General features: G+C 72.8%; 50 protein-coding genes and 1 tRNA gene (2 of these 51 cut by a window edge). 20 read left to right on the forward strand and 31 right to left on the reverse strand.

What is annotated here, in order from left to right; genetic code table 11:
- From DFI_RS00140 to DFI_RS00155, 4 genes are all read right to left on the reverse strand, one after another.
- Positions 1-487, reverse strand: the 5' portion of a protein-coding gene (locus DFI_RS00140; protein WP_244940283.1) for an ABC transporter permease. 656 nt of this gene lie to the left of the window's left edge; the window shows 487 of its 1,143 coding nt (coding positions 1-487); its start codon is at positions 485-487; its stop codon lies beyond the left edge, outside the window.
- A 72-nt stretch (positions 488-559) separates the two neighbouring features.
- Positions 560-1,462, reverse strand: coding sequence for an ABC transporter substrate-binding protein (locus tag DFI_RS00145; RefSeq protein ID WP_027463199.1), 903 nt, complete (start codon positions 1,460-1,462; stop codon positions 560-562).
- A gap of 136 nt (positions 1,463-1,598) precedes the next feature.
- Positions 1,599-1,973: an HU family DNA-binding protein gene (locus tag DFI_RS00150; RefSeq protein WP_022800722.1), complete on the reverse strand. Its 375-nt coding sequence runs from the start codon at positions 1,971-1,973 to the stop codon at positions 1,599-1,601.
- Positions 1,974-2,264: 291 nt separating this feature from the next.
- Positions 2,265-3,038 (reverse strand): HesA/MoeB/ThiF family protein, encoded by a 774-nt coding sequence (locus DFI_RS00155; protein ID WP_027463200.1) that lies wholly within the window; start codon positions 3,036-3,038, stop codon positions 2,265-2,267.
- Between the two features lie 76 nt (positions 3,039-3,114).
- Here DFI_RS00155 and DFI_RS00160 point away from each other — a divergent pair, with 76 nt between their 5' ends.
- The 7 genes from DFI_RS00160 to DFI_RS00190 all read left to right on the forward strand — a co-directional run bounded on the left by DFI_RS00160 (position 3,115) and on the right by DFI_RS00190 (position 9,856).
- Positions 3,115-3,678 carry a glycerol-3-phosphate acyltransferase gene (locus DFI_RS00160; protein WP_027463201.1) on the forward strand — a complete coding sequence of 188 codons (564 nt, stop codon included), beginning with the start codon at positions 3,115-3,117 and terminating at the stop codon, positions 3,676-3,678.
- Complete coding sequence (locus tag DFI_RS00165) at positions 3,675-5,783, forward strand: hypothetical protein (protein WP_027463202.1); 2,109 nt, start codon at positions 3,675-3,677, stop codon at positions 5,781-5,783. Before DFI_RS00160 ends, DFI_RS00165 begins: the two co-directional genes overlap by 4 nt.
- A gap of 50 nt (positions 5,784-5,833) precedes the next feature.
- The gene (locus tag DFI_RS00170) at positions 5,834-6,376 is read left to right on the forward strand and encodes a UbiX family flavin prenyltransferase (protein ID WP_051307903.1); all 543 of its coding nucleotides are present in this window, start codon (positions 5,834-5,836) and stop codon (positions 6,374-6,376) included.
- Positions 6,373-7,068: a 2-C-methyl-D-erythritol 4-phosphate cytidylyltransferase gene (gene ispD, locus DFI_RS00175; protein ID WP_027463204.1), complete on the forward strand. Its 696-nt coding sequence runs from the start codon at positions 6,373-6,375 to the stop codon at positions 7,066-7,068. Before DFI_RS00170 ends, ispD begins: the two co-directional genes overlap by 4 nt.
- Entirely contained in the window at positions 7,065-7,922 is an 858-nt protein-coding gene (locus DFI_RS00180; RefSeq protein ID WP_027463205.1) for a 4-(cytidine 5'-diphospho)-2-C-methyl-D-erythritol kinase, read from the forward strand. Before ispD ends, DFI_RS00180 begins: the two co-directional genes overlap by 4 nt.
- 259 nt (positions 7,923-8,181) lie before the next feature.
- Complete coding sequence (locus DFI_RS00185) at positions 8,182-8,667, forward strand: fasciclin domain-containing protein (protein ID WP_022800715.1); 486 nt, start codon at positions 8,182-8,184, stop codon at positions 8,665-8,667.
- Between the two features lie 10 nt (positions 8,668-8,677).
- Complete coding sequence (locus tag DFI_RS00190) at positions 8,678-9,856, forward strand: VanW family protein (RefSeq protein WP_027463206.1); 1,179 nt, start codon at positions 8,678-8,680, stop codon at positions 9,854-9,856.
- Between the two features lie 25 nt (positions 9,857-9,881).
- On the opposite strand, the gene DFI_RS00195 is transcribed toward DFI_RS00190, so the two are convergent.
- The 3 genes from DFI_RS00195 to DFI_RS00205 are packed head-to-tail and all read right to left on the reverse strand — an operon-like array spanning position 9,882 to position 11,576.
- The gene (locus DFI_RS00195) at positions 9,882-10,811 is read right to left on the reverse strand and encodes an ROK family protein (protein WP_022800713.1); all 930 of its coding nucleotides are present in this window, start codon (positions 10,809-10,811) and stop codon (positions 9,882-9,884) included.
- A gap of 28 nt (positions 10,812-10,839) precedes the next feature.
- Positions 10,840-11,124, reverse strand: a complete 285-nt coding sequence (locus DFI_RS00200) for a hypothetical protein (protein WP_027463207.1) — start codon at positions 11,122-11,124, stop codon at positions 10,840-10,842.
- Positions 11,121-11,576 carry an acyl-CoA thioesterase gene (locus tag DFI_RS00205; protein ID WP_027463208.1) on the reverse strand — a complete coding sequence of 152 codons (456 nt, stop codon included), beginning with the start codon at positions 11,574-11,576 and terminating at the stop codon, positions 11,121-11,123. Before DFI_RS00205 ends, DFI_RS00200 begins: the two co-directional genes overlap by 4 nt.
- A 75-nt stretch (positions 11,577-11,651) precedes the next feature.
- Here DFI_RS00205 and DFI_RS00210 point away from each other — a divergent pair, with 75 nt between their 5' ends.
- Positions 11,652-12,038: a septum formation initiator family protein gene (locus DFI_RS00210; RefSeq protein ID WP_022800710.1), complete on the forward strand. Its 387-nt coding sequence runs from the start codon at positions 11,652-11,654 to the stop codon at positions 12,036-12,038.
- 8 nt (positions 12,039-12,046) lie between these two features.
- On the opposite strand, the gene DFI_RS00215 is transcribed toward DFI_RS00210, so the two are convergent.
- From DFI_RS00215 to DFI_RS20540, 7 genes are all read right to left on the reverse strand, one after another.
- A complete protein-coding gene (locus tag DFI_RS00215) occupies positions 12,047-13,363 on the reverse strand; it encodes a thymidine phosphorylase (RefSeq protein ID WP_027463209.1) in 1,317 nt (438 codons plus the stop codon).
- 45 nt (positions 13,364-13,408) lie between these two features.
- Positions 13,409-14,557 (reverse strand): calcium/proton exchanger, encoded by a 1,149-nt coding sequence (gene cax / locus DFI_RS00220; protein ID WP_027463210.1) that lies wholly within the window; start codon positions 14,555-14,557, stop codon positions 13,409-13,411.
- A gap of 71 nt (positions 14,558-14,628) precedes the next feature.
- Positions 14,629-17,751, reverse strand: coding sequence for a DNA polymerase III subunit alpha (dnaE, locus tag DFI_RS00225; protein ID WP_043778329.1), 3,123 nt, complete (start codon positions 17,749-17,751; stop codon positions 14,629-14,631).
- A 10-nt stretch (positions 17,752-17,761) separates the two neighbouring features.
- Positions 17,762-18,007 (reverse strand): DUF6504 family protein, encoded by a 246-nt coding sequence (locus tag DFI_RS00230; RefSeq protein WP_043778331.1) that lies wholly within the window; start codon positions 18,005-18,007, stop codon positions 17,762-17,764.
- Position 18,008: 1 nt separating this feature from the next.
- Entirely contained in the window at positions 18,009-19,187 is a 1,179-nt protein-coding gene (locus tag DFI_RS00235; protein WP_027463211.1) for a Y-family DNA polymerase, read from the reverse strand.
- Positions 19,184-19,852, reverse strand: coding sequence for a LexA family protein (locus DFI_RS20615; protein ID WP_027463212.1), 669 nt, complete (start codon positions 19,850-19,852; stop codon positions 19,184-19,186). Before DFI_RS20615 ends, DFI_RS00235 begins: the two co-directional genes overlap by 4 nt.
- Before the next feature lie 156 nt (positions 19,853-20,008).
- Positions 20,009-20,863: an alkaline phosphatase family protein gene (locus tag DFI_RS20540; RefSeq protein WP_027463213.1), complete on the reverse strand. Its 855-nt coding sequence runs from the start codon at positions 20,861-20,863 to the stop codon at positions 20,009-20,011.
- 93 nt (positions 20,864-20,956) lie between these two features.
- Here DFI_RS20540 and DFI_RS00250 point away from each other — a divergent pair, with 93 nt between their 5' ends.
- Together DFI_RS00250 and DFI_RS20015 are read left to right on the forward strand one after the other, a co-directional pair.
- Positions 20,957-23,026, forward strand: coding sequence for an eCIS core domain-containing protein (locus DFI_RS00250; RefSeq protein ID WP_081425863.1), 2,070 nt, complete (start codon positions 20,957-20,959; stop codon positions 23,024-23,026).
- Positions 23,027-23,029: 3 nt separating this feature from the next.
- Positions 23,030-23,482 carry a hypothetical protein gene (locus DFI_RS20015; RefSeq protein WP_155864561.1) on the forward strand — a complete coding sequence of 151 codons (453 nt, stop codon included), beginning with the start codon at positions 23,030-23,032 and terminating at the stop codon, positions 23,480-23,482.
- 15 nt (positions 23,483-23,497) lie between these two features.
- Here the strand turns inward: DFI_RS20015 and DFI_RS00255 are convergent, their stop codons facing one another.
- The gene (locus DFI_RS00255; protein WP_027463215.1) at positions 23,498-25,504 is read right to left on the reverse strand and encodes an elongation factor G; all 2,007 of its coding nucleotides are present in this window, start codon (positions 25,502-25,504) and stop codon (positions 23,498-23,500) included.
- Between the two features lie 184 nt (positions 25,505-25,688).
- Between DFI_RS00255 and DFI_RS00260 the strand changes: the two genes are divergently transcribed.
- From DFI_RS00260 to DFI_RS00270, 3 genes are all read left to right on the forward strand, one after another.
- Positions 25,689-26,960: a metallophosphoesterase gene (locus tag DFI_RS00260; protein WP_051307879.1), complete on the forward strand. Its 1,272-nt coding sequence runs from the start codon at positions 25,689-25,691 to the stop codon at positions 26,958-26,960.
- An 80-nt stretch (positions 26,961-27,040) separates the two neighbouring features.
- Positions 27,041-28,018 carry an alpha/beta hydrolase family protein gene (locus DFI_RS00265; protein ID WP_051307881.1) on the forward strand — a complete coding sequence of 326 codons (978 nt, stop codon included), beginning with the start codon at positions 27,041-27,043 and terminating at the stop codon, positions 28,016-28,018.
- Between the two features lie 10 nt (positions 28,019-28,028).
- Positions 28,029-29,129 (forward strand): alpha/beta hydrolase family protein, encoded by a 1,101-nt coding sequence (locus DFI_RS00270; protein WP_027463217.1) that lies wholly within the window; start codon positions 28,029-28,031, stop codon positions 29,127-29,129.
- 14 nt (positions 29,130-29,143) lie between these two features.
- Here the strand turns inward: DFI_RS00270 and DFI_RS00275 are convergent, their stop codons facing one another.
- Positions 29,144-29,719, reverse strand: coding sequence for a nitroreductase family protein (locus tag DFI_RS00275; protein ID WP_027463218.1), 576 nt, complete (start codon positions 29,717-29,719; stop codon positions 29,144-29,146).
- A 132-nt stretch (positions 29,720-29,851) separates the two neighbouring features.
- On the opposite strand from DFI_RS00275, the gene DFI_RS00280 reads away from it, so the two are divergent.
- From DFI_RS00280 to DFI_RS00295, 4 genes are all read left to right on the forward strand, one after another.
- A complete protein-coding gene (locus tag DFI_RS00280) occupies positions 29,852-30,919 on the forward strand; it encodes an ABC transporter permease (protein WP_027463219.1) in 1,068 nt (355 codons plus the stop codon).
- A 23-nt stretch (positions 30,920-30,942) separates the two neighbouring features.
- On the forward strand, positions 30,943-31,665 hold the full coding sequence (locus tag DFI_RS00285; protein WP_051307883.1) for an ABC transporter ATP-binding protein: 723 nt from the start codon (positions 30,943-30,945) through the stop codon (positions 31,663-31,665).
- A gap of 88 nt (positions 31,666-31,753) precedes the next feature.
- Positions 31,754-32,764, forward strand: coding sequence for a YpdA family putative bacillithiol disulfide reductase (locus tag DFI_RS00290; RefSeq protein WP_027463221.1), 1,011 nt, complete (start codon positions 31,754-31,756; stop codon positions 32,762-32,764).
- Positions 32,765-32,830: 66 nt separating this feature from the next.
- Positions 32,831-34,198: a VanW family protein gene (locus DFI_RS00295; protein ID WP_043778336.1), complete on the forward strand. Its 1,368-nt coding sequence runs from the start codon at positions 32,831-32,833 to the stop codon at positions 34,196-34,198.
- Positions 34,199-34,208: 10 nt separating this feature from the next.
- Here DFI_RS00295 and priA read toward each other — a convergent pair whose 3' ends face one another.
- On the reverse strand, positions 34,209-36,737 hold the full coding sequence (priA, locus tag DFI_RS00300) for a replication restart helicase PriA (protein ID WP_051307885.1): 2,529 nt from the start codon (positions 36,735-36,737) through the stop codon (positions 34,209-34,211).
- A 58-nt stretch (positions 36,738-36,795) separates the two neighbouring features.
- On the opposite strand from priA, the gene DFI_RS00305 reads away from it, so the two are divergent.
- Positions 36,796-37,698: a DMT family transporter gene (locus DFI_RS00305; RefSeq protein ID WP_043778338.1), complete on the forward strand. Its 903-nt coding sequence runs from the start codon at positions 36,796-36,798 to the stop codon at positions 37,696-37,698.
- 31 nt (positions 37,699-37,729) lie between these two features.
- On the opposite strand, the gene DFI_RS00310 is transcribed toward DFI_RS00305, so the two are convergent.
- The 3 genes from DFI_RS00310 to DFI_RS00320 are packed head-to-tail and all read right to left on the reverse strand — an operon-like array spanning position 37,730 to position 41,980.
- Positions 37,730-39,646 (reverse strand): hypothetical protein, encoded by a 1,917-nt coding sequence (locus DFI_RS00310; protein WP_027463225.1) that lies wholly within the window; start codon positions 39,644-39,646, stop codon positions 37,730-37,732.
- Between the two features lie 4 nt (positions 39,647-39,650).
- Positions 39,651-41,240: a hypothetical protein gene (locus DFI_RS00315; RefSeq protein ID WP_081425864.1), complete on the reverse strand. Its 1,590-nt coding sequence runs from the start codon at positions 41,238-41,240 to the stop codon at positions 39,651-39,653.
- Positions 41,237-41,980, reverse strand: a complete 744-nt coding sequence (locus DFI_RS00320) for a roadblock/LC7 domain-containing protein (RefSeq protein ID WP_022800687.1) — start codon at positions 41,978-41,980, stop codon at positions 41,237-41,239. The genes DFI_RS00315 and DFI_RS00320 overlap by 4 nt, the downstream gene beginning before the upstream one ends.
- Positions 41,981-42,121: 141 nt before the next feature.
- Between DFI_RS00320 and DFI_RS00325 the strand changes: the two genes are divergently transcribed.
- Entirely contained in the window at positions 42,122-43,105 is a 984-nt protein-coding gene (locus DFI_RS00325; protein ID WP_051307886.1) for a phytoene/squalene synthase family protein, read from the forward strand.
- A 37-nt stretch (positions 43,106-43,142) separates the two neighbouring features.
- Positions 43,143-44,816 carry a phytoene desaturase family protein gene (gene crtI / locus DFI_RS00330; RefSeq protein ID WP_027463227.1) on the forward strand — a complete coding sequence of 558 codons (1,674 nt, stop codon included), beginning with the start codon at positions 43,143-43,145 and terminating at the stop codon, positions 44,814-44,816.
- Here the strand turns inward: crtI and DFI_RS00335 are convergent.
- The 11 genes from DFI_RS00335 to tsaE form a co-directional block, all read right to left on the reverse strand.
- Positions 44,803-46,176 carry a phytoene desaturase family protein gene (locus tag DFI_RS00335; protein ID WP_043778413.1) on the reverse strand — a complete coding sequence of 458 codons (1,374 nt, stop codon included), beginning with the start codon at positions 46,174-46,176 and terminating at the stop codon, positions 44,803-44,805. The genes crtI and DFI_RS00335 overlap by 14 nt on opposite strands.
- A complete protein-coding gene (locus DFI_RS00340) occupies positions 46,173-47,249 on the reverse strand; it encodes a glycosyltransferase family 2 protein (RefSeq protein WP_027463229.1) in 1,077 nt (358 codons plus the stop codon). The genes DFI_RS00335 and DFI_RS00340 overlap by 4 nt, the downstream gene beginning before the upstream one ends.
- Positions 47,246-47,914 carry a lysophospholipid acyltransferase family protein gene (locus tag DFI_RS00345; RefSeq protein WP_244940284.1) on the reverse strand — a complete coding sequence of 223 codons (669 nt, stop codon included), beginning with the start codon at positions 47,912-47,914 and terminating at the stop codon, positions 47,246-47,248. The genes DFI_RS00340 and DFI_RS00345 overlap by 4 nt, the downstream gene beginning before the upstream one ends.
- Entirely contained in the window at positions 47,911-49,416 is a 1,506-nt protein-coding gene (locus DFI_RS00350) for a carotenoid biosynthesis protein (protein WP_027463231.1), read from the reverse strand. The genes DFI_RS00345 and DFI_RS00350 overlap by 4 nt, the downstream gene beginning before the upstream one ends.
- Positions 49,413-50,948, reverse strand: coding sequence for a phytoene desaturase family protein (locus DFI_RS00355; RefSeq protein WP_027463232.1), 1,536 nt, complete (start codon positions 50,946-50,948; stop codon positions 49,413-49,415). The genes DFI_RS00350 and DFI_RS00355 overlap by 4 nt, the downstream gene beginning before the upstream one ends.
- Before the next feature lie 140 nt (positions 50,949-51,088).
- Positions 51,089-52,081: an SDR family NAD(P)-dependent oxidoreductase gene (locus DFI_RS00360; RefSeq protein ID WP_027463233.1), complete on the reverse strand. Its 993-nt coding sequence runs from the start codon at positions 52,079-52,081 to the stop codon at positions 51,089-51,091.
- Between the two features lie 10 nt (positions 52,082-52,091).
- Positions 52,092-53,270, reverse strand: a complete 1,179-nt coding sequence (locus DFI_RS00365) for a zinc-dependent alcohol dehydrogenase (protein ID WP_022800678.1) — start codon at positions 53,268-53,270, stop codon at positions 52,092-52,094.
- A complete protein-coding gene (locus DFI_RS00370) occupies positions 53,267-54,058 on the reverse strand; it encodes an SRPBCC family protein (protein WP_244940285.1) in 792 nt (263 codons plus the stop codon). The genes DFI_RS00365 and DFI_RS00370 overlap by 4 nt, the downstream gene beginning before the upstream one ends.
- Positions 54,059-54,326: 268 nt before the next feature.
- The gene (locus DFI_RS00375) at positions 54,327-56,141 is read right to left on the reverse strand and encodes an ABC transporter ATP-binding protein (RefSeq protein ID WP_244940286.1); all 1,815 of its coding nucleotides are present in this window, start codon (positions 56,139-56,141) and stop codon (positions 54,327-54,329) included.
- A gap of 210 nt (positions 56,142-56,351) precedes the next feature.
- A tRNA-Arg gene (locus DFI_RS00380) sits at positions 56,352-56,428 on the reverse strand.
- Between the two features lie 78 nt (positions 56,429-56,506).
- A protein-coding gene (gene tsaE, locus DFI_RS00385; protein ID WP_027463234.1) for a tRNA (adenosine(37)-N6)-threonylcarbamoyltransferase complex ATPase subunit type 1 TsaE crosses the window boundary here: on the reverse strand, positions 56,507-56,616 show its end. The gene runs 337 nt beyond the window's last position; the window shows 110 of its 447 coding nt (coding positions 338-447); the start codon falls outside the window, past its right edge — the gene reads right to left on this strand; it ends in the stop codon at positions 56,507-56,509.

Below are 56,616 nucleotides of genomic sequence, written 5' to 3' on the forward strand. Positions count from 1 at the left end.
TGAGCAGTTCCTGCCCCCAGCGGGGCCCCTCGTTGCGGGCCTCGACAAGCACCGACCAGCCGCTCAGTGTTCCCCCCAGCGCCAGGGCCAGCAGGGCAGGCAGCCACAGCCACGATGTCCACCGCGTCCGGGGCGCCGCAAGGCCGGCGCCGTACGCGGCGGTCAGGGCGCCGGGCAGGAACAGCCAGAAGCCGGAGGACGCGCTGGCCCGGGCGAACTCGGCCTGCCCGGCCAGGGCCGCGTGGGTCCGTGCGCCCAGCACACCGAAGGCCGCCGTGACGGCCAGCGCCGCCAGCAGGCCCGTCCAGGCCGGCCGGCGGCGGGCCGCCAGGGCGGGCAACAGGGCCAGCATCACCAGCCCGGCCGCCATCGCCACAGGTACCCCCAGTGTTTCCCCGGGGGCCAGGCGGTTGGGGCGCAGCGTTACCCAGGGCAGCAGCGCGCCGGCCAGCATGGGTGCGGCGGCCAGCCAGAACACGGCCTGCACGTCCCCCCGCAGGGCCGGTGGGGGAGACGCGCGACGCGCCTCAGGCGCCGGGGCGACGGGGGCGGGCCGCACTCAGCGGATCAGGCCCTTGCTCTTCAGGTACTCCTGCGCGACGCTCTGCGCGGTGCGGCCCTCCAGCGCCACCTTGGCGTTCAGGCCCTGCAGCGTCGCCTGGCTCAGCGTGGCGAAGGTCTTGTTCAGCAGCGCCTCAATCTGCGGGTTGGCCTTGAGGGTCGCGGTGCGGATGATCGGGGCGGGCTGGTACACCGCCTGCGCGCCCTTGGGGTCCTTCAGGGCCACCATCTTCAGCGCCGCGAGGCTGCCGTCCGTGCCGTAGGCCATCGCGGCGTTCACGCCGTTCGTGCCGTTGGCCGCGGCCTGCTGCGTCTGCGGGGGGGTCGCACCGGCCAGCACGAGTTTCTGCGCGGCCGAGAGCTTGAAGCCGTACACCTGCTCGAAAGCGGGCATGGTGTCCGGGCGGTTGAAGAACTCCGGGCTGCCCGCGATCTTGAACTTCCCGCCGGCCTTGAGGTACCGCGCGAGGTCCGCCACGGTGCTGAGCTTCGCGCTTTGCGCGAGCTGCTGCGGCACGGCGATCACCCAGGTGTTGTTCACGTTCGCGGGCTTGAGCCAAGTGATGCCGTTCTTGGAGTCCAGCTGCCGGGCCAGGCCGTAGATGGTGCCCGGGTTGCCGGCCTGCTTCGCGCTGATCTTCGCCTGCGGGAAGAGGTACACGGCATTCCCGGTGTACTCGGGGTACACGTCGATCTCACCGGCCAGGATCGCCTTGCGGTTCACGCCGGTGTCGCCGAGGTTGGTGCGGTCGGTGACTTCCAGTCCGGCGTTTTTCAGGGTGAGGACGATCATCTGGCCCAGGATCTGCGCTTCCGGGTCGAGTTTGCTGCCCACCACGACGGGCTTGGCGGCGGCCGTCCCGGCGAGGACCAAGGCAGTGAGAATCATGACGGGTTTCATGCGGTCACCGTAGAGGCCCGCTGCGCGCCGCCGGGTACGGCGGATCACAAAAGCACGCCTGGACCCAGGAGATGAAGGAAAACTAAAACCGGGACGCGCCCGCCTGGGCCGTCCCGGTCGCGGGCACGGACGCGCCCTAGAGGGTGCCCTTGAGGGTGCTGGCCGCCTTGAAGCGGACCTTCTTCCCCGCGGGAATGGTGATGCGCTGGCTGGTGCCGGGCCGCACGCCCTGCCGGGCGGCCGTCTGCGTGACGCTCAGGGTGCCCAGGCCCGGGAGGCCCACGCTCTTGCCCTGCTGCAGGGCCGTCACGATGCCTTCCAGGACGCAGGCGACGGCGTCCCCGGCCTGCTTCTTGTTCAGGCTGGTGCGGTCGGCGACCATCTCGATCATCTGGGTCTTGGCGATCTTGTTGCTGCGGTTTCCGCCATTCCCCCCGTTCCCGCTGTTTCCGTTGGAGCTGCGATTCGTGGCGGTGGATTTCGTGGCGGCGGGCTTGCTTGCTCTGGCCATGCTGGACCTCCAGTCACTGAATTGAGCAGATCGCCAACGGACCCGGCGGCATGAAGAGGGGTGCAACACGCAGTCCAGCACGTTCTTCATGGCCTGTGACAGTCAGGTCGGCTCAAAGGCACAGTAACACAAGCGCCCCGCACGTCAACCCCGGAAAACGCCGGCTGGCAGGCGCTTCCATGGGTATCTGAGGCGCATCCGGGTCCCTGAAAACACCGTGGAATCGGGAAAGTGCTCAGCAGGACGCGGAATTTCCGTGACGCAGGCCCATGTGGTTCATGAACGAACGCTTCACGTGCCAGGCGTGGCGGCCGGCGCACGCAGCCGCAGGCGCCGCTCCCGGCCCGCCAGGGCGTCCCAGGTCCACAGCTCCCCCCAGGCAGTCCGGCCCACCCCGCCCAACACCTTCAGGACCTCCAGGGCCATCAGGTGCCCCACGACGTTCGGCACCGGCCCGAGCACCCCGGCCTCCGCGCACGACTCCGCGCCGTCCGGCGTGGGGAACACGTCCCGCAGGCCCAGCCGCCCTCCGTCCGGCCCGGGCCCGAACACGCTCAGCATGCCGGTCGTGCCGGCCGCCGCGCCCCACACCCACACCCGGTCCGCCGCCATGCACGCGTCCGCGACCGCGTACCGCGCCTCGAAGTTGTCGGTGGCGTCCACCACCACGTCCACCTGCCCCACCAGCTCCGCCAGCGCCGGGCCGTCCAGGAACCCCAGCGTCCGCACCCGCACGAACGGATTGATCGCCTGCGCGCGCGCCGCCGCCACCGCCGCCTTGCCCCGCCCCACGTCCGACGTGGCGTACAGCAGCTGACGGTGCAGGTTGCTGACGTCCACGGTATCCCCGTCGGCGATCACGAGTTCCCCCACGCCCGCCCCGGCCAGCCCCGCGATCACCGGCCCGCCCAGGCCGCCCGCGCCCACCACCAGCACCCGCGCCGCCCGCACCCGCTCCTGCGCGCCGGCGTCCAGCCACTCCGGAACCATGAGCGGCCGCGCGTACCGCCGCAGCTCCGCGCGGGACAGGGGCTCGGCGGGGCGGGCGGCGTCCGGGGGCGTCATGCGCGCAGTGTATCCAGCCCGCCCCGGCCGGGCGTCCCCGCCGCCGGCCGGGAATTCCGCCCTAGAATGCACGGCAATGCCTGTGCTGGTCGCCGCCCTCTCCTTCCTGCTCGGTTCGCTCGTGATGGGCGTGCTGTACTCCCGCCTGCGCGGCGACGACATCCGCGACCGGGACCTGCCCGGCGGAAGCGGCACCTACCGCCAGTACGGCCTGCAGGCCGCGCTGCTGGTCGCCGCCGGCGACATCCTCAAGGGCGTGCTGGCCGCCCTGCTGGCCCGCTGGCTCACCCCGGACCTCACCTGGATCGCGCCGCTGTTCGTGACGCTGGGGCACTGCTACCCAGCCTTCTTCGGCTTCCGGGGCGGCGGCGGTATCGCCCCCCTGATCGGCGCGCTGCTGATCCTGGCCCCCTGGACGCTGCTGGGCATGCTGCTGGTCGCCGCCGTGATCATCCCGCTGTACCGCGCGCTGCTGCAGCGGCACGTGAAACTGAACGCCGTGCCGTTCGCGACCGCCGTGGCCGTCCCGCTCGGCCTGTACCTCGCCGTGCGCACCGGCGGCCTCAGCGACCTGCTCGCGGGCGGCGCCGCCATGGCCGTGCGCGCCGTTCACCTGCTGCTGAGCCCCCGCCCCGCATGACCCCCCGCGCCCGGTCCTTCCTGCTGCCGCTGACCCTGGCCGCCCTGCACGCCCCCGCGCAGGCCGTGCCGGTGCTCGAAGGCCGCACCCTGCGCTACGAGAACGGCCCCCGCCTCGCGTGGCAGCGCACCTACCCGGACGCCGCCGGCACCCTCACCGGCCCGCTGGAGGTGAGCGGCACCACCTACCTGGGCGTGGGACCCGCCGTGTACGCCTACACCGCCGCGGGCGAGGTCGTGGGCCGCGCCGACCTGACCGGCACCGTCACCAGCCTGGAGGCCGTGGGCAGCGCCGTGCGCGTGGGCGTGCAGGGCAGCGGGTACGCCGAACTGTTCACCCTGGAACGCCAGGGCGACAGCCTGACCGTGCAGGAACGCGTCGTGCCGCCCCCCGACCCGGCCGTGACCGGCTGGCTGGCCCGCGTGGCCGACGCCGTGCCCGCCGCGGACCTGAACCGCGCCGCGCAGGAGGACCCCACCAACCCCTTCCTGGCCCTGCGGCAGGCCGCCCGCACCCCCGACAGCGACCCCTATGCCCGCCTGAGTGCGCTGCGCCGCGCCCTGGACACCACACTGCCCTTCCCCGCCTGGGGGCAGCTCGCCGCCCGGCTGGACGCCGCCGGGTTCCCCAGCGCCGCCGACGTCGCCCTGGACCGCGCCCGCAAGGACGCCGCCGCCCGCGGCTTCGACCCGGAACTCCCGGTGAACCGCGCCGCGCTGGGCGCCTACGGCAACCCCAGCGCCTACGCCGGCACGCTGCTCACGCAGAACAAGCTGGGCCGCGCCGAGGTGTGGATGCGCCACCTGCGCACCCTGCACCCCCGCTTCGAGGGCGCCCCCGCCCTGTACGCCCGCTACGCCGAACTGCTGGACGCCCAGGGCCGCGCCGGCGAGGCCGAGGACTGGCGGCAGTTCACCCGCGACCTGCGCCGCGGCACCCTGTACAACCTGGGCCTGGAAGGCACCCGCGACGTGCGGGACGTGGTGCGGCTGGCGGCGCTGGCCCTGGTGATCGCCCTGGCTGGCGGGCTCGTCACCCTGGCCGCCCGCGCGTGGCGGCAGCAGGGCCAGGACACCCGCCCGATGGGCGGCCGGTACCGCGCGTGGCTGACCCGGCCGCTGTCCCGCGCCCGGCGGGGCCTGCTGGGGTACGCCAGCCTGCCGCAGCGCTTCGCGCTGGCGCTGCTGGCCGCGGCGCTGTTCGTGGTCCTGATCGGCTGGCAGTGGTCGAACGACGCCGGGGCCGGCCTGCGCTCGGCGGCGCTGTCCACCGGCACGTACGGCGGCGGGTGGGTGAGCGCGCAGCTGGGCGCGCTGGACCTGCAGCCCGGCGCGGACACCTTCCTGCTCACCGGACTGGCCGCGCAGCTCGACGGGGACGACGGCGCCGCCAGAGAGCGCTACACCCGCGCCCTGCCGGACGCCTGCGCCCGCAACAACCTGGGCGTGATCGCCCAGACCCGCGGAGACGAACCGCAGGCCCGGGAGCTGTATCGCGCCGCGCTGGCCGCTCAGCCGGGCCTCGCGGCCGCGGCGTACAACCTGGGCCTGAACCCCCGCACGCCCGAAACGACCTTCCAGGCCGGGTACCGGCCCGGCGAGCCGCGGCTGTGCTACCCGGACCAGCGCAGCCTCACGCGGGCCGTGACCGGGGACCTGGGCACGCTGCTGGAGCGCTTCCTGCGCGCGCCCCTGTCGGTCCTGACCACCCCGGCCGGCGAGCCGCGCCCGCTGGGCTGGCTGATTCTGCTCACCGCTCTGCTGGGCCTGAGCCTGTTCCTGAGCCTGCTGCTGCCCCGCGCCGCCACCGACGCGGACCTGGGTCGCCCCGGGGCGTACCGGGTGCTGGGCTGGCTGATTCCGGGCAGCGCGTTCCTGGACGGCGCCTGGGGACTGGTGCTGCTGATCGCCTGGGCGACCGTGATCGCGGCCCTGCTGCCCCTGAGCAGCCTGCTGCGCTTCCCCACGCTGCCCGACCCGGCCGGGCCGGCCGTGAGTGGCGCCCTGCTGACCCTGCTGGCGGGCCTGTACCTGCTGAACGCCGCGGTGCTGGTCACGGCCGAGGTGCAGCGCCGCCGCCGCGCGCACCGGGAGGGCGGCGCGTGAGCGGCGCCAGGCCCCCGCGGCTGGTCGTGGGCGTGTCCGGCGGCAGCGGGATGCCGTACGTCCCGGACCTGCTGCGCCTGCTGCGCGAGCTGGGTGTGGAGACGCACCTGGTGGTGAGCAGCGGCGCCAAGCGCGTCATGACCGCCGAGGGGGGCGGCCCGCAGCTGGCGGACCTCACGGCCCTGGCCACGCACGTGCATGAGGACCGGGACTTGGCTGCCGGGATCGCCAGCGGGTCCTTCCGCACCGACGGCATGGTGCTCTTGCCGTGCAGCGCCGGCACGCTCGCCAAGGTCGCGCAGGGCTTCACGGACACGCTGATCACCCGCGCGGCGCACGTCACCCTGAAAGAACGCCGGCGGCTGGTGCTGGTCGTCCGGGAAGACCCGCTGCCGCGGCCCATGCTCGTGAACCTGCTCGCCGCGCACGACGCCGGCGCGACCGTGATGACCGCCAGCCCCGGCTTCTACCACGCCCCTGAGGACCTGAACGACCTGCTGCGCTTCGTGACCGCCCGGGTGCTGGACCAGTTCGGGCTGGACGTGCCCGGCTTCCGCCGCTGGCGGGACGGCGCGGCCGGGGGCCCCGTGTGAGCGCCCCCTGCCTGCTGGGCGCCGGCCGGGTGGCGGCCCTGATCCCCGCCGCGGGGTCCGGCACGCGCCTGGGCCTGGGCCCGAAGGCGTTCGTGGAGGTGGCCGGCCGGAGCCTGCTGGCCCGCAGCGTGGCCGCCCTGCGCCCCCTGGTGGACGAGGTGCTGGTCGCCCTGCCTGAGGACCTGCCCCTGCCGGCCGACCTGGCCGCGCTGGACGTGCAGGCCGTGGTGGGCGGGAGCACCCGGCAGGCGAGCGTGCGCCGGCTGCTGCACGCCACGGCCGCCGACACCGTCCTGATTCACGACGCCGCCCGGCCCTTCCTGCCGGAGAACGTGGTGCTGGACCTGCTGGAGGCCGTGGCCGAGACGGGCGCCGCCACGGTCGCGCTGCCGGTGGCCGACACCCTGGTCCGCGCGGGACTGCCGGGCCGCTGGGGCGAGCTGGTGGCCCGGGAGGGCCTGTGGGCGGTGCAGACGCCGCAGGCGTTCCGGCGCGCCGCCCTGCTGGCCGCGCACGAGCAGGCCGCGCGGGACGGCACGCAGGTGACGGACGACGCCAGCCTGATCACCCGCGGCGGTGGTCAGGTGCGGCTGGTGCCGGGCGACGCGCGGCTCTTCAAGGTCACCACGCCCGGGGACCTGCACCTCGCCGCGGCGCTGGCCGCCACCTGGGACGCCGGGGGACCGCGGTGACCCCGGCCCTGACGCGCTTCGCGCCCGCCAAGGTGAACCTGGGCCTGAGCGTCCTCGGGCGCCGCGCTGACGGGTACCACGACCTGCACAGCCTGATGGTGCCCCTGACCGTGGGGGACGCCCTGACGTTCACGCCCGCCCCGGACCTGCACCTGACCGTGCGGGGCGCAGACCTGCCCACTGACGAGCGGAACCTGGTGTACCGCGCCGCCCGCGACTACCTGCACGCCGCCGGGCAGCCGGGCGGCGTGCACATCACCCTGCACAAGACCCTGCCGCTCGCGTCCGGGCTGGGGGGCGGCAGCAGCGACGCCGCCGCCACCCTGCTGGCCCTGCATGAGCTGTACCCGGCCCCGGTGGACCTCGCGGCCGTCGCCGTGCGCCTGGGCGCGGACGTGCCCTTCTTCCTGCTGGGCGGCCCCGCGCTGGCCGAGGGCATCGGGGAGCGCCTGCGTGCCCTGGATCTGCCCGCGGCGGCGCTGGTGCTGCTGAACCCTGGCGTGGAGGTCAGCGCCCGCGACGCGTACACCTGGCTGGGCGAGCGCAGCGCGTACACGCCCCCCCTGGACCTCGCGGCGATCACGGAGGCGCTGCGGACGGGAGAGCCGGTGCCCTACCACAACGCCCTGCAGCCGGCCGTGGTGGCCCGGCATTCCCTGATCGGCGAGGCACTGGCCGCCCTGGAAGGCGCGGGCCTGCACTCCCCGCTGATGAGCGGCAGCGGCAGCACCTGCTTCGCGCTGGCGGCCACCCATGAACAGGCGGTGCAGGCGGCGCAGGCGCTTCACGTCCGGTACCCGGGCTGGTGGGTGAGCGCGGCCGAAACCGTGCCCGGCCGGTCCGCCTCCAGCTGAAACGGGAGCACCGAATCTCGGCCTGACCCGGTGCCCGGCCCCCGCCGGCCCGGGTGCTTCTCACAGTGCTGCACGGGCCTCAGATCCTTCCTGATGGAAGGAAATGACCCTCTCTTTTCATTGTGGGCGGCCGTACGTTGAAATTTTTGAAGGCCCCGCACAATGCCCTTGTTCCTCGAGAACTGTCGGGTGAATCTAGTGTTTCGTTGCCGTTCTCTGTCATCAGAGAGGGGTCTTTGATGTGTTGCGGAGGTTGACTATGAAAAAGATGCTGATGCTTGCCGCCCTGCTGCTTCCGTCTACCGTCGTTGCCGGTGGGGGCAGCGCCGTGCCGTCCGGCCGCACCATCGCGGCCATCGTCGCCAACGACCCGAACTTCAGCACCCTGCTGACCGCCGTGCAGGCCGCCGGCCTGGTGGACACCCTGAACGGCGCCGGCCCGTACACCGTGTTTGCGCCGACCAACGCCGCCTTCGCGAAGCTGCCCAAGGCGGACCTGGACGCCCTGCTGAACAACCCGGACCAGCTGCGCGCCGTGCTGCTGTACCACGTGGTGCCCGGCCGCGTGACCTCGGGGCAGGTCGTGAAGCTCAGCAGCGCCACCACCGCCAACGGCGCCGACATCGCTATCCGCACCATGAACGGCCGCGTGATGATTAACGACGCCACCGTCACCCGCGCGGATATCGCGGCCAGCAACGGCGTCATCCACGTGATCGATTCCGTGATCCTGCCCCCCCAGTGACCCCCCGGGCATGACGCGTCTCCTGCGGTCACTGGCCGGCACGCTGCTGGCCGCCGCCCTGAGCTCCGCCGGTCCCCTCAGCGGGGCCGGCGCGCTCACCCTGCGCTGGAGTGCCCCCGAACCCGTGCTGCGGGGCGGAGTGGTCACGCGGCCCGTGCTGCACCGCTCCCTGCCGCTCGGCGCTCAGGCGGCCGGCACCCGGGTGAGCGGGACAGGGGGCATTCCGGCCGCGCTGCGCCCCGTGCTGGACCGCGCCTACCGGGCCATCGAGGCGCGCCGGCCGCGGGACGTGCGGTTCCGCCGCGTGGGGAGCGGCTGGGTGGCGCAGGCCACCACCGGCTGGCAGGTGGACCGCGCCCTCACCGACGCCCGCGTCGCCCGCGCGCTGCAACGCGGGGACGCGGGCGTGCAGGTGGCGGTGCGGCTGGTCGCCCCGGCCCGCAGCGTGCGCTGGGCGGCCGCGCAGCGCCTCACGCACCTGGCGACCGGCACGTCCTCGTTTACCGGCAGTCCCGACTTCCGGGTGCACAACATCCGCGTGGGCGCCGCGCGGCTGCACGGCCAGTGGCTGGCGCGCGGCGCGGAACTGAGCTTCAACGCCCTGATCGGCCCGGTGTCCGCCGCCCGCGGGTTCCGGCGCGGGTACGTGATCACGGGCGGCACCCTGAACCTGGAGGACGGCGGCGGCCTGTGTCAGGTGAGCACCACCGCCTTCCGCGCGGCGCTGCTGGCCGGCCTGCCGATCACGGAACGCCACGCGCACTCCGTGCAGGTCGGCTACTACGGCGCGCCGGGCCTGGACGCCGCGGTGTACGCTCCCGCCAAGGACCTGCGCTGGCGCAACGACACGCCCGGCCCGCTCCTCCTCCAGACCGACTGGGACGCGGCGGCCGGGCAGCTGAACGTGCACCTGTTCGGCCGCTCCGACGGCCGGCGCGTGCAACTGCTGCCCACCCGCGTGCGGGACCGGGTGACCCCGCCGGCCCCGACCTTCCTGGCCGATCCGGCCCTGGCGCCCGGCACGGCGCGGCGCGTGGACATGCCCGCCCCGGGCGCCACGGTGGCCGTGGTCCGGGAGGTGCTGCGCCCCGGCGGGGGCGACGTGCGGCAGGACGTGTTCCGCAGCCGCTACCGGCCGTGGGGTGGGGTGTTCGCGGTGGCGCCCGGCGACGACCGCCTGACCCGCTGAGGGGCCGCCGGCCCCTCAGGGTTCCTCAGCCGTGCTGCGCCGCCAGGGCCGCGCCCACCACGCCCGCGTCCCCGCCCAGCTGGGCGCGGCGGATCGTGACGGGCGCGAAGCCCACCGCGTACTCGTTCGCGGCGGCCTGCACGCCGCTGAAGAAGTAATCCCCGACGCTGGCGACCCCGCCGCCCAGCACGAACACCTCCGGGTCCAGCACCTTCTGCAGGTCGGCCAGGGCCACGCCGATGTGCTTCATGGCCTGCTGCACCACGCGCCGCACCCCGGGGTGGCCCTGCTCGGCCAGCGCGAAGGCTTCCTTGGTGCTCACGTCGCGGTTCAGGGTGTAGCTGGCATCCCGGGCGATGGCGGTGCCGCTGGCGACCGCCTCCAGCGCGCCGTCCAGGCCGGCGCCGCTGACCGGCCCGCCGGGCTGCACGGTGATGTGCCCCAGCTCCCCGGCGATGCCGTGCCGGCCGCGCCACAGCCGGCCGTTCAGGACGATGCCGCTGCCGATCCCGGTGCTGACCGTCACGTACACGCTGCTCTCGGTGCCGCGCGCCGCGCCCAGGTGCGCCTCGGCCAGCGCGGCGGCCTTGGCGTCGTTTTCCAGGATCACGCGCTGGTGCAGGCGGTCACGCAGGCCGTCCACCAGGGGCACGTCCGTGAACCCGTAGATGTTCGGCGCGAACTTCACGCGGGTGCGCTCGGCGTTCAGCGGGCCGGGCACGCCCACGCCGATCAGCCGGGCGTCCGGGTGCTCCTGCTGCAGGGCCTGCACCTGCGCGGCCACGGCGTCCAGCACCGCTTCCCAGCCGGTGTCGGGGGTGGGATGCACGTGCCGGGACAGCAACTGGTCCCCGTGCAGCACGCCGTAGGCGATCTTGGTGCCGCCGATGTCCACGCCGATGCTCACGGGGCCGGGGAGGGGGGAGGGAAGGGCGGAGGTGGGGGTGTCGGTCATGGGAAATCCTCGCAGGGATGAAAGAACGTCAGGGGTCCGGCGTGCCGTCCGGGTCCTCGCCGAGCAGGACCAGCGCCTCGCGCAGCTGCACCTCGGGCACGTACAGGCCCACGTCGCCCATGTACCCGCCGGTCTCGATCTCGATCACGGGGCTGGCCATCACCCACTGGAAGGGCGTGCGGATCACGCTGACCACCCCGCCCTCCGCCAGGGTGCGCCGCCAGCCCTCGGCCAGCAGGCGCGGCAGGGTGTCCAGGCGCACCCAGGGGTCCCCCTGGTACAGCACCCGCTCCTCGAAGCGGCCCCCGGTCACCCGCGGACCATCAGGGGCCGCAGCGCCTCGCGCACGCCGTCCGGGATGGGTTCCGGGCGGTGTTCGGCGTTCACGCGCACGATCACGGTCCTCGCGAACGCGCACGGCATCCCGTCCGCGAGGATGCGCGCCATGACCGTCCAGCTGCTGCGCCCGATCTTCTCGATCAGGGATTCGACGACCAGCGCCTGCCCCCAGCGGATCTCCTGCACGTAATCCATCTCCATGCGGGCCAGCACGGCGCGCTCGCCCTCGCCCCACAGGCCCACGTCGTGCATCAGCTGAATGCGGGCGTTTTCCAGGTACTCGCCGTACCGGCCGTTGTTCACGTGGTGGTTGGTGTCGATGTCGCTGTAGCGCATCTGAAGCTGCGCGCGGTGCGCGTCGGACCAGTTCAGGTCCGGCATCCGCGTCCGGTCCGGGGCGGCGGGAGGGGCAGACGTCTCGCTCATCCGCCCAGTGTAGTTCCCGGGGCTGCCCCACCCCCCGCGCCCCTGTTCATGTGCGCCCGCTATCCTGGGCCGCGTATGGAAGAAGGCGCCCCTCCACCCCCTCCCGCTCCGGAACGCGGCCTGCGGCTGGTGTGGCGCCAGGCGCAGCGGCTGCCCGTCACCATGATGCTCGCCAGCCTGCTGGCCGGCCTGGGCATCGTGCAGCTCAGCTTCCAGCTGGCGCAGAGCGCCTACCGCGCCGTGACCTGGACGCAGGAGACCCGCGCCACGCAGGCCCGCGTGCAGGGCCTGGAACGCGACGTGCGCATCCTGAAAGAAGCCCAGGCGAACGCCCGCACGCCCGAGTACCTGCGCGAACAGGCCCGCTGCCTGGGCATGGTCGGCGAGAACGAGACCGTGATCGTCGCCGAGGGCGCCCCGGAAACCGTGGACGCCCTGTGTGACGTGAAACGCCTGCCCTGAGCGGCGGCTCAGTTCACGCGGTCCAGAATCAGCGGCTGCGCCTGCGGCGCCTGCGCGCCCACGCTCAGGCCGGCCTCCAGCAGGCCGCGCGCCACCTCCAGGCCGCGCCCGTCCCGGTGGTAGACGCGGATCACGGTCTCGCCCGCCTGCACGGCGTCCCCGGGTTTTTTCAGGACCTCCACGCCCACGCCGTGATCGATGGCCTCGCCCTTGCGTTCCCGGCCGCCGCCCAGCGCCAGCACTGCGCGCCCCACGCCCAGCGCGTCGATGCTCTGCACGAAGCCCGCCGCCGGCGCGGTGATCTCCGCGCGGCCCGGCGCCACATCGAACTTCGCGGGGTCGTCCACGAACGTCGGGTCGCCGCCCTGCGCGGCCACGAACGCCCGGAACTTCGCCAGGGCCGAGCCGTCCTGCAGGGTCTGCGCCGCGCGGGCGCGGGCCGCCTGCTCGTCCTCGCCGTACGCGCTGAGCGCCTCGGCGGCCAGCGACACGCACAGGTCCGTCAGGTCCTCCGGGCCCTCGCCGCGCAGGGTGTCCAGCGCCTCCAGCACCTCCAGGCTGTTGCCGGCCATGTGCCCCAGCGGGGTGTCCATGTCGGTCAGCACCGCCCGCACCTGCCGCCCCGCGCGGGTGCCGATGTCCACCATCGCCCGCGCCAGACCCCGCCCGTCGTCCAGGGTGCGCATGAACGCGCCCGCGCCCACCTTCACGTCCAGCACGACCGTGTGCGCGCCGGACGCGAGCTTCTTGCTCATGATGCTGCTGGCGATCAGCGGCAGGCAGTCCACCGTGCCAGTCACGTCGCGCAGCGCGTACAGCTTCCCGTCGGCCGGCGCGAGGTCCTTGCTCTGCCCGACCAGGCTCAGCCCGATCTCGCGCGCCTGCGCCAGGAACCGGTCCTCCTCCAGTTCCGGCGTCCAGCCCGGAATGCTCTCCAACTTGTCGATGGTGCCGCCCGTGTGCGCCAGCCCCCGACCGCTCATCTTCGCGACCGTCAGGCCCAGCGCCGAGAGCATCGGCGTGAGAATCAGGCTGGTCTTGTCCCCCACGCCGCCCGTTGAGTGCTTGTCCACCGTGCGGGGCAGGTCCCCCAGGTTCATCTCGTCGCCGCTGCCGGCCATCACCAGCGTCAGGTCCGCGGTCTCCTGCGGGGTCATGCCGCGCAGGAACACCGCCATCAGCCACGCGCTGATCTGGTAGTCCGGCACCTCGCCGCGCGTGTACCCGAGCACCAGCGTCTCCAGTTCCGCGCGGGTGTGCTCGCCCCCGTCGCGTTTCTTGCGGATCAGGTCGGGAATGTTCACGGCAGGGGAAGGGGTGGTCATTATCCCCCCAGCTTAGACCAGCGCCCCAGTGCCCGTGTCCCCCGCTCAGGCGGCCAGCGCGCGCACCAGATGCAGCGCCGCCTCGCCCGCCCCCTCCGCGCCGCGCGGCGTGACGAAGTAGAAGGCCAGCGCCAGCGCCGCGTACACCGCCAGCAGCAGCACCCCCTCGAACCACGTGGTCTCCCCGTCCTTCGTCACGGCCGTGACCGTCAGCGCCACCGCGATGATCGCGATGATCTCCAGCGGACTGCCGAACACCAGGTTCATCGGGTGCCCCAGGAAGTACCCGATCAGCACCAGCAGCGGCGCCGTGAGCAGCGCCACCTGAACCGTCGCGCCGATGGCGATGTTCACCGCCAGCCCCATCTGCCCCTGCCGCGCGAAGTACACCGCCGCGAGGTACTCCGCGAAGTTCCCCACGACCGCCAGCACGATCACCCCCAGGAAGAACTCGCTCAGGCCCAGCTGGCCCGCCGTGGCCTCCAGCGCGCCCGACAGCATCTCGGACTCCAGGGCGATCAGGGCCGTGCCGCCCAGCAGCACCCCCAGACTCAGCGGCAGCGACCAGGGCTGCGCCGGCTGCCCGTGCCCGCCCTCGTCCGAGTCCGCCAGCGCGAACACGTCCTTGTGCGTCACCAGCGTGTACACCAGGTTCAGCAGGTACACCACGATCAGGATGACCGCCACGCCCAGACTGAGCTTCTCGTCCAGGTTCCCGCGCTGCCCCGCCTCCGCCGCGAAGCCCGGCAGCTGCTCGGTGTAATCGAACACCGCCGGCAGCGTCAGGGTGATCACCGTCAGGAACAGCATGGCGCTGAGCTGCCCCGCGTTCGCCGCGTTGAACCGCTGCGGCGCCCGCGCCAGCCCGGCCGCCACGATCGCCAGCCCCAGCCCCAGCAGCGCGTTCCCGATGATCGACCCCGTGATCTGCGCCTTGACGACCTCCACATTCCCGCTCAGCAGGATGAAAATCGCGATGATCAGCTCCGCCATGTTCCCGAACGTGACGTTCAGCAGCCCGCCGATCGTCGGGCCGGCGTGTACCGCCACATGCTCCGTCGCCCGGCGCAGCCAATCGGCCAGCGGCACGATCGCCAGGACCGCCGCCGCGAACACCCACAGCGGCGGCGAATGAAACACGTACTTGAGCAGCAGGCTGATCGGAATGAAGGCCATCAGCGCATTCATGAACATGCCGGCATTCTCCCCAGCCCCGGCCCGCCTGCGGATGACCGGGGCGTTCACGGTTCCCGGGCGATCCGGCGCTACCCGTAGCTGTAGCCGCGCACCCGGTACGGCACGTCCAGCGCCGCGAGCCGCACCGCGCGCAGCGTGACCGCCTGCCCCTCCCGTTCGGCGTAGGCGTCCACGATCAGGGCGCGGGCGTCGCGCAGCAGCTGCCGGTGCGCGTCCCACAGGTCCGGGGAGATCACCATCTGCGCGCGGTGCGGGCCGTCCTCCAGCACGAAGAAGGCGTACCCGCGTGCGGTCGGGGGACGCTGCCGGGCCACGATCAGGCCCGCAGTGCGCACCTGCACCCGGTGTCCCACCCGCGAGAGCGGCACGCAGCCCAGGTCGTTCAGGGCGCCGCGCAGCAGGCCGATGGGATGCAGGCCGCCCTCCGAGAGGCGCTTGGTGCCGTGGTCCCAGGCGAGGCGTTCGGCGTCGGTCAGCGGCGGCAGGGGCGGCGGGTCAGGCACGGGGGAGAGCAGCGGCGCCTCCCCGGGCCGCAGGGCCTGTTCCAGCACGCCCGCGCGGTACAGCGCCTCCCGGCGGGCGTGCAGCGCGTCGAAGGCACCTGCGCGGGCCAGGGCGTCCAGCGTGCCGGGCTTCAGGCGCACCCGGCCGTGCAGGGCCGCGAGATCCAGGTACGGCCCGTGGGCGTGGCGGTCCAGGACGATGGCCTGCGCGTCGGCCTCGTTCACGCCCTGCACCGCGCCCAGCGGGACCCGCACGGCGTCCCTCGCCTCGGCGCGGTAGCGCACGTGCGAGCGGTTCACGTCCAGCGGCAGCATCCGCACGCCCCAGCGCGCCGCTTCCTGCACCAGCGTCCCGGCCGGCCACATGCCCGGCGCCTCCTGCAACACCCCCGCCAGGAAGGGCGCCGGCCAGTGCTCGCGCACCCAGGCGCTCGCGTACGTGTGGAACGCGAAGGCGTGCGCGTGGCTTTCCGCGAACCCGAAGCCCTGGAAGGCCGCGCACCACTCGAACACCTCCTCGGACTCGAACGGGAACGCCCCGTGCGTGCGGGCGGCGCCCAGCATGAAGCGCTGGCGCAGCGCCTCCCGTTCCGGGCCGCGCGGATGGCGGCTCAGCGCCTTGCGGAACCGTTCGGCCTCGGCCCACGGCAGCCCCGCGAAGTGGTGGATGAGCCGCAGAATCTGCTCCTGGAACAGGATCACGCCGTGCGTGGGCGCCAGGATGCCGCGCACGGGCTCCATCACGTCCGGCACCCGCTCCTGCCCCCGGGCGCGGCGCACGTACGGGTGCACGGTGTTCGACTGGATGGGCCCGGGGCGGAACAGCGCGATCTGGTGCGCCAGCTGCTCGCGGGTCCGGGCGCGCAGCTGCGTGCTCAGGCGCGTCTGTCCGGGGCTTTCCACCTGGAAGACGCCCAGCGTGTCCCCACGCGACAGCCGCGCCCACACGCGCGGGTCGTCGTGGTTCTGGATCTCGCCGAAGTCCAGGTACGGCCCGCCCAGGCGCACCACCTCCTCCCGCGCGCGTTCCAGCGCGGCGAGCATCCGCAGCCCCAGCAGGTCCAGCTTGATCAGGCCGGCGTCCTCGGCGTCGTCCTTGTTCAGCATCAGCATGCGGATCCCGCCGGAACTGGTCACCAGCGGCGAGAACTGCGTCAGCGGCTGCGCGCTGAGCACCACCCCGCCCGAGTGCGGCGCGAGGTGCCGCACGAACCCGTCCTCCATCAGCGCCAGCAATTCCAGCAGCGTGCCCTTCACCGGCGCGGACCCCAGCACCTCGTCGAAGGCCGGCGCCGCCCGGGCCGCCTGCGCCGGCGCGAGATGCCGGAAGTCGCGGCCCAGCGCCCGCGTCAGCCGGTCGCGCAGTTCCGGCGGCACGCCCAGCGCCCGGCCCAGGTCCTGCACCGCGCTCGGCAGGCGGTACGTGATGCGGTTGGCGACCATCGCCTCCCCGCTCCCGGTGCCGCGGAAGCGCTCCTCCACCCAGGCGATCACCTCCCGCCGCCGGTGCGACGCGATGTCGATGTCCACGTCCGGCATGCTGGTCAGGCCGGTGTGCAGGAAGCGTTCGAACAGCAGGTTGTGCCGCAGCGGTTCCTCGTTCGTGATGCCCAGCAGGTGACACAGCACGCTCCCCGCCGCGCTGCCCCGGCCCGCCGCGAGAATTCCCTCGCCCCGGCAGAAGTCCGTGACCTCCGCCGCCACCAGGAAAAACCCCGCCAGGTTCAGTTCGGCCGCCACCGCCAGTTCCTTTTCCAGCTGCGCCCGCGCCCGCCGCGCGCCCTCCGGGGCCGGGTAACGCTCCGGCAGGGCCGCCTCGCACCGCGCCCGCAGGAACGCCAGCGGCGACTGCCCGGCCGGGACGTGGGGCGCGGGCACGCTGAATCCTTGCCCCAGCAGCTCCACGCGGCACTCCGCGGCCAGCCGGTCGGCGTTCGCCAGCGCGTCCGGGTACGGCAGCACCCGCCCCCACGCCGCCGGGGTGCGCAGGCACGCCGCGTCGTTGCGGGGCCGCTGCGCGTGCGGCGTGTGCACGTCGATGCCCAGCCGCGCGCAGGCCAGGGCGTCCAGCAGCGGGAACTGCCGGTGGTGGGCCATGGCGATCCCCGGGGCCGCCACCGCCGGGACGCCCACCTCCCGCGCCAGCAGCCACAACTGCCGCGCGCGCCGCCCGTCCCCCGGCTGCCCCCCGTGAAACAGGCTCACGAACAGCCGGTGTGGGAACGCCGCCCTCAGCGTCTCCAGCGTGCCCAGCACCTCGCTCACCCGCTTCTGCGCCAGCAGGCCCGCCGGGAACCCGTCCCGCCCGCCGGTGAGCAGAAACACGTCCGCGGCGTGCTCCAGCAGTTCCGGCAGGGTCACGCGCCGCTCCTCCCGGGCCAGGGCGAGCGTGAGCAGTTCGTTCACGCCCCGGAAGCCCGCGCGGTTCCCGGCCAGCAGCGTCACCGGAAACACCCCTATCGGGAACACGACTGGCAGCGTCGCCCCGACCGGCGTGTGCAGCCCTGTGGCCTGCCCCGCCCGGACCAGTTCCACGCTGCCGGCCGTGCTCACCTCGTCCGTCAGGCCCAGCCCGGTAAAGCCGCGCCGCGCCGCCTCCCGCACCAGCGCCGCGGGGCTGCACACGCCCGCGCCCGGCGAGAAGAAGGACCGCGCGGTGAGCAGCGTGGTCAGGCGCGGGGCAGGCACGGCCGCCGCCTCAGTCCGCCACCCGCGCGAGCACCCACGACGGCCCGCCCGGCCCCTGCACGCGGTAGACCTCGGCGGTCAGGCCGCGGGCGTCCAGCAGCCAGTAGTCGCGCGGGCGCTCGTGCAGCCACCAGCGGCCCGCCCAGCGCCACGAATCCAGCACCGCCCGCACCGCGTACGCCCGCCCGTGCCAGCGCAGCCGCTGCGGCTGCCCCCCGCGGACCTGCACCTCGATCTGCTCCCCGACCGCGCGCATCTCAGGCCCTCACGGCCACCGGCGCGCGGCGGACGGAGGCCACAGGAGCCGGCGCAGGCGCGTCCCGCGTCAGGGCACTCACCCAGCGGTACGCCGTGCCGGCCGCCACGCTGAAGGGGTCCAGCCACTGCACCTGCCGCATCACGCCCGGGAAGCGCCGCTCGGCCAGCTCCGCCGCGTCCCGGGCAGCCGCGCGGCTCCACAGGTCGTTCTGCCCGCCCAGGCGGTCCAGGCCGCTCAGCACGACCTCCAGCGCCTCCACCCCCAGGTGCGCGGCGTTTGCATCATCCAGGGCGCGCAGCACCGCGCGGTGCAGCACTCCGGGCGCGCGCAGGTCCTCCTTCACGGTCCGGGTGGCGCTCAGCGTCAGGCCCGCCACGCCGGCCCGGACCGTCAGCCGCTGCGGCGACCGGCCCGCCAGCGCCTCCAGCAGCGCCGGGCATAGCGCCTGCGCCGCGGCACTCAGGTCCCGCGGCTCGAACAGCGGGTCGTCGAACTGCCGCGCCACCCGCACCTCGGCCGGCAGCCGCGCCCGCCCCACGCCGCCGCTGTTCGCGCCGTGCAGGTACGGTTTCAGCACCGTCCACTCGGCCCCCAGGTACGCCGCCTGCTGCGCCTTGCTCCACCTCAGCAGCTCTCCGACCGTGCCCACCCCCAGCCACGTCAGGCGCGCGTGCAGCTCGGCGCTCAGGCCCACGCCGCGCAGCGCTTCCAGCGGCAGTGCCCGGCGGAACGCGGCCGGGTCCGCCACCGCCCGCACGCCCCCGGTCCCGGCATCCAGCGCGGCCAGCAGCGCCAGCTCCCGGGTGTCCGCCAGGCCCACGCGGGCGTGCAGCGCCGAGGCGAGTTCCGCCGCCCCGGCCGGCGTGAGGGTCAGCAGCGCGCGCCCCACCCCGCCCACCTCCAGGCGCGGGCTGTACGCCGGGAGGCCCGCGCACACCTCCGCCCAGGCGGTCTCCAGCGCCGGGGCACTCAGGGGCACCGCGTGCAGTTCCGGCACGCGCGACAGCGCCCCCGACACCCGCATGCCCGGCTGCACGCCCCCCGCCAGCGCCGCCGCGCTCGCGCACCGCACCCGGCCGGCGTCCGTCACGGCCAGCGGCAGGTCCAGGCCGTGCTCATGCTCGGCGTGCCACAGCGCGAACGGCTCCAGCAGCAGCGCCGCGATCCGCGTACTCACGGCCGGCCCCGCGCGCTGCGCCGCGCGCCGCCCAGCCCGATGTGCCCCACCAGCACGCCCTGCACCTGCACGTCCGAGACCGGAAAGCGCATCGGCTCGAAGGCCGGGTTCTCGCTGTGCAACGTCACCGCCCGCCCGCGCTGCTGCCAGCGCTTGAGGGTCCCGGCGTTCTCCCCGGGAATCAGCACCAGCGCCACCTCACCGTTCTGCGCGACGTCCGCCGGGCGGATCGCCACCACGTCCCCCGGGAAGATGCCCAGGCCCAGCATGCTCTCCCCCCGCACCCGCAGCAGGAAATCCCCCTCCCGCATGGGCAGGATGTCGTCCAGGCGCGTCACGCGCTCCTGCACGCCACCGTCCGCCAGGGCGGGCGGCCCGGCCGCCACCTCCCCCAGCAGCGGAAAGCCCGCCGGGGCGCCCAGCGCCGCCCGCGCCGCCGGAGTCAGCGAGACCAGCGCCACCTGCCGCGGCCGGGCGTGGTAATTCAGGAAGCCCCGCCCGTGCAGCGTGAGCAGGTGGTCCCGCAGGTTCTGCCGCGCCAGCCCCAGGTCCTCCGCCAGCGCCGACGCGGTCAGGCAGCTGTCCCCGCCCTGTTTTTCCAGCCACAGCACGGCACGCAGCACCTCCCACTGCCGGGGCGTCAGAACCGCTGAACGGGGCGACATGTCACGTGACATGCTCCACTGTAAACACGCTCACGCTCGGCCCGCAATCCCCCGCCACCGGGGGTCAAGGCACGCTCAAGCCCCACCCGCTCGTCCCCCGTCAGGCCCCGGCATCCACGGGCAACCCCGCCCAGCGTGCCACCCACGCGCCCCCCGTCAGGCCCCGGCATCCACGGGCAACCCCGCCCAGCGTGCCACCCACGCGCCCCCCTGCACCACGTCCGCCACCCCTTCCACCCGCCCGCCCGACCATGCCAGCGGCACCCGCGCCACCGTGTGCGACTTCACACGCAGGTCCTCCAGGTTCCCGTGATCGCTGCTCAGCACCACCTCCGCCCCGCCGTCCAGCAACCCCCGCACGAAGGCGTCCACCCGCTCCAGATACGCCCGCCCTGCCCTGAGCACCCCCACCGGCGTCGGCGTTCCCCCCGCGTGCCCCAGCAGGTCACTGAACCACAGGTCCACCACCAGCAGGTCCGCCGCCCGCGCCGCCCGCGCCACCTCGCCCCCCAGGCGCACCACCCCGTCCAGCCCCAGGAACGCCTCCTCCCACGGCGGCTCGTACCCCAGCCCCAGCGAAACCCGCACCGCCGGCAGGCCCGGCGGATTCAGTGGCCCCCCCGCCGCCCGGAACGCATACGGAAAGCAGCCCAGCCGCCCCCGCCGCGCCGGCGCCTCCAGAAACGCCGGCGCGTAATGGTTCAGCAGCGCCACCCGCCCCCCCGCCCGCGCCAGCCGCCCCGGCAACGCGTGCTCGTCCAGCAGCCGGCGCAGCGTCGGCCCCGGCTGCGGCCCGAAATGCTCCCCCATCACCGCCACCGCGTCCCGGCCCGTCAGCCAGCACGCCTGCCCCGTCCCCGACTGCGGCAACCCCGGCACGCCCAGCGTCGCGTCCAGCGCCACTCCCCCATCCACCAGCGCCCGCAGGGTCGGCAGCGCCTGCTCCCACACGCCGCCCGGCGGGGCGTCCAGCGGATGCCCCACCCCGTCCAGCGCCACCCAGACCCTCATCCCGGCAGGCTAGCAGGCCATCCGCCCGGCAAAATCGTCCCCGCCTGCCAGAACCCTTCGGTAGAGTTGCACCGACAGCGGAGGCTTCAACGCATGGAATACCAGCGCAAACGTCCACTCACTCCCTCCGCCGGACCCCACCAGCCCACCGTCAGGGCCGAGGTTCCGGCCGTCTCCCACCATGTGCCCGTTCAGCGGGCGATGCAGCGGTTCACGTGTACACCGACCGCTGCGCAGCGACAGGCTGTGATTCCGGTGTTGCGGGCGGCGAGTCTGCACCGGCAGGAAGAGGAGCACTTGAGCGCGCAACGGTTGCCCCTGCAACGTCAGGTGACTGACCTGAGCGCCACACTTCCCGCGGACGCGATTCAGACAGCCTTACAACGGCAGGCCAGCGAACGCACTCCGGGCGTCATCCCCTCCCACCCGCAGGCAGCCGGGGAGTGGGTGACGGTGATGCGTCACCGGGCCGAGCAGGTGGACGGCACGAGGATGGATGCGCGGTCCATGCAGGCGTTCGCCACTCTGCAACGTCAGGTGGCCGCGGCCCTGGTGCACAGCGTGAAACATGACCCCAGCCCGGCCCTTCAGCGGCACTCGGCTTTCGCTGAACACGCGGTGAGCCTGCAACGGCATGCCCTGACCCGCACGATTCCCCGAGCTGCGCTGAGTCAACTCCCGCCCGGTGAACGCCTGAGCCTGCAACGGGCGGTGGACGAAGCGACCCAGGCCGATGCCCTGCAACGCCAGCAGGACGCGCAGGCGTTGCAACTTCATTCCCTCCAACGGCACCTGGCAGAACTGGACGAGCAGGCCACGAAACCGGTCATGGAACGGATTCAGGCGCGCAGAGGGAGCGGGAACCCGCTCCCGGCCGCGGTGCAGCGTCATCTGGAACAGGGATTGAATCATGACCTGAGCGCGGTGCGGATTCATGATGATGCGGAGGCGGACAAGCTGGCGAAGGGCGTGAGCGCTGTGGCGTTCACGACGGGGACGGATATCTACTTCCGGAGTGGGAAATTCAACCCGAACACGCAGTCCGGGCTGGAACTCCTGGCGCATGAGGTGACGCATACGGTGCAGCAGAGCCAGGGCAAGGTCGGCAAAGGCATTGACCCGGATGCAGGTCTGGAAGCAGAAGCGCGGGCGATGGGGAAGCGGCTGGCTAGTGGTTCTCCTGCACTTAAATGGCAGTCAAGCGGAGGCAGACTGCGACAGAGCGTCCCCTCGGCAACCTATTCAGTTCAGAGAACCCCGGAGGGTACGACTGATCTGAGAAAGAAGCTGGTCCAAGTCGCAGCGACAGCGCAGGCGGAGGCGAGAAAGGCGAATGCTGGGCGTGGTGCCGTAGCAGAGATCGGGCAGACACCGAAACTAAACGCTTACGAGTTCCAACCTCTCTTGCCCCTGAATAAGGGTGATCCGAAGGATCTTGCCTTTGATCATGGCTTTCTTGCAGGTGCTGGCGGCAAGCTGGACAAATCGAAAATGGTTAAACCGACCTTACAGGACTACGCGGCGTGGACGAAGTGGATGCACATTGCGGGAGCTCTCCTTGGACTGCGCCCCGACTTGAAGGACGCGATCTTTGCCTATATGCATTTCCTACGTGCAGGAGGGCAAGCCCGTAATGTGAACTACGAGAGGTTCCTCAAATACGACCCGGCTGGAAAGCGGGTGCATGACGCGCTGACTGAGGATGTCAAATTCGGAATCCGGAACTCGTTAGCAGGCGGAAATTACAAACAAGGTCTCAAATATTCGATGTCGGGGTCAACAGCTACTATTTATGTTGGTCGGGGTGCAAGGTATCCTGAGCCTGCAACAGAAAACTGGCAGAAGGCGATTGGTAAGCATCAGGCCTGGGCGGACGTCTCCTACAATTTTATCTATAAAAAATCTGGGCCAACGCTAATAAATACAAGCATTCATATTAAAATGAAGGACATGTATAATTTCAACCCAGGTGACGCTGATATAGCTACAAGTACTCCTGATGATGTAAATGGCCGTTTCGAGCTGACGGGTTTGGGCAAAGAGTATATTAATTACGGGTCTGTCAAGAAAAATGTTGCCTTCACGATAGACTTTGCCTCACTCAGCATTACCCAGAAAAGTGCCGCTGGCTCTGCGAAACTCCTTCTTCCGAATCCGAGGTGAGTGATGAAGGAATCTCTTCTTAGCTTATGCGCCCTCTTCTTGCTGTCCTCATGTCATCACCAGAACAAAGTGACCGATGTTGGAGGCACGAAAACCCTTATTACAGATGTTCGTTCTGGTGGCATTGTTGATCAGTACCTTCTGCCGCCTTATAAAAGTGGAGCCCACTGGGTTGAGCTCCGTAAAGTGTACGATTCGTCTTCGGTTCCTGGTCCGTCTGAGCCCACACTTTACATTATTGTTCCCCTCTCCCGCACTCTGCCGAGTAGCACGAAAGAGGAGGTTGAAATGGATAATGAAGCTTTGCGCAAACTGGAGGATGTGTATCCGAAACTGAAGAACCTGCTGGAGCAAGGCCAGCAGGTTGATATTTCTTCCTTGGTTGTCCCTGGAACTATCCCTTACTACGGCATTCAGAAATCAGAGAAGGTTTTTCTGATCGTCGGCAAGATGTAACGGTTCGTTCAATCCTCAGCTCTGCGCTGCTGCCTGGAATTTTCTTTCCTCGACGACTTTTTTGGCGAGGTGTTCGGGGACTTCCTGGTAGCCGTGGGGTTTGAGGGAGTAGGCGCCGCGGTCGCCGGTCATGCTGCGCAGGTCGGCGTTGTAGGTCTGAAGTTCGCTCTGGGGAACGATGGCGCTGATGGTGAAGACGGTGCCGTCGGGTTCCATGCCCTGCACGCGGGCGCGGCGGCCCTGGAGGTCGCCCATGATGTCGCCGGTGTACTGGGCGGGCGCGCGGACTTTGAGGAGCATGACGGGTTCGAGGAGGACGGGGCGGGCCTGTTCGAGGGCGGCGCGGGCGGCGAGGCTGCCGGCGGTGCGGAAGGCCATGTCGCTGCTGTCGACTTCGTGGTAGCTGCCGTCGAGGACGGTGAAGTGGACGTCCTGGAGGGGGTAGCCGGCCAGGGCGCCTTTTTCCATGGTGTCCTGCACGCCTTTTTCGATGCTGGGGATGTACTTGCCGGGGATGGCGCCGCCGACGACAGCGCTTTTGAAGTGGTAGCCCTGGCCGGGTTCGACCTGGAGGTGGCAGTCGCCGTACTGGCCGTGTCCGCCGCTTTGTTTTTTGTGTTTGCCCTGGGCTTTGGCTTTGGCGCGGATGGTTTCGCGGTAGGGGATCTGGGGGGGGGTGACGGTGACGTTCACGCCGAGCGCGGCGAGTTTTTCCACGGCGATGTTGGTGTGCATTTCGCCCATGCCGCCGAGGAGCATCTCGCCGGTCTGGGGTTCGCGGCCGTAGTGGAGGGTGGGGTCTTCTTCGAGGAGTTTGGCGATGGCGTCGCCGATCCGGTCTTCGTCCTGGCGGGTTTTGGGGTGCAGGGCGACGGTGTAGACGACGTCGGGGAGGTTGAGGGGGTCGTACTGGATGGGGTGCTGGGGGTCGGCGAGGGTGTCGCCGGTGTGCAGCTGGTCGTTTTTGGTGATGACGCCGATCATGCCGGCGGTGAGTTCGGGAACTTCGGTGAGGTCCTTGCCGTTCATGACGTACAGGTGGGCGGGTTTGAGGTCCACGTCGCGGGTGGTGTTGCGGATGGTGTCGCCGGCTTTGAGGGTGCCGCTCCAGACGCGGAGGTAGGCGATCTTGCCGACGTAGGGGTCGATGCTCATGCGCCACACGCGGGCGCTGAAGGGCGCGTCGGGGGTGGGGGCGCGGGTCTGACCGTCGATGCCGGTGAGTTCGCCGCGTTCCTGGGCGCTGCGCAGGCCGTCGACCATCAGGTCCATGAGTTCGGGGATGCCGGTCTGGGTGGTGGCGCTGATGGGGATGGCGGGGTAGATCTTGCCGGCGTGCACGCCGGCGTAGAAGGCCTTCGCGAGTTCGTCCTGGCTGATGTCCTCGCCTTCGAGGTAGCGGTTCATGAGGTCGTCGTCGGTTTCGACGATGGCGTCCACGAGGGTGCTGCGGGCTTCTTCGAGGGCGTGGCGGGTTTCGCCGCTGTACTCGTCGGGGTGGGCGGTGAGGACGTTGATGACGCCCCTGAAGTCAGGGCCTTCGCCGTCGGGGATGAAGGCGGGCACGATGGGGCCGGGGAGGCTGGCGCGGAGTTCGGCGAGGGTGGCCAGGTAGTGGGCGCGTTCGCGGTCCATCTTGGTGACGGCGACGATGCGGGGCATGCCGAGGTTGTCGGCGTGCGCCCAGACGCGTTCGGTGCCGACCTCGACGCCGCCGGTGCCGCTGACGAGGATGACGGCGCTGTCGGAGGCGCGCATGCCGCCGCGGATTTCGCGCACGAAGTCGGCGAAGCCGGGGGTGTCGAGCACGGTGATGTCGGTGTCACGGTGTTTGAAGCGGAGCACGCCGGTCTTGATGGAAAAGCCGTGGGCGTGTTCTTCCTCGGTGTGGTCGCTCTGGGTGGTGCCGTCCTCGACGCGGCCCACACGTGAGATCGCCCCGCTGCGGTGCAGCAGGGCTTCGGCCAGCGTGGTTTTGCCGGTGCCGCTGTGCGCGGCGAGACTCACAATACGAACGGGCATTCGTGAATCACCTGTTCCTTTCCAGCTCATGTGAACGGGAAGTCAACGGTTGACCTCGGAGGTCATGAGCGGCTTGTGCGCTGAAGATACTCCCCTGACCGGGCGGGTCAAGGGAATCCGCCCCGGGCGTCCGGCGCTCCCTGCCTGCGCGGCGCCGGGGCGGAATGTGCCAGCATGCGGGGCCATGTCCGCCCTGCCTGCCGCCACGTCCGGTCCGCTGCACGTTCCCGCGCGGGGCCTGATCGCCGTGATCGGCGCGGACGGCAGTGACCCGGCCGGGTGGGCCGCGCGGCATTTCGCGCCGGAGGAGGTGCTGGACCCGGGCACCTTCCGGGCCTGGGTGGGCGGTGACGCGGCCGGGGGTCTGGACGCCCTGCTGCACGTGGCGGGCGCGCGGCTCTCACGGGGGCTGCTGACGGTGATCGCGGGGCCGCTGGTCCGCCCGATGGACCGGGCCCCGCTGGTGGCGCTGGCGCGCGCGCACGATCTGCCGGCGTCGGCGGTGGTGCTGGACCCGCCCCGCGCGGACCTGCCCCGCACGGACGCCGTGCAGGCGCAGGTGACGGAGCTGCACCGCACGCTGGGCGGCCTGGAGAAGGAGGGCTTCCGGAGGGTGTGGGTGCGCCGCGGCCCCGGCCTGGAGGGGAGCGGCGTGCGGCGCGTGCCGCTTGCGCCGGACCGGTCGGACCTGCGTGGGCCGTTCGATTTCATCGGGGACGTGCACGGCTGCCTGCCGGAACTGCGGGACCTGCTGGGCGCGCTGGGATACGCAGTGGGGGAGGACCTGAGCGTCACGCCGCCGCCGGGCCGCACGGCGGTGTTCGTGGGGGACCTGGTGGACCGCGGGCCGGACAGCGCGGGCGTGCTGCAACTGGTGATGACCCTGGTCCGCAGCAGTGCCGGGCTGTGCCTGCTGGGCAACCACGACGAGAAACTGGCCCGCGCGCTGGAGGGCCGCAGCGTGAAACCGGTGCACGGCCTGGACGTCACGCTGGCGCAGGTGCATGCGCGCGGCGAGGCCTTCGCCGGGCAGGTGCGGGCATTTTTGGGGAGCCTGCCCACGCACCTCGTGCTGGACGGCGGGCGGGTGGTGGTGGCGCACGCGGGCCTGCCGGAGCGCTACCACGGGCGGGTGGGGGGCCGGGTGCGGACGTTCGCGCTGTATGGCGACGTGAACGGCCAGAAGGACGAGTACGGCCTGCCGGTCCGGGGGGACTGGGCGGCCGGGTACCGGGGCGGGGCGCTGGTCGTGTACGGGCACACGCCGCACCTGGACGTGCGCGCCCTGAACGGCACGGTGAACCTGGACACCGGCTGCGCGTTCGGGGGGAAACTCAGCGCGCTGCGCTACCCGGAGGGGCAGGTGGTGCAGGTGCCGGCCCGGGCGGCGTACTGGGTGCCGGCCAAGCCCATGCCGGCCGTGCCGGAGGAGGCGCGGTTCGTGGGGGAAGGCTGAAGTATTCCTGAACGCGCGCGGGGGCGGCACGGTGCGCTGGGGCGCTGTTCTGGCCGGGCGGGTCTGTTTAACGTTGAAGGGTGAACCGACTTCTGCTTTCCGTGGCGCTGCTGGGCAGCCTGACCGTTCCGGCCGTGCAGGCGCAGTCTGCGGCCGCCATTGCGAAGGTGGACGTGGCCGACCTGAGCATTCAGGCCGCGCGGCAGCGCATGTACCCGGGCAGCGCCCTGAAGGTCGTGCAGACCCTGGCGCGCGGCAGCAACTACACCCGGCAGGTGGTGAGCTACCAGTCCGAAGGCCTGACCATCTACGCGCTGCTGACGGTCCCGAACGGCACCCCGCCGAAGGGCGGCTGGCCGGCGGTGGTGTTCAACCACGGGTACGTGCCGCCCGCCGTGTACCGCACCACCGAACGGTACGTGGCGTACCAGGACGCCTTCGCCCGCAGCGGCTTCGTCACACTGAAAAGCGATTACCGCGGGCACGGCCGCAGTCAGGGTGAGCCGCTCGGCGGGTACTATTCGCCCGGCTACACCACCGACGTCATGAACGCCCTGAGCAGCCTCAGGAAAGACGCGCGGGTGAACGCGAAGCGCGTGGGCATGTGGGGGCACAGCATGGGCGGCTTCCTGACGCTGCGCGCCATGGTCATCGACCCCAGCATCAGGGCCGGGGTGATCTGGGCCGGGGTGGTCGGCGACTACCACCAGATGATGACGCAGTGGAACAACCGCCCGCCCGCCAGCATCCCGCAGCGGGTGCTTAACCTGCGAACGGCGGCGGTGGCGAAATACGGCACGCCCGCGCAGAATCCCGCCTTCTGGGCGGGCCTGAGTGCCAACACGTACCTGAAGGACCTGGGCGGGCCGGTGCAGCTGCACATCGGCAGTGCCGACGAGGACGTCCCGGTGCTGTTCCACACCACCCTGCGCGCGCAGCTGATCGCCGCCGGGAAGGGCGTGCAGAGCTACGTGTACCCCGGGGACAACCACAACCTCAGCCGTCACCTGACCGTCGCCCTGAACCGCAGCGTGGCGTTCTTCAAGGCCAACCTGTGAGGCGGGGCGCATGCGGGCCCTGATCCGGTTCGCGCTGCTGCTGGTGCTGGGCGCGGCGTTCGTCGCGGTCATGCAGCCGGAGCGCCTGCCGTTCCGGGTGCCCTGGCAGGGCGCTGCGGCCCCCAGCGGCGAGCCGGACGCCCCCACCCCGCGGACGCCCGCCGACCCGGCCGGCACTGCCGATCCTGGGGCGGACCCGCCGGACACCCTGAGCACCGACGCGCTGGGCCGCGTGACGGACGAGGCCATGCGCGCCTTCGTGGCGCGGCAGCCGGTCAGCATTCAGGCGCTGCGGGCCCGCACGTACCCGGGCAGCGCCCTGAAGGTCGAGCGCACCCTGAACGCCGGCAGCAACTACACCCGGCAGGTCGTGAGCTACCAGTCCGAGGGCCTGACCATCTACGGGCTGCTCACCGTCCCGCGTGGCACGCCCCCGGCGGGCGGGTGGCCGGCCATCGTGTTCAACCACGGGTACATCCCCCCGGACGAGTACCGCACCACCGAGCGGTACGTGGCGTATCAGGACGCCTTCGCGCGCGCCGGGTTCGTGACGCTCAAAAGCGATTACCGCGGGCACGGCGACAGCCAGGGGGACGCCCGGGGCGGCTACCAGGACCCCGGGTACACCGTGGACGTCCTGAACGCCGCCGCCAGCCTGAAAAAGGACCCGCGCGTGAACGCGAGGCGGCTGGGCCTGTGGGGGCACAGCATGGGCGGGCAGCTGAGCCTGCGGGCCATGCTGGTGGACCCGGACCTGAAGGCCGCCAGCCTGTGGGCGGGCGTGATCGCCGGGTACGACGTCCTCGCCACCGACTGGAACCGCGCGCCGGGCACGCCCCGGCCCACGCTGGACCCCCTGAACCGCCGGTACCTGCGGCTCCTGAGTCCCAACGCGTACCTGAAAGACCTGCGGGGCCGCCCGCTGCAGCTGCATCACGGCACCGCCGACAAGGACGTGCCCTACAGCTTCCAGGTGGCGCTGGCGAACGACCTGCGCGCCGCGCAGCAGCCGTTCACGGCGTACCGCTACGACGGCGACAACCACAACCTCAGCGGGAATCTGGGCGTGGCGCTGCGCCGCAGCGTGGCGTTCTTCCAGGCGAACCTGTAGCTGCTCCTCTGTAACTACTCCCGCACCCACACGACCTTGTCCTCCAGAGGCGCGCGGGGCCGGTCGGGCGGGGTGGTTTCGGCGTACCCCAGGAAGATAAAGCCGCGCAGTTCCGGCGCGCCGAGTTCCGCGGCGGTCAGGGGGCTGACCATGGCCGGGCCGCTCACCCACTTGCTGGCCAGGCCGTGCGCGGTGGCGGCCAGCAGCATGTTCTGCGCGGCGGCCGCCAGGGCGTGTTCTTCCTCCCAATGGGGAAGTTTCGGCGGCTGGGGAATGTGCAGTTCCAGGCTGATCCACACCGGGGCCTTCAGGACCCGCACGCGCTGGTTGGCCTGCACGTCGGGATTGGCGGCGTCTTTGGCAGTGCTGGCCGCGTAGGCCCGCGCGAACAGGTCGCCGAGGCGGTGACGGCCCTCGCCGGTGAAGACCGTGAAGCGCCACGGCTGCCGGTTGCCGTGGGTGGGGGCCCAGGTGGCGGCGGTGAGCACGGCCTCCAGGACGTCCTGGGGGACGGGATCGGGCCGGAGTTTCAGCAGGTCGGCGGTGCGGCGGTGGCGGATGGCGTGCAGGACAGGCCGGGCATCGGGCATGCCGCCGATGATACGGAGCGCGGCCGCCAGGGGGGAGGCATACTCATTCTCCTGACTGACCGGTCGGTATACTCATGACCGACCGGTCAGTCACAACAGACCGGAATTTCCCACCCCTGCCAGGAGGCCCCCATGTACCTCGCCCTGCGCGAACTGCGCCACCACCCCGTCCGCTCCCTGCTGCTCGGCGCGGTCGTCACCCTGATCGCCTTCATGGTGTTCATGCTCACCGGCCTGACCCGCGGCCTCGCCCACGACAACGCCGCCCTGCTGCTCGGCACGCCCGCCCGGCACTTCGTGACCACCCACGACGCCGAGGGCGTCTTCACCCGCTCCTTCCTGACCCCCGCCGACGTGGACGCCGTCCGGCAGGCCGCCGGCCCCACGCCCGCCACACCCGTCGCGCAGACCTTCGTGAGCTTCAGCCGCGGCGACCGGCAGCTCAGCGGCGTGCTGCTCGGCGTGGCCCCCGGCCGCTTCATGGCCCCCGCCGCCACCCAGGGCCGCGCCCTGACCGCCGCCACCCCGGACGCCGTGGTGGACGAGAGCCTGCGGGAGGACGGCGTGCAGCTCGGCGACACCCTCACCCTCAAACCCGGCGGGGACACCGTGCGCGTCATCGGCTTCACCCGCGGCGCGCGCCTGAACCACCAGCCGGTCCTGTACGTCACGCTGGACCGCTGGCAGGCCCTGAACCCCCGCAGCCGCGGTGCCGTGAACGCCGTGGCCGTGCAGGGCGACCTGCCCCGCCCCCTGCCCGCCGGCCTGGGCCTGCACACCCGCGCCGAAACCCTGCAGGTGCTGCCCGGCTACCAGGAGGAACAGGGCAGCCTGACCATGATCCAGGTCTTCCTGGTGGCGGTGGCGGCCTTCGTGATGGCCGCGTTCTTCTACGTGATCACCCTGCAGAAAACCCCGCAGTTCGGGCTGCTCAAGGCCATCGGCGCCCGCACCCGCACCCTGGCCGGCAGCCTCGTCACGCAGATGCTGCTTCTGACCGCCGGTGCCGTGACCGCCGCCGCGCTGCTCACCCTGGCCGCGGCGCAGCTGCTGCCCGGCAGCCTGCCCTTCACCCTGACCGCCCCCACCGTGCTGGCCGCCTCGGGGCTGCTGCTCGCCGTGGCCGCCCTGAGCAGCCTGCTCAGCCTGCGCGCCATCGCCCGGGTGGACCCGCTGATCGCCATCGGCACCCCCGTCTGACCCGCCCCCCCAGGAGACCCCGCATGACCGCCCTGCTCGACTATTCCGCCCCCACCCCCACCCCGCTGGCCCCGCCCACCCTGTCCCTGCACGGCGTCAGCCGCACGTACGGCGACGGCGAGGGCCAGATCACCGCCCTGCACCCCACCACCCTGCACGTCCGCCCCGGCGAGCTCGTCGCCGTGAACGGCCCCAGCGGCAGCGGCAAGAGCACCCTGCTGGCCCTCGCCGGCGCCCTGCTGCGGCCCAGCGCCGGGCAGGTCGTGATCGCCGGGCAGGACCTGGGCACCCTGCCCGCCCGGGACCTCCCCGCCTTCCGGCTCTCGCACCTGGGGTTCGTGCTGCAGAGCAGCAACCTGATTCCCTTCCTGACCGTGCACGAACAGCTCACCCTGGTCCCCCGCCTCGCCGGGCAGGGCGGCCGCGCGCCCGGCACCCTGGCCGACGAGCTGCTGGACACCCTGGGCCTCGCAGGCCGCGCCCGGCAGTACCCCGCGCAGCTCAGCGGCGGGCAGCGCCAGCGCGTCGCCGTCGCCCGCGCCCTGATGAACGACCCGCAGCTGATCCTGGCCGACGAACCCACCGCCAGCCTCGACGGCCCCCGCGGCCGCGAGGTCGTGGAGCTGCTCGCCCACGCCGTGCACGGGCGCGGCAGGGCCGCCGTGATGGTCACGCACGACGAGCGCGTGCTGGACCTGTGCGACCGCGTCGTGACCCTCGTGGACGGCACCCTGCGCGAAGGCTGAGCGCGCAACCCAGGCAGTGACGGACCCCGGCCGCCCAGGTGGCCGGGCCTCACCGTTTTCCCGCGCGGCACCTGAAAGAATGCCGGACATGAGCCTGATTGATGTCGCCATCGTCGGGGCGGGCCCCGTCGGCCTGGCCGCCGCCATCGCCTGCAAACGCGCGGGCCTGAGCTACGTGGTGCTGGAACGCGGATGCGTGGTGAACGCCATCTTCGAGTACCCCACCTACATGACCTTCTTCACCACCGCGCCCGAACTGGAGATCGGCAACCACCCCATGGTCACCGGGCACGACAAACCCGACCGCCGCGACGCCCTGATGTACTACCGCCTGGTCACGCAGCGCGAGGCGCTGAACGTCGAGCAGTACACCGAGGTCACGAGAGTGCACGCCGCCCCGGCCGGCTTCACGCTGGAAATCGAGAAGCGCGACGGCACGCCCGGCGTCGTCGAGGCGCGGCGCGTCGTCGTGGCAACCGGGTACTACGACAACCCCGTGCACCTGGGCATCCCCGGCGAGGACGGCGAGAACGTCAGCCACTACTACACCGAGGCGCACCCCTTCATGGGCCTGAACGTCACCGTGATCGGCGCCGGGAACAGCGCCGCCGACGCCGCCCTGGACCTCTGGCGCGGCGGCGCGAACGTCACCATGATCGTCCGCGCGCCCGAACTGAAAAGAACCATCAAGTACTGGGTGCGGCCCGACCTGGAAAACCGCATCAAGGAAGGCAGCATCACCGCGCACTTCGAGTCGCAGGTCGTGGAGATCCACCCCGAGCACGTGCGCGTGCAGCGCCCGGACGGCACCACCTGGGACCTGCCCACCCACTTCACGTTCGCGCTGACCGGCTACCGCCCGGACCTGAGTTTCCTCTCCGGCCTGGGCCTCGCGCAGCACCCGGACGAGTGCCTCGTCCTGACCGAGCACTACGAAAGCAGCGTGCCGGGACTCTTCGTGGCCGGCAGCGCGGGCTTCGCGGGCAAGACCAACCAGGTGTTCATCGAGAACGGCCGCTTCCACGCCGACCTGGCCGTGGCCGAGATCATCCGGCAGCTGCAGGGACAGGCGCCGGAACCGCTGCAGTCCGTGCACTGAGCACCCCACCCGGCTTCGTAACGTGCGTTCATCGGCGGCCGGGGGGCGCGTGGGATACTGCGCCGCATGCCCCGCCCCCCTGCCCTGGCGTCCGCCCTGGCCCTGAGCCTGCTCCTGCTGGGTGCGGTGAACCCGCCCTCCAGCGCGCAGACGAGCGTTCCCGCCCTGCCGCCCGGCACCCCGCCGCCGGTCACGCCGCCCGCGCCGGACCCCACCCCGGAACCCAGCCCGGCGCCCGAGCCGGTGCCCACTCCGGCCCCGGAACCTGCACCCGTGCCGGCCCCCGCGCCCACCCCCAGCCCGGCGCCCGCCCCGGTCACCCCGGCCCCCAAACCCGAACCGAAACCGGCCGCGCCGCTGCTGATCACCGTGCAGGCGGACCTGCCGGCCGTGGTGGACGGGAAGAAGGGCACCGTGCCGTTCCTGCGCACCCTGACCATCCCCGGCCCGCGCGCCGCGCAGCTCCGCGCCGCCGGCAAGATCACCCAGAGCCTGGACGCCGACCTGACCGCCTTCCTCAAGGCCCTGCCCACCGCGCCGCAGGACGCCCGCTTCCAGGAAACCGATGACGGCTGGGCGCTGGTGCAGCGCAACGGCCTGACCGTGGACGCCGCGAAAACCCGCGCGAACGTCCTCGCCGCCCTGAAAGACCCCCGGGGCGTCACCGCGAACGTCGCCGTGACCGGCCAGACCGCCCCGAAACGCACGCTGGAGTACTTCGTGAGCCGCGGCATCACCGCGCACCTCGGCACCGGCGAGACGAACTACAACGGCAGCAGCGCCGCCCGCATCACCAACATCCACGTCGGCACGCGCTTTTTCCAGGACCGGCTGTTCGAGGGCAAGACCTTCTCCTTCAACGGCTTCATCGGCCCCGTGAACGCCCGCGCCGGGTACGTGCCGGGCCTCGTGATCGCCGGGGAACGCACCGCCACCGGGCTGGGCGGCGGCATCTGCCAGGTCAGCACCACCGCCTTCCGCACCCTGTACCAGGCGGGCCTCCCGGTCGTGGAACGCCGCAACCACAGCTACCAGGTGTACTACTACGACCCACAGGGCCTGGACGCCACCATCTACCAGCCCACCCAGGACCTGAAGTTCGCCAACGACACCGGCGGCGCCCTGTGGTTCCAGGCCGACTGGGACGACCAGACCCACCAGCTGCGCATCCACGTGTTCGGCAAGGCCCGGGACTTCACGGTGCAGATCGGCCAGCCGAAGACCCTGAAATCCACGCCCGCGCCGAAAGACCGCCTGATTCCCGACCCCAGCCTGCCGGCCGGGCAGCGCAAGCAGGTGGACTGGGCCGCGCCCGGCGCTGTGATCGAGGTGACCCGCCAGTTCACCCGGGCCGGCAAGGTGTTCCGGCAGGACACCCTGAGAAGCGACTACCGGCCCTGGCCGAACATCTTCCTGGTCGGCACAAAGAAGTAACCGGCAGCAGTCACAGCCCGGAGCGGGGGTTCACGTCCACCCGCAGCCGGGCTTTCCACGTGCGGGAATCCAGCACCCGCAGCAGCTCGCCCAGCCGCGCGTCGCTGCGGGCACGCAGCAGCAGGTGGTACGGGTACACGCCCCTGAGCCGCGCCACCGGGCTGGGCGCCGGACCCAGCACCTCCTGCGCCGTCGCGCCCGCCCCGTGCAGCGCGTCGGCAAGCTCCTGCGCGGCCACCTGCGCCCGTTTCGCCTCCCGGGCCGTGAGTTCCACCTGCGCGAGGCGGGCGTGCGGCGGGTACCCGAGCTCCTTCCGGACGCGCTCCTCCGCGGCCGGGTAGGCCAGGGCGTCCCGGCCGTCGGCCAGCACCCGCAGGGCCGGGTGATCCGCCTGGAAGGTCTGCACCACCAGCATCGGCGGCTTCTCCACGTGCCACTCGGTCAGCTGCCGCAGCAGGCGGTGGTAGCGCTCACTGGCGCGGAAATCCGACACGTTCAGCCAGGTGTCCGCCAGCGTCACCCCGATCAGCGCGAGGTTCGGCGGCGCCTCCTGCGACAGCAGCAGCTGCGTGCCCACCATCACCCCGCTCTCCCCGGCGTACAGCGGACTCAGGTCGTCCTGCCGGTCCCGGTCCACGCGGTACACCGGCAGCCCCGGCAGCAGGCGCCTGACCTCCTGCTCGATCCACTCGGTGCCCGGGCCGCGGGCGCGCCACATCCGCTCCCCACAGTGGTCGCAGCGGTCCGGCAGCACCTCCCGGTACCCGCACTGGTGGCAGGTCAGCTGCCGGGACTCCTGGTGAAACCGCAGCGGCACGTCGCAGTGCCGGCACTGCGGGGTGTGCTCGCAGCTGGGGCAGCGCAGCAGCGCCGAGTACCCCCGCCGCGGCGCCAGGAGCGCGGCCTGCCGCCCGCGCTCCTGCACCTGCCGCAGCAGCCGCACCAGATCGTGACTCAGCGGATACCCCAGGTCGCCGGGCGTGAGGTGCACGCCGCTCAGCGGCCCCAACTCCGGCTGCTGCGGCGGGTTGGCGTAATCCACCACGTGCAGCCGCACCCGGGCCGGCGGCAGCACCGCACCCGGATGCGGGATGCTCTCCACCGCCGGAACCGCGCCCACCAGCGCCAGCGCCGCCTCGTGCTCCGCGGCGACCCGCGCGGCCAAGTCCGGCACGAAGGCCCGTGAGCCGCTCTGCAACTTGTGCGCGTCGCTGCCTTCCTCCAGCACCACCAGCAGCGCCAGGTCCGCCAGTGGCGCGCACAGCGCCAGCGAACTGCCGACCACCAGCCGCACCTCCCCGGTGCGGACCTGCTCCCAGGTGTGCAGGCGCTGCACGTCCGAGAGCGGCCCGCACAGCTGCGCCGCGCCCGTCCCGGCCGCCGCGGCCAGGCCGCTCAGGGCGTCCCAGGCGCGGCGCAGCGTCCGGTGGTCCGGGGCAACCACCAGCACGCTGCGGCCCTGCGCCAGCAGCCGCTGCACGCGCGGCGCCAGCGCCCGGAACCGCGCCCCCGGCCGACCCCCGTGCAGCCGCCACACCGGCGCCTCCGGCAGGCGGTCCGGGTCCCCGGCCGTCACCGCCGCGGCGGGCGCCGGCAGGTCCGGCGCCAGGGCCGGCCGCTGCGCCACGTCCGCCCAGCCGCGCATGACCAGCGTGCCCGCCTGCGTGGGGCTCAGCGCGTGCCCGTCTCCGGACGCGCCGCTCGCCCAGGCACTCAGCGAGTCCACCGGGCCGCGCTCCTGCAACCACGTCCAGGCTGGGGGGGGCGGGGCGGGTTCCGGGACGTGCGCCGCGCCGCCCGCCTGCACCGCGCCGCTCACCACGCCCGCGCTCACCCCGGCCGCCTTCGCCCAGCCGCTCAGGGTGTCCTGCGGGCCGTGCTCGGCCAGCCACACACATGCCTGCCTCTGCTTCGGGGTCAGGCCCGGCGGCAGCGGGTCGGCGGCCCGCAGCACGCTCACCGTCCGCGCGGCCGGCGGCACCTCGTCCAGCGCGCGGGCCTGCACCACGCTGCGCAGCCGCGGCACGGCCGTGAACTCCTCCTCCAGCAGCCCCTGCTCGCGGATGGCGTCCAGCAGCGCGGCCGGGAACCCCCCGGCGTCCGTCCAGCCCGGCCCCGGCGGCCGGCGCGCGAAACTGCTCAGGTCCGCGTCCGTCACCGCCCTCACCCGGTGCGCGTACGCCGGCTCCCACCCGCACGCCAGCAGGTCCCCCCACACCAGCCCCGCCGGGATGCGCGCGTCCGCCGCCCAGGCCGTCACCGCCCGCACCGTCGCCGGACTCACCCACGGGCAGGCCGGGTCGTCCAGCACGTGCACCGCCTCCCGCAGCCGGTGCCCGCCCCGCGCCGAGCCGGGCGCCACCACCAGCGCCGTGACCAGTTCGCCGCGCCAGGGCACCAGCACCCGGCAGCCCAGCGGCACCGCCCCGCCCGGACCGGCGGCCGTCCAGCCGTGGGGGGCGGTGAACTCGTACGCGGGAATCGGAAGGGGCAGCGCCACCAGCCAGGACAGGGCAGAAGGCGGGCCGGCGGAACTCACCTGCCCAGGCTAGCAGGGCCGCCCCGGGCGTGCCGGCGCCGGCACTACACTGCCCGCCATGACCGCCGCCCCGACCGTCCACCGCGCCGCCGCCCGGTCCGCACTGCAGGCCGGGGTGCTGTGGGCGCTGCTGGCCGCCGCGGCCTTCTCCACCCTGGGCATCTGGGGCAAGCTGGCCGCGCAGGCCGGCCTGCCCAGCGACGCCACCCTGGCGCTGCGCTTCAGTCTGGTCGCGGCCCTGCTGCTTCCCCTGACCGCGCGCGGCGTGACCCGGCCTCAGGCGCTGCGGATGCTGGCGGTGGGCGGCCTGTACGCCCTGGCCACCACCTGTTACTTCGGGGCGCTGGGGCGCATCACGGCCGGCGCCACCGGCCTGCTGCTGTACCTCGCGCCGGCCTTCGTGATCCTGTTCGCGTGGCTGCGCGGGCACGTGCCCGCCCGCACGCAGCTGGCCGCGGTGGGCCTCACCGCCGCCGGGCTGGGCCTGGTGGTCGGGCTGCCTGGCCCGGCCGACCGCGATCCCCTGGGCCTGCTGCTGGGCGCCGGGGCGGGCGCGCTGTACGCCCTGTACCTGATGGTGTCCGAACGCTGGCTGGCCGGGCAGAGCGCCTGGACCGGCACCGCCTTCATGGCCCTGACCGCCGGGGCGTACTTCGCCGCCCGCGCCGCCCTCAGCGGCACGCTGACCCTGCCCGCCACCGGCGCGCAGTGGGGCGCCGTGCTGGGCATGGCGCTGATTCCCACCCTGGTCGCGGTGCCCGCGCTGTACGGCGCAGTGCGGCACCTGGGCGCCGCGCGGGCCAGCCTGCTGGGCACCCTTGAGCCGCTGTTCACGGTGCTGCTGGCCGCCGTGGTGTTGCAGGAGGCGCTGCGGCCCACCCTGCTGGCCGGCGGCGGCCTGATCCTGGCCGGCGCGGTGCTCTCGCAGCTGCGCCCAGGCGGCGGCCCCCGGCCCGCCTGAGCGGAGCCGGGGGCCATGGGGGGCGGGGGCCTTACACCTCGCCGGTTTCCAGCCAGGGCCGCGCCACGCGGTCCAGGGGATCCCGGGTCGCCGCGCGCGCCACGCGCCAGCCGCCCTGCCCGTCACTGTGCGCCGCCCACTCGCCCTGCGGGCCGCCCAGGTCCACGCGGGTCAGGCCCAGTGCCTGCGCGGCGGCCAGCAGGTCCACCACCCGGCGGGCCGTGGGGTCGTCGGAGCCGTCCACGACCTGCCCGCCCTCCACCACCCAGGACTCCAGGGAGTCGTCCGCCAGCGCGTCCGCCTGTGGGCTGGCCGGGGCACTGGGAGGGGCATCGTCCAGAGCACCGAACAGGCCCCCGCCACTGCCGTCCCCGCCGCCCAGGTCGAACACGTCCAGCAGCCCGCTCAGGGCGTCCTGCCCGAAGGTGGACGTCACCTCCTGCGCCGCGCGGTGCTCGGCCTGCGCCTCGGCCAGCAGGGCCTCGGCGTCCACGATGGTCTGCACGTACCGCTCGCGCGCCTCGGCGCTCATGGCGCCCAGGCGGCGCTGGGCGCGCAGCGTGTCGGCCAGCCGGCCCAGGCGCTGCGTGGTCTCGCCGGCCAGGCCGCGCACCGCGTCGTACTCGCGGATCACGTGCTCGGCACGGACGTCGAAGTTCTCGCGCTGCTGCGCGGCGGCGCCCATGTGCCGCTCCAGGATCTCCCACAGCGGCGCCGGGTCGATGCGCTCCCCACGGCCCACCGCGGCCAGCGCGTCCGCCAGCAGCGGCGCGAGTTCCTCGCTGGCGCCGGGCACGCCACGCGCGTCGCGCTCCAGGGCCATCAGGTCCCGGTTCAGGCTGAGCAGCTCCCCGGCGGCGCCCTGCCCGGCCTGCAGCACGCCCACGGTGCGGCGCAGCTCGTCCAGCTCGTCGCTGATCATCGCGCCGCTGTCCAGCGCCATGCGCGCCGAGTCCAGCAGCACGCGCACGTCCGCGCCGCCCTGCAGGGCGTTCAGCTGCTCTTCCAGCCGCAGGTACTCCTGCCGCTGGCCCTCCACCACTTCGGCGCGGCGGGCGGTGAGGTCGGCGCGCCAGGCGTCCAGCGCCTCGCTGCTGAGCTTCCCGGCCTGCTGCTGGCGCGCGAACGCCTGACGCTGCGCCTCCAGGTCCTCGCGGGCGCGCAGCAGCGGCGCGAACTCGCGCTCCAGGCCCGAGAAGACCTTGCCGGTGTGCTCCTGCTCCAGCGCCTGCACGCGCGCCTGCACTTCCGGGTCCAGGTCGGGGGACAGGCCGCCCAGCGGCTGCACCACCGAGGACTCCAGCAGCTTGCGCAGCTTGAAGGTCAGGTCCCGGGCGCGTTCCACCTCGGCGGGCAGCAGCGTGCCCTGGCCCTGCGCCTCGTCGATCTGCGTGATCAGCGTTTCCAGGCGCCGCACGTCGCGGTTCCCGAGGCCCTCCACGCGCGTGAAGGTGGCCCGCAGTTCCGCGAGGTCCTGCGCCTGCGCGACCAGGCCCTCTTCCAGGCGGCGCTCCATCAGCCCGATCAGGCTGAAGCCCTCCTGGGTCAGCGGCCGCACGTCCCGCCCGGCCTTCTCCTCGTCCCGGACGACGCCCAGGATGCCGCGCAGGCGCTGCGCTTCCGGCCAGTCGAAGTACAGCGCGAAGCGCCGCGCGCTTTCCTCCAGCGTCGCGATGGACGCCGCGTCCGGCCCGGCGAACATGCGTTCCTGGGTGGACTTCATCAGTTCAGCGAGCACCTCGGACACGCGCTTTTTCGCCAGGGGGGCGGGCACGCTGAGCTGCAGGCGTTTGAAGACTTCCTTTTTCAGGATGTCTTCCAGGGTGGGGACGTCCAGCGCCTCCACGGTCGTGCCGCGCGCGATCGCGGCGTCCTGGAAGATCCGTTCCAGCGCGCGGGGCGACACCATGTCCCCCAGCATCTTGACGGGCAGTCGGGTCAGGCTCATGCGGTCAGACCTCCTCGTCCCAGTCGATGATCTGGGTCTGGTTCACGTTCACGGCCGCACGGCGCCCGCCGATCAGGCCGAACTGCTCGCACAGGCCCCGGAAGCCGTAGGTGAGCAGCCCCGCCGCCGCGGCACTGAGCACCACCCACAGCCACAGCCCGTACCCGCCCTGCGTGAGGGTCAGGTTCAGCGCCGCGCGCAGCGGCGAGTTCAGGGTGTCGCCCAGCGCGCCCAGCAGGCCGCCCAGGCCCTCCAGGAACAGCGGCGTGAACAGCAGCGCCACGCCCGCCGCAATGGCGCGCCAGTAGGCGTTGCGGCCCCCGAACGCCAGGTGCAGGTACCGCAGCGGCACCACCGCCAGCGCCGCCAGCAGGGCCAGCAGCCCCGCCCGCGCCCAGCCGCTCAGCGCCTGCATGCCCGCGCCGGACACCGCGTTCAGGGTCAGGGGCGGCTGGCCCTGGCTGGCGCGTTCCACGTTCGCCAGCTGGCCCATCAGGGCCTCCACGTCCTGCGGGCGCAACGGATGCAGGGCCTGCGCGCCCTCCAGGCGGCGGTTCAGTGCCGCGAAGCCCTCGGCCTGCCGCAGCGTGTCCGTCACGCCGCCCAGCGCCTGCCACGCCACCGCCAGGTGCTCGCGCGCCGCCGGCGTGTCCCCGGCGCTGGCCGCCGCATGCGCGCGGGCCAGCGCGGCGTACACGTCGGTCTGGCCGCTCACCATGCTGCTCCCGCCGGTCACGGGCGCCGGGGTGGGCGTGGGGGCGGGATCGGGCGCCGCCGGGGTCACGGTCGTGGGCGGCGCGGCCGGCTCAGGAGCCGGGGTGGTGCGGCCGGTCGTGCCGGCCGCGGGCGGGGCGGCCAGGGTGGCCGTGAAGGCCCGCATGCCGCGGCGCAGGTCCTGCAGCGAGCCGGTCAGCCCGGCGGTGTCCCCGCCGGCCAGCTGCCGCAGGGCGTTCCCGAACTGCGAGAGCCGCAGGTCGCCCACGCCGGCGGCGTCCTGCACGACGCTGAACCACCCGGTCGCGCGGGCCAGCGCCAGGTACGACGCGGCGTCCTGCCGGGGCTGCACGCTGCCCAGCGCGGCGTTCACCTTGCCGGTCGCGGCGCGCTGCAGCCGCCACGCCACCTCGGGCAGCTGCCCGCTCGTCCCGGCGGTGACCAGCGCCTGCCCGGACGCGCCCTGCAGCCCGAACTCGCGGGCCAGCAGCTGCAGCTGCGCCGCGCCGTTCCCGCCGCCCCCCGACAGGCCCGAGAGGGTCTGGTCCATCAGCGCCTTGCGCAGCAGGCCACGCGCGAGTTCCACCTGCGCCTGCAGCTCGGCCGGGCTGCGGCCCAGCGCGGCGCGCGCCGCGCCCATGGCGTCCCGCACGCCGGAGGCCAGCTTGCGGTTTTGCAGGGTGGGTTCCAGGGTGTCGAAGGCCGCCACGGCCCGGTCCAGCTGCGCCAGCGCCTGCGGCGCGGAACCCGGGCGGACGCGGGCGGCGGTGTCCAGGCTGCCGGCCACCTCGCGGTAGGCGGTGAGGTCCTGCGCGCCGGCCGCGCCCAGCAGGGCGAGGCCGAGGGTGAGGGCAGTGCGGGACAGGGCGGCCTGGGTCACGCCACCACCTGAAGCTGCTGCAGGTCCACCAGCAGCCGCCCCACGTTCACCTGCGGGCCGGCCACGACCGCCACGCAGTACGCGCCCAGGGGCCGCATGCACACGGTCCGGCCGTCCAGGTCCACGGACAGCAGCTGCAGCGCGCGGCGCTGGAACAGCAGGGCGGTCGCGGCGACCACGCCGCCCAGCGCGGTGCTGTCGCGCAGCGAGCGGGCCTTGATGACCTCGCCGTTGGCGCGGCACACCAGCACGCTCTGCACGCCCACCACCCGGGCCAGGGTCTGGATCAGGTCCTCCTGCTCGGCCGGGTCGTCCAGGCGGAAGTGGCGTTTGACGGCCGAGGCGGTGTACTCCGGGTCGTCGAACTCGAAGTCGTCGGCGCCCAGATCCACGTCCCCCCAGCCGGTCGCGGTGAGCGCGTCGTCCGCGTGGGTCGCCCAGGCGGCCGCCGAGCGGTCCTCGGGGGCGGGCTCCAGGAACAGGGTGGGCGCCTTGGGGTAGCGCGCGGCCATGCTCATGGACAGCTGCCTGAGTTCCATCTGGGCGCGTTCCCGGGGCATCACGCTCTGCAGCCGGGCCAGCAGCGGCCCGGACAGCACCCTCTGCATGTCCTGGGCCGTGACGCTTTCCGGCGTGAGCTGCTGGTCGCGCAGCACCGTCCGGACCATCGTTTCTGCGGCCCGTTCAGACACCACGCCTGAAAGGGCCTGCACCGTCATGGCATACACCGCGTTCGTCATGAGAAACCTCTCACCCCACTATAAGAGTCCGGGTGTCACAGCACTATTGCGCACTTCCCATGCGCGCACGGCCCGCCGCAGGCCGGCGCTTCGTAGCCCAGCGTGCGGTGTGGGACTTCCGTCCCCGCGTTTACTGCTGGCATGACGCCCCCCGCACCCCGCCGGTCCGCGCCCGTGCCCCCCGGGACGCGGGACGCCCTGCACTGGTGCCAGGCCGTCACGCGGCGCTCCAGCCACACCTTCTACCTCGCGTCCCTGCTGTACCCCCGGGAAGCCCGGCACGCCGTGTGGGCGGTGTACGCCGCCTGCCGCGTCGGGGACGACCTGGTGGACGCCGTGACCGGCCCGGGCGCCCACGAACGCGCGGCCACGCGCGAGAACCTCGCTGACTGGCGCGCGGCCATCGCCGCCGCCTGGACCGACCCGGCCGGCGTGCAGGCCGAGGCCTACCCCTACAGCCGCGCGCTGGCCTGGGCCACGCGGCGCTTCCCGATACCCGAATCGGCCTTCGAGGAACTGCACCAGGGCTTCCTGATGGACCTGGACGGCCGCGAGTACGCCACCCTGGCGGACCTGGAGGTGTACTGCCGCCGGGTGGCGGGCGTGGTGGGTCTGATGATCGCGCCCATCGGCGCGTACCGCGGCGGCGAGGACACCCTGCGCGCCGCCCTGGCGCTGGGGCAGGCGATGCAGCTCACGAACATCCTGCGGGACGTCGGCGAGGACCTCAACATGGGCCGCGTGTACCTCCCGGCCGACCGCATGGCCGCGCACGGCGTGACCCGCGCCGACCTGAACCGCATGGCCCGCACTGGCGCGGTCACGCCCGAGTACCGCGCGCTGATGCGGGAACTCAGCGCGCAGGCCCGCGCGTGGTACACGCAGGGCCGCGCCGGGCTGCCCATGCTGCACGGCCGCCCCCGGCTGGGCGTGCAGGTCGCCGCGCGGCTGTACGAGGGCATCCTGGACGCCCTGGAGCAGGGCGGGTACGACAACTTCACCCGCCGCGCGCACCTCCCCGGCCGCCGCCGCCTGCAGCTGGCCGCCGCCGAGGTCTGGCGTGAACTGCGCCCCGGCCCACCGCTGCCCGACGCCCTGGATAGCCCCGCCATGCGCTCCAGCTGACCCACGCCCCCAGATTCCGCCCTCCAGAGGACTGCCCTTGACTGACCTGCCTGCCGCCGCCCGCCGCCCCACCGAGAACGCCGTCCCCACCCGACCGAAACGCGCCGTGATCATCGGCGCGGGCTTCGGCGGCCTGAGCCTCGGCATCCGCCTGCAGAGCCTCGGGCTGGACACCGTGATCGTCGAACGCCTCGACGGCCCCGGCGGGCGCGGGTACCAGAAACGCACCCCGGACGGCTACGTGTTCGACATGGGCCCCACCGTGATCACCGTGCCGCACTTCCTGGAGGAACTGTTCCGCCTGGAACGCGGCCAGCCGGCCCTGGACGGCCCGGACTTCCCGGACGACGTGAGGGGCGCCGAGCGCGTGAAGACCGGCGACAGCGGCGGGCCCCGCACCCGCGAGTACGTGCAGCTGCGGCCCATCCTGCCCTTCTACCGCATCGTGTTCGACGACGGCACCTTCTTCGACTACGACGGCGACCCTGAGAACACCCGCCGCCAGATCGGGGAACTCGCCCCGCAGGACCTCGCCGGGTACGAACGCTTCCACAAAGACGCCCAGGCGATCTTCGAACGCGGCTTCCTGGAACTGGGGTACACGCACTTCGGGGACGTGGGCACCATGCTGCGCGTCGTGCCGGACCTGCTGAAACTGGACGCCGTGCGCACGCTCTTCAGCTTCACCAGCAGGTACTTCCAGTCCGACAAGCTGCGGCAGGTGTTCTCCTTCGAGACGCTGCTGGTGGGCGGCAACCCCCTGAGCGTCCCCGCCATCTACGCCATGATCCACTTCGTGGAGAAAACCTGGGGCGTGCACTACGCCATGGGCGGCACCGGCGCGCTCGTCCGGGCGCTGGAACGCAAGTACCGCGAACTCGGCGGGGAAGTGCGGTACGGCGCGGGCGTGCAGGGCATCACCGTGACCGACGAGTGGGGCCGGCCCGTCACCCGCCCCGTCGGCCCCCGCGTCGCGCGGGGCGTCACGCTGGACAGCGGCGAGGAGCTCCCCGCCGACCTCGTGATCAGCAACGGCGACTGGGCGAACACCTACCTCAAACGCGTGCCCGCCGCCGCCCGGCTCGTGAACAACGACCTGCGCGTGAAGGCCGCCCGGCAGAGCATGAGCCTGCTCGTCATCTACTTCGGCTTCCGCGACGACGGCCGCCCCCTGAACCTCCAGCACCACAACATCCTGCTCGGCCCCCGCTACGAGGCCCTGCTGCGCGAGATCTTCGGGGACAAGACCCTGGGCCGGGACTTCAGCCAGTACCTGCACGTCCCCACCCTCACCGACCCCAGCCTCGCCCCGCCCGGCCACCACGCCGCCTACACCCTGATTCCCGTCCCGAACGCCGCCAGCGGCCTGGACTGGACCGTGGAGGGGCCGAAACTCGTGGACCGGGTGTACGCCTACCTGGAGGGGCGCGGCATCATCCCTGGTCTGCGCGGGCGGCTCACGCACAGCGAGTACGTCACCCCCGACTACTTCGCAGGCACCCTGGACAGCCACCTCGGCAACGCCTTCGGCCCGGAACCCCTCCTCGCACAGAGCGCTTTCTTCCGCCCGCACAACCGCAGCGAGGACGTCCGGAACCTCTACCTCGTCGGCGCGGGCGCCCAGCCCGGCGCGGGCACGCCCGCCGTGATGATGTCCGCCAAGATGACCGCCCGACTCATCGCCGAGGACCTGAACCTCAGCCTGAAGTAGGGGGCTGAAGCGGGTCGTACGGCAGCCCCAGTAGGGTGCCGGCGCCGTTCCAGCCGGACAGCACCGACAGCGGCACCCCGCCGCCCGGGTGGACGGTGCCGCCCACCTGCGCGAGATTCCGCACGCCCTGGATGGTCCAGCCGGGGCGCAGGCTGCCGGTCAGGCCGTGCGGGGCGCGGCCGTACAGCGCGCCGTGCAGGGAGGTCCGGGCGTACTCGGCGGGCGTGAGCGCGCGGGCCTCCGTGACCGCCAGCGGGAACCGGGCGTGCAGGGTGCGCCGCAGGAACGCCGCGTACGCCTCCCGGTCCCCGCCCAGCACCTCGCGCGGGGGGGCATTCACCAGCAGGAAGCCGGCCCGGCCGTCCAGGTGCAGGTACAGCGTGGGGTCACGCGGGAGGCGGCCGGCGCGAATGTCGGCCCACTCGCGGGCGTAGTCGGCCGGCCAGAACAGGTGGTGGGCGGGCGCGTGCGTGTCCTCCAGCCGGAGTTGCAGCGCGAACCCGCTGACCCCCAGGCGCGGCGCCGTGACGGGCCGGCCCAGCCACGCGCGGGTGAGGTGGTGGTCCACGGCGCTCACCCAGGCATCCGCCCGGAGGGAGCCGGTCCCGGTGTGCGCGGCCGTGATCCGGCCGCCCTGCGTCTCCAGCCGCTCCACGCGGGTGTTCCAGCGGAACTCCACGCCGCGCCGCTCGGCTTCCGCGTGCAGCTGCCCGGCCAGCGCGCGCAGGCCCCCGCGCAGGTGCCACACGCCCTCGCCCAGTTCCACCCAGGCGATGTTGTGCAGCACCGCCGGCGCGCGGTACGGATCGGCGCCCAGGTACGTGGCGAACCGCAGCCAGAACGGCGTGAGAAAGGGACCGTTGTGCACCAGCTGCGCGAGGGACAGCCCCGGTTTCGCCGCCAGTCCGTGCCGGAGGCCGTACCGCGCGAGGGCCGGCAGGCCGGGAGGCGGCGCGAACAGGAACGTCCCGGCTGCGCCCTCGTAGATCTCGCGGGCGGTGTTCAGCAGTGCCAGGAAGCGCGGGCGTTCGGCAGGCGTGAGCTGCGCCAGGGTGGCGGCCAGCCCGCCATGCAGCGCCGCTTGCGGCGCAAAGGTCCGGCCGCTGAGGGCATGGTACGTGGTGAGCGGGGAGGCCAGCGTCAGGTCCGGGGCTGGCCAGTCCAGCCGGTCGGCCAGCGCGCGGAACAGGCCGGGCATGGTGACCACCGTGGGCCCGCTGGGCACGTCCGCCCAGCCCAGCGCCGCCTTGCCGCCCGGGCCGGGCAGGACGTCCACGACCGTCACGTCCGCGCCCGCCTGCCGCAGCCGCAGCGCCGCGGCCAGCCCGGCGAACCCCGCCCCGATCACGACCACCCTCACGGTGCCCCCTGCGCGTACCGGCGGCCCTTCCAGGCCACCGTGCGCCGCCACGCCCGCACGAACACCGGCAGGGACAGCAGCGGCACGGCCGGCAGCAGCGCCACCTCCGCCAGGTCGGCCGGGCGGGTGCGGCCCGTGATGCGGCGCACCAGCAGGCCCCCCAGCAAGCCCAGCGCGATCAGGGGCCGGTCGCGGCGCAGCAGCGGCAGGGTGTACGCGGCCAGGTTCAGCGCCCACGAACCCAGCAGGGCGGCGCGGGACCCACCGTGCATGGGCAGGGCGTTCTTCCCGAACCCCCGCACGGACTCCGGGAAGGAGCGGTACATCCGCACGCTGATGAGGTCCCGGCCGAGCGCCAGCATGGCCCCCTGACCGCTGGCCTTCACGGCGCGGGCCAGGGCCACGTCCTCCAGCAGCAGGGCCCGCACGCCCGCGTGCCCGCCGGACGCCGCGTACGCCTCCCGGCGGAACAGCATTACCTGCCCGTTCGCGGCGCTGGCGGTGCGGTGCGGGATCCGCAGGACCGGCGCGGGCAGGAAGGACAGCAGCACGTCGTCCACCAGCGGCGTGAGCAGCCGCTCACCGACCCCCACGTTCGCCTGCCGCGGAAACACGCTCAGCAGGCCCGGGCGGTCCCGGTCCCAGGCGTGCAGCAGGGCGTCCAGCGCCCCCGGGTGCCAGCTGACGTCCGCGTCGGTGAACAGCAGCCACTCACCGCTCGCCGCTCCGGCCAGCTGCCAGCACGCCCAGGCCTTCCCGGTCCAGCCGGCCGGGAGGGGCGCCCCGGGCAGCACGCGCGCGCCCAGCGTCCGGGCCACGTCGGCGGTGCCGTCGCGGCTGCCGTCGTCCAGGACGATCACCTCGCCCGCGCCCTGGGCCAGCAGGCCCGGCAGGCTGTCCCGCAGGTTGTGCGCCTCGTCCCGCGCGGGCACCAGCACTGACACCCGCGCCCGCGCCGGGTGCGGCCCCGGCGGGCGGGTCAGGCGCGGGAAGGTCCACAGGTTCACGGCCAGCGTGACCAGTTTCACGCCCAGGAACGCGGCCGGAATCAGGCGCAGCAGGTCGCGCGTCATTCCACGCCCCGGGTCAGGCGGGCCAGCAGGCGCGAGGCGAGCGGCACGTCCGGCGGCTCGCGGCGCCCGGCCGTGATCGGCGTGTACCCGGGCAGGGGCCGCTCCGGGTCCGCGGCGTGCAGCGCGGCGTCCAGCTCACCGAGCACGGCTCCCAGCGCCCCTTCCAGTCCGTCCGGTTCACAAGGGGCTCCGGCGCGCAGGTACGCTTCCGGCCAGCGCGCGCCGCGCACCACCACCCGCACCGCGACCGGCACCAGCGGCACCCCGGCCGTCCGCGCCACCCACGCCGCGCCCGGGTGCAGGGGCTGCAGCGGCCCCGGCCCGATCCGGCCCTCCGGGAACACCACCACCCACGCGCCCGCCCGCGCCGCGCCCACCAGGGTCCGCAGGCCGCTGGGCGGCACTGCCCCGACCAGCCGCAGGAAGGGAAAGCGGGCGTACTGCCCGGCGTCCATCAGCACCTGCACCGGCCGGCCGGCGTGCGCGGCGAGTTCGCGCAGCAGGTACCCGTCCCACCATGACGCGTGGTTCGGCGCCAGGACCGCGCCGCCGGCCGGGAGGGGCCCCGCCGCCCACACGCCGCCCAGGTCCCGCCGCACGCTGCGGCGGATGCTGGCGTTCAGCATGGCTCGCGCCGCCCGTGCGGTGGCGGGGGCGGCGCTCACCGAGTCACCGCGGGCCGCGTCGCCCCGCGCCCCCGCCGGTCCGCCAGGGTGCGGGCGAGCAGGCCGGCCGCGCCCATCAGAAGCAGCGTGCCCAGCGCCGCGCCCGGCTGGCCCAGCAGCAGCAGCCCGCCCGGCAGGAAGAACACCTCCAGCCCGAACGCCAGCGCGGGACTGGGCCGCTCCGGCCGGGTGAACATCACGGGTGCCAGGCGCGTGAACAACCATGCCAGCCCCGTCCCGACCGCCCACCAACCCAGGAAGTTCAGCAGGGGCGCGCCGCTCCACAGCGGGCGCGGGTCCGCCCAGGTCCAGAAGCCGTGCCCGGTCATCAGGGGTTCCAGGCCGGCGTCCCAGGCGGCCAGCAGCAGGCCCGACAGCCACGCGCGGCCCCGGGCGAGCAGGGTGGTCACGACCGGCATGGCGAACCACCCCAGCGGTACGAGCAGCGGCACGCCCCCCAGCAGCGGCCCGGGCGCGCCGTCGTAGGAGTACACCCCGAAGGGCCAGCCGGTCACGCTGCCCAGTTTCTCCACCGCCCAGCCCAGCGTGACGCCCAGGGCCGCCATCCCGGTCGCGCGTGCCGCGCCCGCGTGCCGCGCCACGAACAGCCACGCGGCCAGGGTGAGCAGGCTGGTGCTCAGGGTGGCGAGCAGCGGGAACCCGGCCGGCCACAGCGGCACGGGGATGCGCAGCAGGAACGCCAGGATGGTCACGCCCAGCCACGGCGTCAGCCAGCGCAGCCCGCTCTGCACGCGGGGCAGGGCCTCGCGGTGCAGGAACAGCATCACGCCCGTGACCACCAGCAGGTTCGTGATCAGGAAGAAGACCATCTCCTCCAGCGGCAGCGGCCCCACGCCGGGGCCCAGCGTGTAGCGGTCCGAGATGGCCCAGATGCCCTGGGAGATCGCCACGGCGTCCGTCAGCCACAGGTACGCGGTGGGGACCAGCACGGCCGTCCAGTACACCCGCGCGCGGCGCATCACGAGGTCCCCGCCGAACGCCCACTGCCCCGCCAGGACCGGCATCGCCCACGCCAGGATCAGGCCCAGGTACAGGCTCTGCTCGCTGCGCAGGCACCACGCGCCCAGCAGCGACAGGCCCATCAGGAAAGCCGCGCCGCCCCAACGCACCAGGGCCGCGTCCCGGCGGGGCACCGCCTCCTGGCCCCGCCCGGCCGCGTCGCGGCGCAGCAGCCACAGCAGGAACAGCCCGGTGATCAGGGTCTGCAGGATGAAAAACGCGTACTCCTCGTACGGCACGTACCCGATCCGGCCCAGCACCCGGTCCGGCGGGTAGGTCCACACCTCGCGGTACACCAGGTAGTTGTCCCAGGGCGTGGTGTACAGGAAGGCGATCACCGGCAGCGCCCAGTACCCCATCCAGGCGTGCCGGTCGTCCGGCTGGTACGGCCCGGCCAGCGCGCCGCGGCGCCGGGCCGTGACCACCGCCAGGACCAGCAGCAGCGGCACGATGAACACCAGGTGGTACTGCAGGTACGTCATCGGCCGCCCCGGCGGGTCAGGTCCCGCAGCAGCACCCGCGCGGCGTTGCGGCCGGAGGCGCCCATGATCCCGCCGCCCGGGTGCGTGCTGGCCCCCGTGAGGTACAGGCCCTGCACGCCCGGCCAGCGGTAGTTGCCGGCACCCAGCCAGGGCCGCAGCGCGAACATCTGGTCGGTGGTCATCTCCAGGTGCATGACGTTCCCGCGGTGCAGGCCCAACTCTCTCTCCAGCCACAGCGGCGTCTGCACCAGTTCCCCCACGATGCTGTCCCGCGTGCCGGGCGCGTAATGCTCGAAGGCAGTCAGGATGCTCTCCCTCGCCTCCGCGGCGCGCGTCTCCCAGCTGCCACGGGCGAGCTGGTACGGGTAGTACTGCGCCCACAGCCACAGCACCTCCCCGCCGGGCGGGGCCAGCGAGTCGTCCACGGCGCTGAAACTCATGGCGACCAGCGGCGGGTCACTGGCCGGTTCGCCGCCCAGGTACTGCCCGTAACTGCGCATCAATTGCCGCTCGTTCCGGATCAGCAGGCCCAGGCCCACGCGGCTCTCCGGTTCGCGGTGGTGCCGGTACTGCACGGGCCGGTCCAGCGCGAGGCGCAGGATCATCCCGAAGCCGTTGCCCACCCGCACCTCCCGTGCGGCGGGCGGCACGTACTCGTCCGGCAGGGCGCGGGCGGTCGTCAGGACGTGCGTGCCCGACACCACCACCCGCGCCGTGACCTCCTGTCCGTCCTCCAGCCGCACGCCGCAGGCCCGCCCGCCCCGCACCACGATGTCCCGCACCGGGGCGTTCAGGTGCACCTCACCGCCGTGCGCGGTGACCACGCGCGCCAGCACCTTCGTCAGGGTGCCGCTGCCGCCTTTGGGCCGGGCCACGCCGCCCTTGTGGTACAGCGGGTGCCACAGCAGGAAGGGCGCGCTGATCGCCTCGGTGGGTGGGGGCCCGCTCTGCGCCGCCATCCACACCAGCGGCGCCCGCACGTGCTCGTCACTGAAGTGCTCAGCCGCCACGTCCCCGTACGGCCGCAGGATGCGCGTCAGCTGCCGCAGCGCGTCCCGGCCCTGCCCGGACCTCATCGCCATGCGGCCCATCTCCAGCGGCCCGGGCGTGGCGTTGAACAGGTCCACCACGCTCTCCGCGAACGGCGTCCACTCCTTCAGGAAGCGCCGGTACGCCTCCCCCTGCCCGGGAAACAGGGCGTCCAGTTCCGCGGCGGTGCGCTCGGCGTCCCGCCAGATGAACCACGGCGTCTCCCCGTCCGAACAGTGAAACATGGGGTCCAGTTCCAGGTACTGCAGCCCGTAGCGGGTGAGTTCCAGTTCGCGCTCCACCGGCGTCATGCGGATCAGGATGTGCGCGCTGCCGCCGTAATCGAAGCGGTACCCGGGCACCAGTTCCTCGGTGCTGACCGCCCCGCCCGGCAGGTGGCGGCGCTCGAACACGCCCACCCTCAGGCCCGCCTGCGCGGCGTAGGCCGCCGTGACCAGGGCGTTGTGGCCCGCACCCACCACCAGCACGTCGTAATCCGGCATCCGGGGCAGTCTGTCACGGCCCGGGGCGCGCGGCCTGCGGGACCGGCTACAAAAGCAGGGCGGTCAGGACGGTTCTGTGCCATACACCAACAGAGAGGGGAGAGGCGCGTGCCCGGCTCCCCTCTCTTTCGCTCCGGCCTCTACAGCTGGTTCAGGTCGCGTTCGGCCGCCTGTTTGATGGGGTTTCCCCGCGTCAGGGGCGTCTCGGCCTGCGCGCCGCGCCGGGCGTCCGGGCGGCCGGTGGAGTCCGGCAGGGTTCGTTGGATCAGGGCCATGACGTCCGCCGTGAGCCCCGGCGCCAGTGCCGACGCCCAGCGCAGCAGGTGCGCGGGCCCGCCGATCATGGCCTCGCTGTCCCCGCGGACCAGCGCGCCCACAATCTGCCGGGCGGCGCGGGGGGCGTCCAGGGACAGCAGCGGCACGTTGTCCAGCGTGGCGAACACCGCGTACTCCTTCTCGAACTGCCCCCTGACCGTGACCTGCCGGGCGCTGCCGGTGCGCATCAGGGCCGGCAGGACCGTGGTCACCGTGACGCCGTGCGGCGCCAGTTCCGCCCGCAGCGCCTGCCCCAGCCCGTACGACGCGAACTTGCTCACGCTGTAGGGCCCCAGGTGCGGAATGGCCGCCTTCGCCGCGACGGACGACACGATCAGCACCCGGCCCCCCGCGCGTTTCAGGTGCGGCAGGGCCGCGCGGGTCACGCGCAGAGCGGCGAAGCCGTTGACCTGCATGATGTGCTCGAAGTCGGCCTCGGTCATGTCGGTCAGCGGCCCGGCCTGGATGATCCCGGCGTTGCTGACCACCACGTCCAGCTGCCCGTAGTGGGCCACCGTGGCCTGCACGGCGCGCTCCAGGCTGGCGGCGTCGGTCACGTCCGCCACCACGCGGATCGCCTGCCCGCCCCGCGCCCGGACGTCCTGCACCGCCCGGTCCAGTTCCGCGGCGTCCCGGGCCAGCAGCGCCACCCGCGCGCCCCGGCCGGTCAGTTCCCGCGCCAGGGCCAGCCCCAGGCCCCGCGACCCGCCCGTGATCAGCACGACCTTCCCGCTCAGGTCGTACGGCCGGGCCCGCAGACGCCGCGCCGCCAGGAGGGCCGCGCCGGCCCCCAGCAGCAGCCGTGCCGGCCCCCTCACGCGGCCCGCCTCATGCCCAGGGGTTCAGCACGACCTTGATGCAGCCGTCGTGCTTGTCCCGGAAGGTCTTGTACAGGTCCGGCGCCTGGTCCAGGGACGCGCGGTGCGTGATCACGAAACTCGGGTCGATCTGGCCCGCCTCGATCCGCGACAGCAGCGGGTACACGTGCTTGTGGGTGTGCGTCTGGCCCATGCGGAAGGTCAGGCCCTTGGCGAAGGCCGCGCCCATGGGCATCTTGTCCACCAGCCCGCCGTACACGCCCGGCAGGCTCACGGTGCCGCCCTTCGCGCAGCTCAGGATCGCCCAGCGCAGCGCCGTGATCCGGTCGAAGGTCAGGCGCATCTTCTGCTGCGCACGGTCCATCGCCGCGCCCGGCCCGTGCCCGTGCGCCTCCATGCCCACCGCGTCGATCACGTGGTCCGGGCCGCGCCCGCCGGTCGCCTCACGCAGCGCGACCAGCACGTCCTCCTGCTCGTAGTTGATGGCCTGCGCGCCCGCCGCCTCGGCCATCGCCAGCCGCTCCGGGAACCGGTCGATGGCGATCACGTGCGCGGCGCCCAGCAGGTACGCGCTGCGGATCGCGAACTGACCCACCGGCCCGGCCCCGAACACCGCCACCACGTCCCGGCCGGGCACGATGTCGCACTGCAGCGCCGCCTGGTAGCCGGTGGGGAAGATGTCCGTCAGGAACAGCACCTGCTCGTCTTTCAGGTCCGACTCGATCCGGAAACCGCTCACGTCCGCGAACGGCACCCGCACGTACTGCGCCTGCCCGCCCGCGTACCCGCCGTACATGTGCGAGTACCCGTAGATCCCGCCGCCGCTGGTGCCGCCGTACAGCGCCTCGGCCATGCGGTGGTTGGGGTTGCTGTTGTCGCAGGCGCTGTAATGCCCGCGCACGCAGTGGTCGCACACCCCGCAGGAGATGTTGAACGGCACCACCACGCGGTCCCCGACCTTCAGCTTGGTGACCTCGCGGCCGACCTCCACGACCTCACCCATGAACTCGTGACCCAGGATGTCGCCCTTTTCCATGCTGGGAATAAACCCGTCCAGGAGGTGCAGGTCCGACCCGCAGATGGCCGTGGACGTGATGCGCACGATGGCGTCGGTGGGGAGCAGCAGTGTGGGGTCCGGGACGGTTTCCACGCCCACCTTGTTCGTTCCCTGCCAGACGATCGCCTTCATGCCGTGCCTCCCTGGGGCGCGTTGCCCTGTGCGCCGTGCTCGGCGCCCTGCTGGTCCTGTCCGGCCTTGGGGCCCTCGTCCTTCATGGCCTTCCCGGCGTCCGGGCGGCCGCTCGTCTGCCCGTTCGTGGTGGGGTTGAAGCCCAGCTCCTGCTCCCGCTTGAAGCGCATCAGGTCGTCCCGCAGCTGCTGCGCCGGCTCCTGCCCGAACGCCCGGGCAATCACCGCGCCGGTCGTGCCCAGCGGCGGCCGGTACGACAGGCGCACCGCGATCTCCGTGCCGCGCGCGCCAGGCGCCTCGCGGAACAGCACCTCACCGCTGTTCTCGATCATGGACCCCGGCAGCGACTGCCAAGCGATCCGCCGGTCCGGCTCCTCCGCGGTGCGCTCGGCCTCCCAGCTCACGTGCTGCCCCAGCGGGGCCTTCGCCGTCCACTTCGAGCGGTTGCCGTCCAGCACCTCCACGCTCTCCAGGTGCGACATCAGGCGCGGCAGATTCTCCAATGTGCGCCAGTACTCGTACAGACCCGAGACCGGCCGGGCGATGGTCACGGCCTCCCGCACCACGATCTCGCCCGGGTCGGCGCCCACCTCGATCTTCAGGGCCGGCGCGACGGGGTTGCTGCCCTTCCAGGCCAGGTACCCCAGGCCGGCGCCCGCGCCGCCCAGCAGCAGAGTGCCCAGCGTCGAGCGGCTCCTGAGGCCTAGGGCCAACAGCGTGCCGCCCAGCAGCCCGAACAGCGAGCGTTCGGACAGCACCATGTCGGGGGTGGCCGCGGGGGCCGACATTCCCGGTTCTTCACGCATCGTCATGGGTTCACTCCTTCCGGCATCGGCCCGGGCGCGGCCGGACCCCACGGTCCGGCCGCCCGCCCCGCCGTGAGAGGGTCACGCCCCCGCGCAGGCGGGCACGTCCCCGACTCCCCGGCCGTCCACCGACCGGGAAGGCAAAGCGCAGACCCTCACGCTACCCAGCCGAGTGTGTTCCCTGCCCTCCAGTCCGGTAAACGCCACTTCACGCGCCTCAGGGCTGCCATGACACCCCGATGAAGGCCGTTCAGGGTTTCGGCCCCGCCCCAGCCGGCTCCGGCCGGGCCGCGTCACTGGCGTACCCGCTCGCCTGCAGGTGGTACAGCGCCGCGTACTTCCCGTCCCGGGCGAGCAGTTCGGCGTGACTGCCGGCCTCCGTGACCACCCCGCCTTCCAGCACGATGATGAAATCCGCCAGCCGCACCGTGCTGAAACGGTGCGAGATCAAGAACGTGATCCGCTCCCGCGCCTGCCCCCGCAGGGCCTCCATCGTCTCGAACTCCGCGCGGGCGTCCAGCGCGGCCGTCGGCTCGTCGAACACCAGCACCGACGCGTCCCGGAAGTACAGCCGCGCCAGCGCCAGGCGCTGCCACTGCCCGCCCGACAGCTGCCGGCCCCCCTGGAACAGCCGCCCCAGGCGCGTGCCCAGGCCCTCCGGCAGGGTGTCCACGTACGCCGCCCCGGCCCGCCCGATGGCCTGCTCCACGCCCGCCACGTCCTCCAGCCGCGCCACCTCTGCAATCGCCACGTTGTCCTGCACGGTCATCTGGTACTGCCCGAAATCCTGGAAGATGATGCTCATCTCCCGCTGCACGCTCCGCGGCGAGAACCGCGTGGCGTCCAGCCCGTTCAGCAGGATCCGCCCGGCCGTCGGCTCGAACAGCCGCGTCAGCAACTTCACGATGGTCGTCTTGCCCGCCCCGTTCTCCCCGACCAGCGCCAGCGCCTGCCCGCGCCGCACCGTGAAGTTCACACCGTTCAGCACGTCCCGGTCCGTCAGCGGGTACCGGAACCCCACCCCCTCGAACTCGATGGTGTGAATCGGGCCCTTCCACACCTCCCCGGCATCCAGGTCCCGGTCCGGCAACTCCAGGAACCCGAACAGGTTCCGCATGTACAGCAGGTTCTGATAGATGCCGCTCAGGCCGTTCAGAAACCCCGATACCGTCCCCTGCACCTGCGCGATCCCCAGAATGAACACACTGAAATCCCCCACGCTGATCATTCCGTCCGCCGCGCGCCGCAAAATCAGGGCGCTCGCCAGCCCGATCAGCAGAGCCGACACCAGCGACGCCCCGAACCCCCACGCCGCCCGGCGGCGCACGATGTCCTCCAGCTGCCGCCGGAACCCCAGGTAGTACTCCCGCCAGCGCGACAGCAGGTACGGCTCGAACCCGAACAGCCGCACCTCCTTCACCAGCGTGTCCGACGTCAGCAGACTTCCCAGGTAGTTCTGCACCCGAGCGTCATGCGTCTGCCAGCGCAGCATCCGGTAGTTCTCCACCCCGAACCGGTTACTCACCCACACGCCCGGCAGGCTCGCCAGCAAGATCAGCGGCAGCACCCACACACCCAACTGCGCGATCAGCGCCCCCACCGACACCAGCGTCACCACCGCCCCGATCAGCCCGATCAGCTGCAACGCCACGCCCAACGGCCGCGTGCCCACCTCCCGGTACGCCTGCTGCAACTTGTCGTACGTGTCCGCGTTCTCAAAGGACTCCACGCTCATGCCCGCCGCCTTATCCAGAATCCGGCGGCTCACCGCATGCTGCAAGCTGTCCCCCAGCAGCTGCTGCGCCGCCGACTGAAACGTCGAGAGCAGACTCCCCAGCACCGTCAGACCCACCTGCACCGCCAGCAGCGTCAACAGAGCTGCGTACGTCACGTTCCCCTGCGCCGCCCGCGCCACCTCATCCAGCAGCAACTTGCCCACGTACAGGTTCGCGGCCGGCAACGCACTCCCGGTCAGGCTGGTCACCGCGTACACCAGCGTGTGCCGCGGACTGGCCCGCCACACCATCCGCAGCGTCTCCAGCAAGTCCCCAGGATTCAACTTCACGCCCGGGTCCGCTTTCGCCTCCCGTGGCGGTCGCAACTGATCCGGCCCGCCCCTCAACTCCGGCTCCACACGCCCAGGCCACCCACCACACGCCTCGTCATCCCCCGATTCTGAACCCCCACCCCCACCAGGGGTGAGGCCAGTCCTTACCATCCGGGCGGCACTCGGCCCGCCAGACAGAAAAAGCCCCCGCCCGGGCGGGGGTGCTGGTGGTGCACTCGCCGCGATTCGAACGCGGGGCCTGCCCCTTAGGAGGGGGCCGCTCTATCCAGCTGAGCTACGAGTGCAGGTGTGGTGGCCGGCAGGTGGGGTCTGCGGGCGGGGGGAGTATAGCAACTGCACGCCGCGCGCCCGTGAAGCCCCGTTCAGCGTGTGCGGGTGATGCGGCGCTCGTCTGGACGGCCGTCCAGGTGCTCCAGGTGAAGGATGGGCGCGTCCGGGTAGTCGGCGTAGAGCCCCTCGCCCCACTCGATCA

Source organism: Deinococcus ficus, assembly GCF_003444775.1.
In the GTDB taxonomy this organism is placed as follows: domain Bacteria; phylum Deinococcota; class Deinococci; order Deinococcales; family Deinococcaceae; genus Deinococcus; species Deinococcus ficus.

What these genes read in the sequence shown, in the direction of transcription:
- DFI_RS00145 (WP_027463199.1), bottom strand. Translation starts at nt 1,462, where the DNA reads ATGAAACCCGTCATGATTCTCACTGCCTTGGTCCTCGCCGGGACGGCC.
- DFI_RS00150 (WP_022800722.1), bottom strand. Translation starts at nt 1,973, where the DNA reads ATGGCCAGAGCAAGCAAGCCCGCCGCCACGAAATCCACCGCCACGAAT.
- DFI_RS00155 (WP_027463200.1), bottom strand. Translation starts at nt 3,038, where the DNA reads ATGACGCCCCCGGACGCCGCCCGCCCCGCCGAGCCCCTGTCCCGCGCG.
- DFI_RS00160 (WP_027463201.1), top strand. Translation starts at nt 3,115, where the DNA reads ATGCCTGTGCTGGTCGCCGCCCTCTCCTTCCTGCTCGGTTCGCTCGTG.
- DFI_RS00165 (WP_027463202.1), top strand. Translation starts at nt 3,675, where the DNA reads ATGACCCCCCGCGCCCGGTCCTTCCTGCTGCCGCTGACCCTGGCCGCC.
- DFI_RS00170 (WP_051307903.1), top strand. Translation starts at nt 5,834, where the DNA reads ATGCCGTACGTCCCGGACCTGCTGCGCCTGCTGCGCGAGCTGGGTGTG.
- DFI_RS00185 (WP_022800715.1), top strand. Translation starts at nt 8,182, where the DNA reads ATGAAAAAGATGCTGATGCTTGCCGCCCTGCTGCTTCCGTCTACCGTC.
- DFI_RS00190 (WP_027463206.1), top strand. Translation starts at nt 8,678, where the DNA reads ATGACGCGTCTCCTGCGGTCACTGGCCGGCACGCTGCTGGCCGCCGCC.
- DFI_RS00195 (WP_022800713.1), bottom strand. Translation starts at nt 10,811, where the DNA reads ATGACCGACACCCCCACCTCCGCCCTTCCCTCCCCCCTCCCCGGCCCC.
- DFI_RS00205 (WP_027463208.1), bottom strand. Translation starts at nt 11,576, where the DNA reads ATGAGCGAGACGTCTGCCCCTCCCGCCGCCCCGGACCGGACGCGGATG.
- DFI_RS00210 (WP_022800710.1), top strand. Translation starts at nt 11,652, where the DNA reads ATGGAAGAAGGCGCCCCTCCACCCCCTCCCGCTCCGGAACGCGGCCTG.
- DFI_RS00215 (WP_027463209.1), bottom strand. Translation starts at nt 13,363, where the DNA reads ATGACCACCCCTTCCCCTGCCGTGAACATTCCCGACCTGATCCGCAAG.
- cax (WP_027463210.1), bottom strand. Translation starts at nt 14,557, where the DNA reads ATGTTCATGAATGCGCTGATGGCCTTCATTCCGATCAGCCTGCTGCTC.
- DFI_RS00230 (WP_043778331.1), bottom strand. Translation starts at nt 18,007, where the DNA reads ATGCGCGCGGTCGGGGAGCAGATCGAGGTGCAGGTCCGCGGGGGGCAG.
- DFI_RS20615 (WP_027463212.1), bottom strand. Translation starts at nt 19,852, where the DNA reads ATGTCGCCCCGTTCAGCGGTTCTGACGCCCCGGCAGTGGGAGGTGCTG.
- DFI_RS20540 (WP_027463213.1), bottom strand. Translation starts at nt 20,863, where the DNA reads ATGAGGGTCTGGGTGGCGCTGGACGGGGTGGGGCATCCGCTGGACGCC.
- DFI_RS00250 (WP_081425863.1), top strand. Translation starts at nt 20,957, where the DNA reads ATGGAATACCAGCGCAAACGTCCACTCACTCCCTCCGCCGGACCCCAC.
- DFI_RS20015 (WP_155864561.1), top strand. Translation starts at nt 23,030, where the DNA reads ATGAAGGAATCTCTTCTTAGCTTATGCGCCCTCTTCTTGCTGTCCTCA.
- DFI_RS00255 (WP_027463215.1), bottom strand. Translation starts at nt 25,504, where the DNA reads ATGCCCGTTCGTATTGTGAGTCTCGCCGCGCACAGCGGCACCGGCAAA.
- DFI_RS00260 (WP_051307879.1), top strand. Translation starts at nt 25,689, where the DNA reads ATGTCCGCCCTGCCTGCCGCCACGTCCGGTCCGCTGCACGTTCCCGCG.
- DFI_RS00270 (WP_027463217.1), top strand. Translation starts at nt 28,029, where the DNA reads ATGCGGGCCCTGATCCGGTTCGCGCTGCTGCTGGTGCTGGGCGCGGCG.
- DFI_RS00275 (WP_027463218.1), bottom strand. Translation starts at nt 29,719, where the DNA reads ATGCCCGATGCCCGGCCTGTCCTGCACGCCATCCGCCACCGCCGCACC.
- DFI_RS00280 (WP_027463219.1), top strand. Translation starts at nt 29,852, where the DNA reads ATGTACCTCGCCCTGCGCGAACTGCGCCACCACCCCGTCCGCTCCCTG.
- DFI_RS00285 (WP_051307883.1), top strand. Translation starts at nt 30,943, where the DNA reads ATGACCGCCCTGCTCGACTATTCCGCCCCCACCCCCACCCCGCTGGCC.
- DFI_RS00290 (WP_027463221.1), top strand. Translation starts at nt 31,754, where the DNA reads ATGAGCCTGATTGATGTCGCCATCGTCGGGGCGGGCCCCGTCGGCCTG.
- DFI_RS00295 (WP_043778336.1), top strand. Translation starts at nt 32,831, where the DNA reads ATGCCCCGCCCCCCTGCCCTGGCGTCCGCCCTGGCCCTGAGCCTGCTC.
- DFI_RS00305 (WP_043778338.1), top strand. Translation starts at nt 36,796, where the DNA reads ATGACCGCCGCCCCGACCGTCCACCGCGCCGCCGCCCGGTCCGCACTG.
- DFI_RS00310 (WP_027463225.1), bottom strand. Translation starts at nt 39,646, where the DNA reads ATGAGCCTGACCCGACTGCCCGTCAAGATGCTGGGGGACATGGTGTCG.
- DFI_RS00320 (WP_022800687.1), bottom strand. Translation starts at nt 41,980, where the DNA reads ATGACGAACGCGGTGTATGCCATGACGGTGCAGGCCCTTTCAGGCGTG.
- DFI_RS00325 (WP_051307886.1), top strand. Translation starts at nt 42,122, where the DNA reads ATGACGCCCCCCGCACCCCGCCGGTCCGCGCCCGTGCCCCCCGGGACG.
- DFI_RS00340 (WP_027463229.1), bottom strand. Translation starts at nt 47,249, where the DNA reads ATGACGCGCGACCTGCTGCGCCTGATTCCGGCCGCGTTCCTGGGCGTG.
- DFI_RS00350 (WP_027463231.1), bottom strand. Translation starts at nt 49,416, where the DNA reads ATGACGTACCTGCAGTACCACCTGGTGTTCATCGTGCCGCTGCTGCTG.
- DFI_RS00355 (WP_027463232.1), bottom strand. Translation starts at nt 50,948, where the DNA reads ATGCCGGATTACGACGTGCTGGTGGTGGGTGCGGGCCACAACGCCCTG.
- DFI_RS00365 (WP_022800678.1), bottom strand. Translation starts at nt 53,270, where the DNA reads ATGAAGGCGATCGTCTGGCAGGGAACGAACAAGGTGGGCGTGGAAACC.
- DFI_RS00370 (WP_244940285.1), bottom strand. Translation starts at nt 54,058, where the DNA reads ATGTCGGCCCCCGCGGCCACCCCCGACATGGTGCTGTCCGAACGCTCG.